Annotated in this window: 25 protein-coding genes (1 of these 25 running past the window's edge); 15 read left to right on the top strand and 10 right to left on the bottom strand. The window is 61.9% G+C overall.

The features are described 5' to 3' along the window. Window positions 1-389 precede the first annotated feature (389 nt). From DXT77_RS22520 to DXT77_RS22510, 3 genes are read left to right on the top strand one after another with little or no spacing between them, the layout of a single operon-like run. Entirely contained in the window at window positions 390-1,307 is a 918-nt protein-coding gene (locus DXT77_RS22520) for a radical SAM protein (protein ID WP_119429238.1), read from the top strand. Continuing rightward, on the top strand, window positions 1,304-1,711 hold the full coding sequence (locus DXT77_RS22515) for a DUF6375 family protein (protein ID WP_119429237.1): 408 nt from the start codon (window positions 1,304-1,306) through the stop codon (window positions 1,709-1,711). Before DXT77_RS22520 ends, DXT77_RS22515 begins: the two co-directional genes overlap by 4 nt. 14 nt (window positions 1,712-1,725) lie before the next feature. Then, complete coding sequence (locus DXT77_RS22510) at window positions 1,726-5,760, top strand: hypothetical protein (RefSeq protein WP_119429236.1); 4,035 nt, start codon at window positions 1,726-1,728, stop codon at window positions 5,758-5,760. A gap of 551 nt (window positions 5,761-6,311) precedes the next feature. Here DXT77_RS22510 and DXT77_RS22505 read toward each other — a convergent pair. Beyond that, on the bottom strand, window positions 6,312-6,749 hold the full coding sequence (locus DXT77_RS22505; protein ID WP_119429235.1) for a hypothetical protein: 438 nt from the start codon (window positions 6,747-6,749) through the stop codon (window positions 6,312-6,314). 587 nt (window positions 6,750-7,336) lie between these two features. On the opposite strand from DXT77_RS22505, the gene DXT77_RS22500 reads away from it, so the two are divergent. Continuing rightward, window positions 7,337-7,699 carry a DUF6124 family protein gene (locus DXT77_RS22500; protein WP_119429234.1) on the top strand — a complete coding sequence of 121 codons (363 nt, stop codon included), beginning with the start codon at window positions 7,337-7,339 and terminating at the stop codon, window positions 7,697-7,699. 125 nt (window positions 7,700-7,824) lie between these two features. Here the strand turns inward: DXT77_RS22500 and DXT77_RS22495 are convergent, their stop codons facing one another. Beyond that, the gene (locus tag DXT77_RS22495; RefSeq protein WP_119429245.1) at window positions 7,825-8,805 is read right to left on the bottom strand and encodes a GlxA family transcriptional regulator; all 981 of its coding nucleotides are present in this window, start codon (window positions 8,803-8,805) and stop codon (window positions 7,825-7,827) included. Window positions 8,806-8,911: 106 nt separating this feature from the next. On the opposite strand from DXT77_RS22495, the gene DXT77_RS22490 reads away from it, so the two are divergent. Both DXT77_RS22490 and DXT77_RS22485 read left to right on the top strand, forming a co-directional pair. Continuing rightward, window positions 8,912-9,706, top strand: coding sequence for an SDR family oxidoreductase (locus DXT77_RS22490; protein WP_119429233.1), 795 nt, complete (start codon window positions 8,912-8,914; stop codon window positions 9,704-9,706). Between the two features lie 189 nt (window positions 9,707-9,895). Next, complete coding sequence (locus tag DXT77_RS22485) at window positions 9,896-12,778, top strand: winged helix-turn-helix domain-containing protein (RefSeq protein ID WP_119429232.1); 2,883 nt, start codon at window positions 9,896-9,898, stop codon at window positions 12,776-12,778. Here DXT77_RS22485 and DXT77_RS22480 read toward each other — a convergent pair. The 3 genes from DXT77_RS22480 to DXT77_RS22470 all read right to left on the bottom strand — a co-directional run bounded on the left by DXT77_RS22480 (window position 12,765) and on the right by DXT77_RS22470 (window position 15,414). Next, the gene (locus tag DXT77_RS22480; protein ID WP_119429231.1) at window positions 12,765-13,379 is read right to left on the bottom strand and encodes a response regulator transcription factor; all 615 of its coding nucleotides are present in this window, start codon (window positions 13,377-13,379) and stop codon (window positions 12,765-12,767) included. The two genes, DXT77_RS22485 and DXT77_RS22480, sit on opposite strands and share 14 nt — an antisense overlap. 77 nt (window positions 13,380-13,456) lie before the next feature. Further along, window positions 13,457-13,828, bottom strand: coding sequence for a response regulator (locus tag DXT77_RS22475; protein ID WP_119429230.1), 372 nt, complete (start codon window positions 13,826-13,828; stop codon window positions 13,457-13,459). Further along, a complete protein-coding gene (locus tag DXT77_RS22470) occupies window positions 13,828-15,414 on the bottom strand; it encodes a PAS domain-containing sensor histidine kinase (RefSeq protein WP_256663011.1) in 1,587 nt (528 codons plus the stop codon). Before DXT77_RS22470 ends, DXT77_RS22475 begins: the two co-directional genes overlap by 1 nt. 344 nt (window positions 15,415-15,758) lie before the next feature. Between DXT77_RS22470 and DXT77_RS22465 the strand changes: the two genes are divergently transcribed. Then, entirely contained in the window at window positions 15,759-16,724 is a 966-nt protein-coding gene (locus DXT77_RS22465) for a quinone oxidoreductase (RefSeq protein WP_119429228.1), read from the top strand. On the opposite strand, the gene DXT77_RS22460 is transcribed toward DXT77_RS22465, so the two are convergent. Beyond that, window positions 16,711-17,940 carry an MFS transporter gene (locus DXT77_RS22460; RefSeq protein WP_119429227.1) on the bottom strand — a complete coding sequence of 410 codons (1,230 nt, stop codon included), beginning with the start codon at window positions 17,938-17,940 and terminating at the stop codon, window positions 16,711-16,713. The genes DXT77_RS22465 and DXT77_RS22460 overlap by 14 nt on opposite strands. Before the next feature lie 216 nt (window positions 17,941-18,156). On the opposite strand from DXT77_RS22460, the gene DXT77_RS22455 reads away from it, so the two are divergent. From DXT77_RS22455 to DXT77_RS22440, 4 genes are all read left to right on the top strand, one after another. Then, on the top strand, window positions 18,157-19,503 hold the full coding sequence (locus DXT77_RS22455; RefSeq protein ID WP_119429226.1) for an epoxide hydrolase family protein: 1,347 nt from the start codon (window positions 18,157-18,159) through the stop codon (window positions 19,501-19,503). Between the two features lie 114 nt (window positions 19,504-19,617). Beyond that, complete coding sequence (locus DXT77_RS22450) at window positions 19,618-20,661, top strand: alpha/beta fold hydrolase (protein WP_119429225.1); 1,044 nt, start codon at window positions 19,618-19,620, stop codon at window positions 20,659-20,661. A gap of 24 nt (window positions 20,662-20,685) precedes the next feature. Next, a complete protein-coding gene (locus tag DXT77_RS22445) occupies window positions 20,686-21,195 on the top strand; it encodes a cytochrome P460 family protein (RefSeq protein WP_119429224.1) in 510 nt (169 codons plus the stop codon). Window positions 21,196-21,219: 24 nt separating this feature from the next. Beyond that, a complete protein-coding gene (locus DXT77_RS22440) occupies window positions 21,220-21,996 on the top strand; it encodes an alpha/beta fold hydrolase (protein WP_119429223.1) in 777 nt (258 codons plus the stop codon). 46 nt (window positions 21,997-22,042) lie between these two features. Here the strand turns inward: DXT77_RS22440 and DXT77_RS22435 are convergent, their stop codons facing one another. After that, the gene (locus DXT77_RS22435) at window positions 22,043-23,254 is read right to left on the bottom strand and encodes a CynX/NimT family MFS transporter (RefSeq protein ID WP_119429222.1); all 1,212 of its coding nucleotides are present in this window, start codon (window positions 23,252-23,254) and stop codon (window positions 22,043-22,045) included. A gap of 134 nt (window positions 23,255-23,388) precedes the next feature. Here DXT77_RS22435 and DXT77_RS22430 point away from each other — a divergent pair, with 134 nt between their 5' ends. Next, complete coding sequence (locus DXT77_RS22430; protein WP_119429221.1) at window positions 23,389-24,204, top strand: helix-turn-helix transcriptional regulator; 816 nt, start codon at window positions 23,389-23,391, stop codon at window positions 24,202-24,204. A gap of 134 nt (window positions 24,205-24,338) precedes the next feature. Further along, the gene (locus tag DXT77_RS22425) at window positions 24,339-25,088 is read left to right on the top strand and encodes a creatininase family protein (RefSeq protein WP_119429220.1); all 750 of its coding nucleotides are present in this window, start codon (window positions 24,339-24,341) and stop codon (window positions 25,086-25,088) included. A gap of 70 nt (window positions 25,089-25,158) precedes the next feature. On the opposite strand, the gene DXT77_RS22420 is transcribed toward DXT77_RS22425, so the two are convergent. From DXT77_RS22420 to DXT77_RS22410, 3 genes are all read right to left on the bottom strand, one after another. Beyond that, window positions 25,159-26,592 carry a catalase gene (locus DXT77_RS22420; protein ID WP_119429219.1) on the bottom strand — a complete coding sequence of 478 codons (1,434 nt, stop codon included), beginning with the start codon at window positions 26,590-26,592 and terminating at the stop codon, window positions 25,159-25,161. A gap of 147 nt (window positions 26,593-26,739) precedes the next feature. Next, window positions 26,740-27,156, bottom strand: coding sequence for an organic hydroperoxide resistance protein (locus tag DXT77_RS22415; RefSeq protein ID WP_119429218.1), 417 nt, complete (start codon window positions 27,154-27,156; stop codon window positions 26,740-26,742). Between the two features lie 22 nt (window positions 27,157-27,178). Then, the gene (locus DXT77_RS22410; protein ID WP_119429217.1) at window positions 27,179-27,604 is read right to left on the bottom strand and encodes a hypothetical protein; all 426 of its coding nucleotides are present in this window, start codon (window positions 27,602-27,604) and stop codon (window positions 27,179-27,181) included. A gap of 815 nt (window positions 27,605-28,419) precedes the next feature. On the opposite strand from DXT77_RS22410, the gene DXT77_RS22405 reads away from it, so the two are divergent. After that, a complete protein-coding gene (locus tag DXT77_RS22405) occupies window positions 28,420-37,428 on the top strand; it encodes a non-ribosomal peptide synthetase (RefSeq protein ID WP_119429216.1) in 9,009 nt (3,002 codons plus the stop codon). Beyond that, window positions 37,425-41,248, top strand: partial view of a non-ribosomal peptide synthetase gene (locus DXT77_RS22400; RefSeq protein ID WP_119429215.1) — the 5' portion only. The gene runs 289 nt beyond the window's last position; the window shows 3,824 of its 4,113 coding nt (coding positions 1-3,824); its start codon is at window positions 37,425-37,427; the stop codon falls past the right edge of the window. The genes DXT77_RS22405 and DXT77_RS22400 overlap by 4 nt, the downstream gene beginning before the upstream one ends.

Below are 41,248 nucleotides of genomic sequence, written 5' to 3'. Positions count from 1 at the left end.
AGATGTGTATAAGAGACAGGTGAGTGTTTTAGGGAGGGGCGATTTTCGGCTGCTCATGAATGTCCGCTATCGGTCATTAGCGGACGCTCACAAACGACCGCTACCGGCCAAATTCAGCCACACAGCCTTAACGACGCAACGGTCGCGGCTATTGAGAAAGCGGAAGTAGCGATTTCGCAACGCCCCGGGTCCGAATCGGTCGCTGCATTCGATCGCGCGGTGCAGATCGTCTCGGACGAGTTCTTGGTGATCGATAGGTGATCATGAGGGCTGCGTCCTCGATTGGCAGAGCACGGGCTGTAGGCGCTGACTCACTGGTAGGCTGTCTCGAGAAAGTCGACGCGCTAGAATGTCATTTAACGTAGAACCGCTTACGGTGACAAAGTCTTATGAAGTCAAGAATCGGCCCAAACGGGGTGCATCTTTTCGATCGCCTTTCAGGTCTGAATGTCCTGCTAGACGAGTTGCGCCCGAATGAGGCGATTTGGTCAACGTCCCCCCGCCAGGTATCCATTGCTCTAACAAATGTTTGCGACCTTCACTGCGCGTACTGCTACGCGCCGAAGCACAAGGCGTCGCTGCATACTGACAAGGTGCTCAGCTGGTTGAAGGAACTGGATACTGAGGGGTGCCTCGGTATCGGATTTGGCGGCGGCGAACCCACGCTGCATCCTGACTTCGTCGACATATGCAAACGGGTTGCGGGAGAAACTCAGCTCGCGGTCACATTCACGACTCATGGTCATCGTCTGACGCCACAGCTGGTTGAGCGCCTCAAGGGCTCGATCCACTTCGCACGCATTAGCGTTGACGGGGTAGGTCGCACCTATGAAGAACAGCGCGGGAAGCAGTTTGCCAGCCTGCTCCGAGGTATGGATTCGATTGCGACCTTGTCGCCCTTTGGGATCAACGTCGTGGTCAACGAGCGCACGGTTGCAGAACTTGACGCGATAAGCGAGCTCGCGCAAAAGGTTGGAGCTAGCGAATTGCTGTTGCTACCTCAGCAAGCAACCACCGCAGTCGCAAGCATGGATGGGGTGGTCGGCCGAGCACTTCGGGACTGGGTTTCCAGCTACAGAGGCAGGGTTCGCCTTGCGGTCAGTGAGGCGGGTGCGTCAGGACTGCCTACGTGCGACCCCCTGCCCGATGAGCGTGGCCTTCAGGCCTATGCGCACATAGACGCATCCGGCATGCTTCGCGCTAGTTCTTACTCACCTGCCGGTGCGAAGATTGGAGACGCCGGCGTTCTGTCGGCGCTTCAGCGACTGAGAAATACCTTCGAGATTAAACGCGAGACGCAATCATGAAGATTTGGAACGGATACGGGTCTGAGCATTCGATGAACTTGGTTCTCATTGGGAGGTTCAAGCGAGTGCAAGACGCAGAGAAGGTCGAGAAGGACATTGACAGTCTCAGCGCTCAGGCCTCGAAAGATGACAGCCACTCCATCACTTTTGGTGAGCCAGAGGATCAGAGATTTTCAGATGACATGCTCTCGTTGCTGCGCAGCCTGAACCTCAACACCTTGGGGCCAACTGATCTCGGCCAACTGGCATCTGAGCATTATCTCAGGCGAGAGGGCGATCGAATCACTGTCACGACTGACGAGGCTGAGGTGTCCGCGTTCGTTAAGATCTTTATCGAGGGTGGGGCAAAGGTCGAGGTTTTCTCGGCTCACGACTACCCGTCCGATTCCGCCGACGTTAGCTGACAGGGAAAACACTGATGCCTGAAGCAAATTGGGATGTATTCAGCGAGCTACCCGGAGCAGCGGATGAAAACTTCGAGAAGCTTTGCCGCTCTCTGGTGCGCCGACACTACAGTCGCTTCGGTCGCTTCAAGCAACTCGCAAACCAGCCTGGCGTGGAGTTCCACCTCCAGCTGACGGAGTCTTGTGATCTCGGAGCGCCGCCACGGTGGATTGGTTGGCAATGCAAATGGTATCAACTGGCGAACGGACAAGACTTGGGAGCCACGCGCCGCAACAATATCATCGAGGGCATAGAGAAGACGCGAAAGCATGTCCAAGGCGTGACCGATTGGAAGCTTTGGACACACCACACCCTGACAAAGGGAGACCAAGAGTGGTTCTTCGCGCTTGAGAAAGACCGCTTCCCCGAGTTGAAGTTGGAGCTGTTGACGGCAACCGATATTGACGACCTCTTGGTTGGGCCGGGAGCGCTACTTCGAGAAACCTACTTCGGCGAGCTCGTTCTGACGCCTGCGCTACTTGCTGAGCAGTACAGGCTCGCTGCGGCTCCGTTCAAGCGCCGATATCAGCCAGAAGTTCATGTTGTCGTTGGAGCAGAGGAGAAGGTACTCAGGCGTCTGGGCGGCCAGAGTGCGTGGGAATCACTGAAGAAGCTCTCAAGTGCTCTCAAGAGGAATTGTACGGACATTGCTTCGCTGACAGGGCAAGTCAAAAATGAAATAAAGGCTGAAGTCGAATCGCTCTTGGCTCGAGCCACTGGACTGGCTGACCTGCTTGATAGCCTGCACGAGGCGCTTGGCAAGGGCGACTTCGACGCTTTACAACAAATACTGGCGTCGAATCCTTCGCAGCCGGTGCGCTATGACAGGCTGCTCTCGAAGCTGCGTGGGGCGCGTTCAGACGGAGCTCCTTTAGCCGCGAATCTGGTTGCGGACATCCACGCAGTTTCGTCGGCACTTCGCAGTCTGGATCGGTCGATCGGCGCTCGAGCCGTCGCCGTGCTTGCGGCTGCCGGCGAAGGAAAGTCCGAGCTTGCCGTCAAGGTGACGCAGGCGGACGGAGAATTCCCCGGTGGTGTTTTGCTGCTGGGCAAGAATCTCCATGCGGGCCAGGGACTTGACGATCTAGTGTCTGCCTTCAAGATTTCTGGAAGGCCGGCGGAGAGCTTCGACCGGCTGGTTGAAGCAGTAGATGCGGCGGGTCAGCGCGCGGGCAAGCGTATCCCTATTGTCATTGACGGTCTAAATGAAGCGGAAGACCCGAGAAGTTGGAGGGATGAACTCTGCAGGGCGGATGAGCTTCTTAGGGACTTTCCCTACGTACTTCTGGTTGTCACTCTGCGCAATGAGTTCACGCAGATGTGTCTGCCAGAGGAGTTTCCTAAAGTTGAGCACAACGGGTTCCAGGAAGATCCGCAGACGGCTATCGATAAGTACTTTAAGTACTACAAGATCGACGCCACCGACGCGGATCTGCCAATTGAGTTCTTGCAGCATCCTTTGACGCTGAGAATCTTCTGCGATGTGGCAAACCCTCGACGCCAGCACATTGTCGGCGTGGAGGCGTTACCCAGTTCGCTTGCAAGCCTGTTTGAAGTGCACTTCAATAAGGTCGCCGAACGAGTTGCTGAGCTTTCACCGGCGGCGCATCGCATCTATCAGGAGGAAGTGCAAGATGCGCTGCTGACGATCGCGGGTCTCCTCTGGGGGGGGAACGCGAGAAGCGTGGAGTTCCAAGCTGCACGAACGGCTGTTCGAGACGTGGGCCGTTGGGACGCCAGCGTTATTCGCGCGCTGGAGTCCGAAGGCATTCTCGTTCGAACGACTTCTGAAGACGGTGGCCAAGGAATCGCGTTTTCATACGATCTGATGGCCGGGCATATGATGGCACGGTTCCTCCTCGCCAGGCCGTCCTTGGTGCAGTGGCTGCAAAGCGATGAAGGACGTACTCAATTCCAATTCCGTGAGGCTGGATCGCATACCTTCGCCTATGACGTGTTCCAGGCTCTGGTTGGCCTGTATCCGCAACGCCTTGGCAGGCGCCAGCTTTGGCAAGAATTGTCGGACGAGAACCTTGTCATGAACGCTCTGTTGTTGACAGCGCAATCAGACCCAAGGCAAATCGGGCGGGAAACGGTGGAACGGTTCGCGCGCGCAATGCAGGAGTCGAAGCAGTTCGCACGGATGGCCTTCAAAAGACTTCGGAGCACCAGGGCAGCGCGAGCGCATCCGTTTGACATGGACTTCTTGCACGGCGTGCTCTTGGCCATGCCCAATACGCAGCGCGATCTTTTCTGGTCGGAGTGGGTTCGCGAGCGGTCTAAAGATGTTGAAGACGATTTCAAATTCCTGTCGACTAAATGGAAGTCGGGCAGCCTAGACGAACGAGAGATTCGGCGGGCGCGCTGGGTGATGTGGACGCTAACGTCGACGTCCAGAAGCCTGAGAGACGTGGCCACCAAGACCCTGTACGAATTCGCCGCCAAGCGGCCCGGGGAGTTTTTCCGGCTGGCAGTGGAGGCAATCGCCATTTCAGATCCATACGTCCCCGAGCGGATGTTCGCCGCAGCCTACGGTACGGTGCTGACCAATTGGTGGGATATTAATGCTGTGGAGATGCGTGAGGTACTGCCGAGAGTTGCTCGTGAGATCTATCAAGCGATGTTCGCGCCTGGCGCGACGCATCCCACCTCGCATGCTCTATATCAGCAGTACTGCCTGGGAACCATTGCCATCGCGAGGACGGTTGATCCGGCTTGTTTGTCTGAGGACGAGGCAGCTCATCTCGTTCCACCGTTTGACCATCTACCCAGTCCGTTCGAGAACATGCCGCATTATGACCCGGCGGTGATCGAACGTGCGAAGCGCGCGGCGATTAGAATGGACTTTGGCAACTACACGATGGGGAGACTGATTCCAGGTCGGTCGAACTACGACGACCGCAATCCAGAGTACCAACGGGTACTACCGGCAATAGTTTCGCGAATGCTGGTGCTTGGCTATGACCCCGAGAAATTCGAAGCTGTTGATCGGCAAATGGACTCCGGTCCTCGTATGGGAAATGACAAGAACAAGGTCGACAGATACGGGAAGAAGTACGGCTGGATTGCTTACTTCGAGATGTGGGGGGTGCGGTACGCGCGGGGCCTCCTTGCCGAAGAACGCAGCGCTCGTCCCTCAGATGTGGACATCGACCCGACGTTCCCGCTTGAGGCCGCGAGCATTGACCTGCCGCTTCCAGACTTGTTCGGCAGTCAGCCTACGGATACTGGCGACTGGATAGTGAGAGGTCCGCAACCAGACTACCGTGGCATCCTCGAATTAGCGGAGATTGATGGCATGACGGGGCCATGGGTCGTACTTGACGGGTTCCTCGAACAGAACGCCCCCGCTGATGACAGACAGGTCTTCACCTTTCTCCGAGGTGTACTCGTGGACAGCGGAGAAGTCGACCGCTTGTGCACGTTGTTCACTGGCCTCGAGTACCCCGGCAACGACGCCATTCCGAGCGAGCCAAGCTACTACTACACCTATGCGGGTGAGATGCCTTTCTCTTCGATTCCGGGACTGCCTGTCACTGACGAGCAAGAGGGTGACCGTGTCGAATACATGGTGTCCGCTGATAGGTGGTCAAACAATGGCATCGCGGTCGACATCCCAGTGCAGAAGTACAATTGGGAGAGCTACCACAGCGTGGTGAACCAGAACAGCGGTGCATGCCTGCCCGCTAAACAGCTCTGTCAGGCTTTGAGTCTCAGGTACTGCGCCAACAAATGGGACCTGCACGATGCTGCAGGCGTGGCGTCCCTGTACCGAGAAGTCGGTGAGTATGGCTCGCAGGCCAGTGGCTTTTTTAGCTATCTGCGTCGTGACCTTCTTGATAGCTACTTGACGCAGTCCGGCAAGGCGCTGGTATGGCTAATGTGGGGAGAGCGTGGCTTCCATCACCGGTCAGTAGAGGCGCACAACCTGTACGAGTACTACGCGAACCACCAGCATATTCACAAGCTTACTCACATCTATCAGCCTGCTTCGAGCACTCAATCGTAGACCGAATCAGGCGAGTTGGACGCCGCCTTTCTTGGGCGCAGTAGATGTTTTATGTAGGGCAGGGAGCCAGCAGCGTATTCATTACTCGGTGCTGGATGCACCGTTCGACATCCTGAGAAGGTCGCGGCACCTTCAAATCAGCGCCTCAAATGTCCGCTCTCCGGAGCACCATTGGAGGCACAACCGGAGAACACAGCAATTGGACTCGGCATTAGCTTTCGAACCGCATCGGACTTCAGTGTCTTACAAGCGGTTAGTCAACCAATTACACGCCGATGACCGCTGGTGACAATCGCGGTCTGTAGGCACACAGACATCTATGGCCGGTTAAACTAGGTATTGGCTACCTGCGTCTGGCCGAAAGGGGCTTCTTCGTGGCTACGCGTTTGGGACAGTGAGTGTCGCTTCTGGGTCGAAAAGGTCGCTCGGAACGACTGCTTTTGGCCGAAAGCAGCCACTGAAGAACAACCACAACCGGCCAGAAGCAGCTAGTCAAATCGAGCACCCATCGACATACACGCCCAATACCTCGACAGGCCTTATCAAAGGGATCAACGCTTTATTCCACGCACTGCATTCCGGCAATCCAGTAACAGGTCATCCAGAAAGGGAGTGATTTCCAGCAATTCCATGAGGCCCCCGAGCTCTACAGCAGCCGTTCTGATCGGTGACCAATCGTCGTGATCAAATATGAACCAGTCATCGCAGTGAAATGCTGCTTCGCTCAGGTCATTGCATAGCTCCCAGGTCGCCTGTAGCCGTGTTTTGATCTCTGTTGGCAATGCGCTGCCGCAGATTGAAAGAACTTCGTTCAACGGCAGCATCATTTCAGACCAGGCTTCACATGCCGGGCAGTAGGGGATTGCGTTCCGCTGTGAATCCGCAGGAAGTGCCAGAAATTGCAGGGCCGGGATTGCCTCGCACACGGCGAGCACTCGTTTGTACTCATCCTGGCCGTACCACTCCCATAATGTCGTTGAAAAACCCATCATCAAACTCCAGAAAACCAATCCAGTCGAACGGTCTACAACGGGGCTGCTCAACGCGCTCAGGCTGTTCTCGCTCAGATCGAACGATTGCTCAGGGTTGTGGATTCAACCAGTGGACTCAATTGGTCGCAATCGCGTATCTGAAGTTCTTCCAGTTTGCACCGCAGCAAGAAAAGGGAGGCGGGTTTATTTTCGGAATCCGCCCTCATTTTTTTCCACCCGTTTAACCCTCCAAAAATCCACGTTTAAAAGACACCATTCGTAACGCCCTCAAGGCTACACAACCTTGCGTCATTGCCTACGACTACGCCAGAATCCGCCGGCTTGTGTGTCTAGGGTGCGGGTTTTATCGTTTCCGGGTCACTGAAAAACAGTGATCGGGTTTGGTAGCCCGGTTCCCCATATGACGCATAACGTCACCTATCGCGGGTGCCTTTTCGGTATCTGACTTATGGTGGCCATGCGCAGGGCGTCTTCGGGCGCGCCGGATTTTCCATATGGGCCGGTCTACCAACCTTCGTATGGCCACCACCCCTCGTTTGGTAGCGAGAGTGATGGCTCCTTAAGTCCCATATGGAGTTACATCAATGATCAAACCAACACCCAATCCACCAGAAACCGATCCGGTTTCCCCCTACCAATTCCCTGATTCAAGAACCCTCAACGAAGCCGCCGAACGCGCCCTCGACCATTACCTCACTCCGCAACAACGCATCATGGGCAGTCACACCAAACATGACCCCATGTTCCTGGCCAACCCCGCCTACAACAGCGAATCCCTCCTGGCCAATGCCAGCGAATCCCTCGATTCCGCCAGCGAAATGCTCAGCAACTTCGCCGCGATCCTCGACCCCGGCCACCGCAAAACAGCGCTGGGCATCGCGCAGGTGGTGATGGTCGCGGGGCTGGCGGTGAATCAGGCGCTGGATCATGTCGAGGTGAAGACGTGATCGGCTGAGCGCTGTCGCTCAATAGCCGAAAAGAAAATGGCCGAGGTTGTCAGGTGTCACTGACGACCTCGGCCATTTTTCTTTTTTCCTGCACCTCTCAATGTTCCAACAAAGGGGAGGCCTCGTCAGTCCGCGATATCTACGCTTTCCACCCGCTTGACCACCACTTGGCGAGCATCCCGCCGTACCGCCTGCGGAGGCACGCCGAACCCCCGAATGAACGCTTCACGCATATGGCGCCGATCGCGAAAACCGGATTCGCTGGCGACCACATCGAGGGAGTGCCGGCTCTGCTCGATCATCAATCGAGCGGCCTCCAGGCGCAGACCCTCGATGGCTTTTGCGGGAGATTGTCCGGTTTCCGCACTGAATATGCGGGTGAACTGGCGAGGGCTCAGGTGCGCCACGCCGGCCAGTTCTTCGACGCTGAGCGGTCGGCTCAAATGCTGGCGTGCATAGTTCAGTGCGCTTTGGATGCGGTCGGACTTGGGTGCGAGGTCGAGCATTTCCGAATGCTGCGACTGCCCGCCGGAACGGTGCTGGTGCATCACCAGTTTGTGCGCCACCGAGCGGGCGACTTCGGCGCCCAGATCTTTCTCCACCATGCCGACGGCGAGGTCGAGGCCGGCGGTCATGCCCGCGGAAGTCCAGAAGGGGCCGTCGACGATATAGATGCGGTCGACGTCGACGCTGATTTCGGGATGACGTTTCTGCAAGGCCTGCGCGTAGGCCCAGTGGGTCGTGGCGCGGCGTCCGGTCAGCAGGCCGGCTTCGGCGAGGATGAAGCCGCCGGTGCAGATGCCGACGGTGCGCCGCGCCTGATTGCCGGCCTGGCGCACGAAGTCGAGCACAGCGGAGGCTGTGTCGGTTTTTTCCGGATCGTTGACCCCGACAACGATCCAGGTGTCGGCCAGTCCGGGCGCCTCGAGCGGGCGGGTTTCCATGGCCAGCCCCAGCGAGGAGCGCACCGTGCCGCCGTCCGGCGAGAAGTTGTCGACGCTGTAGAAGGGCGCTTCGGCGATCTGATTGGCGAACTCGAAAACGGCTTGAGTCGCCAGGGAGAGCACCTGAAAACCGTCGGTGAGCAAGTAGCCGATGCGATGCATGGTGATTTCTCGGATGTCCTGAATCACTACCTTATACGTCATTTGAGATATGGCCAAGCCGTCGCATCCTGTTCTCCAGTACTTCCCACAACCCTGGAGACTCGACATGACTCAATCCCGCCTCGGTACCGCCCTGATCACCGGCGCTTCGTCTGGCATCGGTGCCATTTACGCTGAACGCCTGGCCCGCCGTGGCCATGACCTGATCCTGGTCGCGCGCAATCGCGATCGCCTGAATGTCCTGGCCAAGCGCCTGAACGAAGAAACCGGCCGCCACGTTGAAGTCCTGGCTGCCGACCTGTCCGAAAAAGCCGATCTGGCAAGGGTCGAAGATCGCCTCAAAACGGACGCCAACATTTCTCTGCTGGTGAACAATGCCGGGGTTGGTGCGACTCATCCGTTGCTGGAGTCGGACGTCGACAAGCTCGACGACTTGCTCACGCTCAACGTGAACGTGCTGATGCGCCTGACTTACGCGGCGGTCCCGGGTTTCGTCGCCCGTGGCGGTGGCACGCTGATCAACATTGCCTCGGTCGTGGCCATTGCCCCGGAGGTGTTGAACGGTGTTTACGGCGGCTCCAAGGCTTTCGTCCTGGCGTTCAGCCAATCCTTGCGTCACGAACTGGCGGACAAAAATGTCCGGGTCCAGGTGGTGCTGCCCGGCGCGACGGCTACCGAATTCTGGAGCGTGGCCGGCACACCGTTGGAGCATCTGCCGGAGGCGATTGTGATGCGGGCGGACGATATGGTGGACGCCGCGCTGTCCGGCCTCGACCAAGGCGAATTCGTCACCATTCCGGCACTTCCCGAGATCGCCGACTGGAATGCCTACGAGGCGGCGCGCCAGAAGCTGATGCCTGATCTGTCGCGCAGTGAGCCGGCTGCACGCTATCGCGACTGATCTTCGACGCAGGCATCGATTTGCGAACGAAGGGGGCTACGAACATAGGGGCCGAAATTACCGCCTGAAGTTCTCACTCCGCACGCGTCAGGCTTGAACGACCGTGCAAAACTCCTATGATGCAAAGGGCCTGCGCCTGTGGCTTGCAACCGGCGACGCCCCCTTCGTTTCCCAGTGAGATCGCCCCTCGTGGAGTCTATTCCAGACGCTTTGCATGAATCACTTATGACCCGGTTCGTGTTCGGGCCGTTTTGCGTCGTTCCAGGCAAAAGGCTGCTGACCAGAAACGGGATGCCGGTGGAGATCGGCGGTCGGGCGCTGGATCTGCTGATTGCCTTGCTCGAGCAGCCCGGGCGGGTGCTGTCCAAATACGATCTGATCGAAAAGGTGTGGCCCGACAGTGTGGTCGCCGAAGGCAGTCTGCGCTTTCACATGACGGGGTTGCGACGGATTCTCGGGGATGGCGAGGAGCACGCGCGTTATATCGCGACCCAGGTGGGTGTGGGTTATGCCTTCGTGGCGCCGCTGGAAAGGCAACTGTCCGGGGGGCAGCCGACGCCTACGGAGACCGGGCATCCCAGGGCCGCTTGCAGCTTGCCGCCGCGGGCGAAACTGATTGGTCGCGAAACCGACCTGCAACTGGTCGTCGATCATCTGCAGCAACCCAGGTTGTTCACCCTCGTCGGTCCCGGGGGTGTCGGCAAGACCAGCCTCGCCATCGAAGTGGCACATCGCATCGCCGCCCAGGGTTACGAACGCGTCTGCTTCGTCGACCTGGCTCAGGTGGAAGACAGCACGCTGGTGCCTTCAGCACTGGCCAGGTCGCTGGAAATCGCCGTACAGGCCGAAGATCCGATGTTCGTGTTGCTGGCGCATTTGCGCGAACAGCGACTGATGCTGGTCATCGACAATTGCGAACACCTGATCGACGCCGTTTCGACCCTTCTGGAACAGATCAGCGACAGCGCGCCCGACGTGGGCATTCTGGCCACCAGTCGCGAGCCGTTGCGGGTGCGTGGCGAATACGTTCATTGGCTCAATCCGCTGGAGTTTCCTCGCGAGTCCCGGCACCTGTCGACTCAGGAGCTGCTGGCATTCGCAGCGATCAAACTGTTTGTCGAACGCGCGTCGTCGAGCAATGCGGCGTTGCTGCTGGAGGCGGATGGCGGGCAAATGATCGCGGACATTTGCCAGCGCCTGGAGGGCATGGCCCTGCCGATCGAACTGGCGGCGATGCGGGTTGCCAGCCACGGCCTGAAGGCTACGCACGCCTTGCTCGGCGAGCGGTTTTCACTGGGCTGGTCGGGGCGCCGGACGGCGGTCCCGCGGCATCAGACGCTGCGTTCCATGCTCGACTGGAGTTACGACCTGTTGTCGGCACCGGAGCGTCTGGCGCTGGAGCGGTTGTCGGTGTTTGTCGGGCCGTTCTCTCAAGAGGCGGCGTCTCAGGTGGTTGCCGAGTCCCAGTCCGAAGGCCCTGCGGTGGCGGCGATCCTCGATGATCTGGTGTGCAAGGGGCTGGTCACGGTCGATCACAGTGATTCGACGGACTCCTATCGGCTGCTCGAGATGACACGCGCCTATGCCCGGGAAAAACTGACGGCCCGGGGCGACGCCGAGGTGAACTCGCTGGCCTTCAGGCATGCGGCGTATTACATGGATCTGTTGGGGCATCCCGGCACCTCGCCCGACGAGTTTTTCCGCAACTTTGCGCGCCTTGCCAGTCAGTTGGGCAACGTGCGCAGTGCGCTGGAATGGAGCTTCGGGCCCCATGGCGATCCGGGCCTGGCGTTGCCCCTGGCAGCGGCGAGTGCACCCTTGTTTTTGCATTTTTCCTTGCTGGTCGAGTGCCGGACCTGGTGTGCCCGGGCCGTGGAACTGCTCGAACTGGGGTACTACGGCACGTCGACCGAAATGGAACTGCAGGCGGCGCTCGGGCTGGTGCTGATGTTCACTCAGGGCAACAGCGAAGCAGCCGAGAAGGCCTTGCTCCGGGCGCTGGATATCGCCGTTGCGCTGGCTGACCACGGGTCGCAGTTGAGGCTGCTGGGCCGCTTGCAGATTTTCTACGAACGCATTGGTGATTTTCCTTCTTCGCTGGCGTGGGCGGAGCAGGCAGCCGTGGTCGGCAACCTGCTGAATCAGCCGGCGGCCATCGCGATTGCTTCATCGCTGACCGGCATCTCCCATCATCTGCTGGGCGATCAGCGTCTGGCGCGGCAGGAGCTGGAGCGCTCGCTGCGCAACAGCTTGCCGTCCCATCCCAGCCACACCATCTACTACGGCTTCGATCACCGCAATCGCACCGGGCTGGCACTGGCCCGTTCGCTGTGGTTGCAGGGCTTTCCCGATCAGGCCCGGCACTGGGCCGAACTGATAGAAGCCGAGGCGTCGGCGCTGCAGCATCCGGTCACCTACTGCATCGCCATGGTCTGGATTCTGTGCATCTACATCTGGACCGGCGATCTGGAGAAGGCGGCCGCCAGCCTTGAACGGTTCAGTGCCGTGGCCGAGACCAATGCTTTGGGCCCCTATATTGCCGCCGCCCAAGGCTTGCGGGCGGCGATTGCGATCCGCGCCGAACAGCCTGGCGATGCGGTGCCGCTGCTGGAAGAAAGCCTGGCGCGGCTGCGTGGCATGCGCTACGAACTGCTCACGACATCGTTTGAAATCGCGCTGGCCGAGGGCCTGATTCTGGGTGGGCAACACGCGAATGCGCTGGTGCTGGTCGACGGCACCATCGATCACTGTCGTCAGAGCGGGGACGCCTTCGCGCTGCCGGAACTGCTGCGAATCAAGGCCGGAATTCTCAAGGAAATCGATGGCGAAAATGTCCAGGCCATCACGACCCTGCTTGAGGCGTCCATCGCGCTGAGCCGCGATCAGGGGGCCTGGGCGTGGGAGCTGAGGACTTCGATGGATCTGGCCAGGCTCTGGCTGGAACAGGGCAGGGCGGAGCAGGCCAAGGCATTGCTCGGCGCGTGTCGCGAGCAGGTTTCGGAAGGTTTCGACACCCTTGACCTGCGCCGGCTGGAAAACCTCTGGCAAAGCCTTCGCGTCACGCGGGGGTGATCAGCGCCGCCATTTTCACCAGATCCGCCAGTGAGCGGGCCTTCATCTTGCGCATGACCTTGCCCCGGTGGGCCTTCACCGTGATTTCGCTGATCTCGAGGTCTGCGGCGATCAGTTTGTTCAGCCGACCACTGACCACTGCGGCCATGATTTCCTGCTCGCGGGGCGTCAGGGTCTTGTAGGCCTCAAGCACGGAACGCAGGGCTTTTTCCCCCTCCAGAGCCGCGCGGCTGCCTTCGAGCGCATCGCCCATGGCGGTCAGCAGCTCATCATCGTTGAACGGTTTGGTCAGAAACTCCACCGCACCGGCTTTCAAGGCCCGCACCGTGCGCGGAATGTCTCCGTACCCGGTGATGAAGATGATCGGCATGTTGTAGCGCTCGTCAGCCAGTGACGTCTGCAGATCCAGACCGTTCAAGTCAGGCAGGTTGATATCCAGTACCAGAAAACTGGGTACCCGCGCGCGGGGCTCGGCGAGAAAGTCCTGCGCGGATTCGAAGAGTCGCGGCTGCCAGCCGGCGCATCGGATCATCAGCTCCAGCGACTCGCGTACGGAGATGTCGTCATCCACAACGAACACCACAGGCGTGACATCACTCATCGGCAATGCTCCGTGGCCGGGGGACACTGTGTGATTCGAGTTCAACATGTCGATTCCTTTTCTTTACCGCTTCGCGTTCAGTCGAGGGGCAGTGCAGCGCTCAGGGCCTTGATCAGTTGCGCTTCACTGAAAGGCTTGAACAGGCGCTCCACCGCGCCGGTGTTCAACAGCTTTGCCTGTTGGCTGGCGTCGGCGTGAGCGGTGATGAAAATCACCGGGATGCGATAGCCGCGACGCAGCAGTTCCTTGTGCAGATCCGGCCCGGACATGCCCGGCATGGCCACATCGAGAATCAGGCAATCGGTCAGGCCGAGATAAGGCGAGGCCAGAAACGCCTGCGCCGAGGCGAATGCCTGGACAGCGAATCCGAACTCCCTGATCAGGTCAGGCAGCGATTCACGAACCGACTCGTCATCATCGACAACCGATACGAGCAAGTACTTACCCATCAGTGATTCTCCATGACGCGATCACAGGCCTCGCGGTTGTCGGCATTCGGGATTGAAAAGGCGAACGTCGCACCCGGGCCGTCGTGGGCAGTGGCCCGGAGTTGCCCGTCGTGGTGTTCGATAATGGAGCGACTGATCGACAGACCGACCCCCATGCCCGAGCTTTTGGTGGTGTAGAAGGCATTGAAAATCCGTTCCATGTCCTGTGGATCGACCCCGGTTCCGCTGTCCTTCACCGCCAGATAAACGCTCCGGTCTTGCTCCTGGCCGGTGCTGACGATCAAGTCTCTGGCGCGACCGGTGATGCTGCTCATGGCCTCGACGGCGTTCATGATCAGGTTGAGGATCACCTGTTGAAGCTGGACCCGGTCGCCCCTGACCGGCGGCAGGCCCTCGGCGAATCGAGGATGAAGCACCACGCCATTGCGTTGCAGCTCGCCCAGCAGCATGGCGATGACTTCCCGTGCGGCGTCATTGAGATCGACGTTTTCAATGGTGATGCTTTTTTTCGAGAACAACGCTCGCAAGCGGTTGATCACATCGGCGGCCCGATTGCCGTCGCGAATGGTGCGGCGTGCGGTTTCCAGGGCTCCGTCGACATTCGGCGGATCGGCTCCGAGCATCCGCAGGCAGGTGCTGGCGTTGGTGATGATGCCGGCCAGCGGCTGATTGACTTCATGGGCAATGGACGCGGTGACCGCCCCCAGGCTGGCGACTCTGGCCAGATGCGTCAGTTCGGAACGGGCTTTGGCCAGAAAGGCTTCCGCCTGTTTGCGGTCTTCGATGTCGGTGTTTTCGCCATACCAGCGCACGATCCGGCCCGCCTCATCGCGCTGGGGCACGGCGCGGATCAGAAACCAGCGATAAATGCCGTCGAAGCGCTTCAGGCGAGCCTCATACTCACCGGCATCGCCCGAGTGCAGAAGCGCCTGCCAGTAACCGCCGAGTCCGGGGGCGTCGTCGGGATGGATCGATGCCACCCAGCCATCGCCGCACGCCTCTTCGAGCGACATGCCGGTGTAATCGCACCAACGCCGGTTGACGAATCCGACGCTGCCTTCGGGCGAAGCGCTCCAGACGAATCCGGGAACGGCATCGATGATGCCGCGCAGGCGCTCCTCCGAGCTGCTGACCTCCGCGAGGGCTTTGGCGATCAAGACCTTGTCCCGTCGGCGCTCGTCGATATCGACCTGCAACACGCACCAGCGAGTGATGGTGCCTTCGCTGTTCCTGACCGGCAGGCCGCGCACATGAAACCAGCGATAGACACCGTCGGCGCGCCGAATCCGATGCTCGATATCGTAGGGTGTGCCGGTGCCGACCGAGTGCATCCACGCCGCGCTGACCGATGGCAGATCGTCCGGGTGCAGGGTGTCGCTGGCCTGCCAGTTTTTCAGTTCATCGAGGGGGATGCCGATGTAGTCCAGGATTTGCCGGTTGACCTGCTCCAGCTCGCCGGACGGTGTCATGAAGGCGACCATGGCCGGAATGCTGTCGATGATCGAGTCGGCCTCGGACATTGGCAGGGCCCCGTCATTGACGTGGCCTGGACCGTCTTCGATGACGCGCTCCCGCTCGTTCGCCATGTCGATTCTCATTGTGCAGTCAGCGTTGAACAAAGATGCGCCTTCTGATGGCACTCGCCCATCATACTTTGGTGTCGCTTGCCGCGAATATCGGTCGCCCTCACGCATTGCGATGCGCATCACAGACCGCCCGGGGCTTTTGTAAGCCACTGTATCTACGGCCCCTCAAGCCACACAAGCATGCAAATGAGCCTGTTCGCGAAACTGCGCGGATACACCGCCCGGCCACCCTTGGCGCTGGTTTCAACGTCCTCCGGCGATTGAATGAAGACAACGTGACGCCCGCGTTCCTGCCACCCGCTCGGCAGCAGGACAGGTCGTCCCTGTGGCAGGGCAGAACACAAATGAAAGCAGTCGTGATCCAGGCCTTTGGCGGGCCCGAAGTCTTGACGGTGCAAGACATTCAACTGGCTGAACCGGGACCCGGACAAGTCCTGGTCAAGGTCATGGCGGCGGGCGTCAATTTCATGGACACCGGTGTCCGTCGCGGCCTCGGCGCTGCCTGGGAGCTGCCGCTGACACCGGGTGCGGAAGGCGCCGGTGTCGTTCTGGCCACCGGTCCGCAGGTGACGGAATTCGCTGTCGGTGACCGCGTGGCCTGGCATTACGTGCCGGGCAGCTACGCCGAACAGGTGATCGCCCGGGTCAGTCAGTTGGTGCCGTTGCCGGACGAGATCGACTTCAGCACCGCCGCCAGCCTGATGATGCAGGGCCTGACCGCCAGCAATCTGGTGGACAAGGTGCATGCGATTCAGCCGGGCGATGTGGCATTCGTGCACGCGGCGGCGGGGGGCGTGGGGCTGATGCTGGCTCAGTTGATCAAGCTGCGGGGCGGCAAGGTCATTGGCCGGGTGTCTCACGCCGACAAGGTGGAGGCGGTGCTCGCGGCCGGGGCTGACTACGTAGTGATCGGGCGCGCGCACAACATTGCCGGCCAGGTCATGCGCCTGACGGAGGGGCAGCGGGTGAATGTGGTGTACGACGGCACCGGTGCGGAGGGTTTCGCCGAATCGTTGAGCCTGCTGGACCATTTCGGCACTCTGGCCTTGTACGGGCCGTTCATGGACCCGATCCCGCCGATCGATATCTTCAGCGTGCCGCGCAGCATCAAGCTGACGTATCCCTCGGTCATGCACTACGTGCGCAACCGCGAGCTCCTGCTGGAAAAGTCCCGGCAACTGTTCGCGTGGGTCAGCACCGGCAAACTGAAAACCTTCATCGGCCAGCGTTATTCACTGGACGGCGCGCAGCAGGCCCATCGCGATATCGAGTCGCGCAATACGACGGGCAAGCTGATCATTGTTCCTTAGTGCCACGCCAGATCAGCAGCGCTGCCAACAGCTGGCTGCCGGCGAAGAACGTGAACAGCTCTTGCGCGGTCCATCGGGCATCCAGCAGAAAACCGGCGACTATCGGCGAAATGATCGCCCCCAGACGCCCCGTCGCCAGCACCACGCCGACGCCGGTCGTACGGACTGACGTGCAGAACGCCTGAGGGGCCAGGACATACAGGGCGGCGACCGCACCGTTGAGCATCAGGCCAAGCGTGACGGCCACGAGCGCGGCCAGACCGGGCACGTGCGAGGCCGGCACCATCAGTGGCAACAGGGTGGCGTTGAGCAGCAGGAAACCCGACGACAATCGCCGGCAGCCATACCGATTGGCCGCCAGTCCCAGCAACAGGGCGCCGAGCATGCCCCCCGACGACAACAGAACGCCGATCCGGGCGCCTTGCCGATCGGTAAAACCGTTAAGGACCAGAAGACTCGGGGTCCAGCTCATCACGAAGTAAAAGCAGAACATCAACAGAAAGAGTGCCAGCGCCAGCGACATGGTCTGTTGCCACTGACCCGGCGAAAACGGTCGGCCGGCATTGTCTGGCGACGCTGTCGTGGCAGGCCCACGGCGTTCAAGTGCCAGAAATGACGGCGACTCTCGCAACCAGAAGACGCCCGCCAACGCCGCCGCCAGCGTGATACAGCCACCTGCGAGAAAGACATACCGCCAGCCCATGAAATCATTCAATACGTGAGCCAGCACCCCGCCCAGGCTGGCGCCCATGGCGAAGGCGAGGGATTGCAACGCGATGGCCAGGTTGCGCCGCTGCGCGCTGGCGTGCTCGAACGTCAGCACGTTCGCCCCCACCAGCACCGCCCCCGTGCCGATGCCGGTCAGCAATCGCAAAAGCATCAATACGTGATGATCCTGGCTCCAGAACGACAGCAACATGCTCAGTCCGCCGAGCAGCAGGCCGGCGAGCAATAACGGCCTGCGCCCGAAGCGGTCGGCCCTCGGCGCGGCCAACAGCGAACCGAGCGCCATCCCGACCAGGCTGGCGCTCAACAACAGGCCCGTTTGCGCGCCGTTCAACGTCCACTCCGCTGAAACCCGGCTGGCGGTGAAGGCCATGGCCATCACGTCCAGCCCGTCGATCACGTTGAACAGCATGCACAGCCCGATCACCCACCACTGCGAAGTGGTCGATGCCGTGCCGCACGGGCGCTCAAGCGCTGTTTCCCCACGCATCCGCAATCCTTGTTCTGCCAGGTCATTCGAATGGGCCGGCTCGCCGAGCCGTATCCCCGCCGCATTTTGCCCGTTAACCGCTGCTGAATTCGAGCGCGATTTTGCGCGTCATACCAAGGTATCGACCGACACCATCGTGTAATCGCTGCGAGGGTGGCGGGGTGGTCTGATCCGATTGGCGATGCCTTTCGAATAATGACTACAAGGAGATCCAACATGGTTGCGGTTACGTGCGGTTCCACATGGCGCCATTGCCTGGCGTCAGCCATCAGAAGAGGGGCCCTGGGCCTTGCCGTGCTGGCAGGCAGCAGCGGCGCCTGGGCCACCAGCCCGACAACCGATCAGTCGCAAGCCATTCGCCCGTACCACGTTCATGTGGATGAGGCGAAATTGACTGATCTGCGCAAACGCATCGCCGACACCCGTTGGCCCGACAAGGAAACGGTCAACGACGTGTCCCAGGGCGTGCAACTGGCGCAGGTCGAGGCCCTGGTGAAGTACTGGGGCAGCGGTTATGACTGGCGCAAGGCAGAGGCGAAACTCAACGCCTTGCCGGAATTCGTGACCACGATCGATGGCGTCGACATTCAGTTCATCCACGTGCGCTCCCGCAACCCCAACGCGATGCCGCTGATCCTCACCCATGGCTGGCCGGGTTCGCAATTCGAGTTCCTCAAGACCATCGGCCCGCTGACCGATCCCGTGGCCTATGGCGGCAAAGTAGAGGACTCGTTCGACGTGGTGATTCCGTCGATTCCCGGTCACGGCTTTTCCGGCAAGCCGACCGAACTCGGCTGGGGGCCGGACCGGGTGGCGAAGGCCTGGGATGTGCTGATGAAACGCCTGGGTTACACCCACTATGTGTCTCAGGGGGGCGACCACGGTTCGGTGATCTCTGATGCACTGGGCCGTCTGGCACCGCCCGGTTTGCTGGGCATTCACTTGAACATGCCCGCCACGGTGCCACCGGAACTGGTCAAGCCGATCAATGGCGGAGACCCGGCCCCGGCAGGGCTGAGCGGCCCGGAACTGACGGCGTTCAACTCGCTCAGCAAGTTCTTCGGGCGCAACGCGGCCTATGGCGCAATGATGGTGACCCGGCCACAGACCATCGGTTATCTGCTGGCGGATTCGCCTGCCGGCACGGCGGCGTGGATGTATGAAAAGTTCGCCGCCTGGACCGACAGCGACGGTCAGCCCGAGAAGGTGCTGAGCCGCGATGAAATGCTCGATGACATCAGCCTGTACTGGCTGACCGACAGCGGCGCCTCGTCCTCCCGTTTCTACTGGGAGAACAACAACAATAACTTCAGTGCCGCCGCGCAAAAGACTGCGGACATCAAGGTGCCGGTGGCGATCACCGTGTTCCCCCACGAAATCTACCGTGCGCCGAAAGTCTGGTCGCAACGTGCCTATCCGTCGCTGGCCTACTTCAGCGAAGTCAGCAAGGGCGGGCACTTCGCGGCATGGGAGCAACCGCAATTGTTCAGCGAAGAACTGCGCGAAGCCTTCCGGCCACTGCGCGCGGCTGCGCAGAAAACCGCGGCTCAGGCAGCGCGCTAGCCCTTCAAGCGGCAATTTCTTCAACGCCAAGCCCTTCAACGCCAAGCCCTTCAACGCAAGCCCATCAACCAAAGCCCGGAACCGCCGCCCGGCGGTTCACGAGGGAGACTCGGTATGACTGACCATAACGCTGTAACTCAATCCCGACGCGCGCTCGCCGTTTCGATGCTGGCGATTGCGCTGGGCATCGCCTCGGCATACGCCAGCGCCGCCGAAGTACCCGCCGGCAAGATCGACGTGATCACCGCCGGCAGCAACGTTTCTTTCGGCGCGCTGAAACACGTCAAGGCCGGACTGCTGGACGTGTCGTACGCGGAAACCGGCCCCGCCGACGGGCCGGTGGTGATCCTGCTGCACGGCTGGCCCTACGACATTCACAGCTACACCGACGTGGCCCCGGCACTGGCGCAGAAAGGCTATCGGGTACTGATTCCCTATGCGCGCGGTTATGGCGATACGCGCTTTCTGTCGGCGAAAACCGTGCGCAACGGCCAGCCGGCGGCGCTGGCGAAAGACCTGATCGACTTCATGGACGCCTTGAACATCAAGCAAGCGGTGCTCGGCGGGTATGACTGGGGTGCACGCACCGCCGATATCGTCGCCGCGCTCTGGCCGGAACGGGTGAAAGCGCTGGTGGCGGTGAGCGGTTACCTGATCGGCAGCCAGGACGCCGGCAAGACGCCGTTGCCGCCGGCTGCGGAGTTGCAGTGGTGGTATCAGTTCTACTTTGCGACCGAGCGCGGTCGTCTGGGTTACGAGAAAAACACCCATGACTTCGCGAAACTGATCTGGCAATTGGCGTCGCCGAAATGGAACTTCGACGATGCGACCTACGACCGCAGCGCCGCCGCGTTGCAGAACCCGGATCACGTCGCCGTGTCGATCTTCAACTACCGCTGGCGTCTGGGGTTGATCAAAGGGGAGGCGCAATACGATCCGCTGGAGAAAAAACTGGCGGCGTTCCCGTCCATCAGCGTGCCGAGCATCACCCTGGAAGGCGACGCCAATGGCGCGCCGCATCCACCGGCCGAGGCTTACGCCAAGCGCTTTACCGGCAAGTACGAATATCGGCTGATCAGCGGTGGCATCGGCCACAACCTGCCGCAGGAAGCGCCGCAGGCGTTCGCTCAGGCGGTGATCGATGCCGATCATCTCTGATTGCCGGCCTGAGGGGATCCGACGATGAAACTCAACCATTGGGCCGTGTTGCCGGCGGCCATTGCACTTGCCGCGCTGGCCGCCACCGGTGTCGCGTTGGGCGAGGCCGATGACGGCGACGCCTCGCCGATCTACGGCGTGAAACTGCCGAAAAACTACCGCCAGTGGGCGCTGATTGCCCCGGCCCAGGAAGCCGCGCCGCTGGATGAACTGCGGGCGGTGCTGGGCAATGACCGGGCGATCAAGGCTTACCAGAGTAAGACGCTGCCGTTTCCCGACGGCACGGTGCTGGTCAAGCTGGCGTGGAAACACGTGCAGTCCCCGGAGTTCGAGCCCGCCTCGATTCCGGGGGCGGCCACCACCGTTCAGGTGATGGTCAAGGACTCGCGCAAATACGCCTCGACCGGCGGCTGGGGATTCGGCCGCTTCATCAACGGCAAACCTGCCGATGAAGCCCAGCACCAGCCCTGTTTCGCCTGCCATCAGGCGCGGGTGCAGAACCACGATTTTGTCTTCACCCGATACGCCCCCTGATCCCGTCACACAAGGAGTTGTCACATGAAAAGAACATTGACTGCATTGACCCTCGCTGCCGGCCTGTGCCTGGGCGTGAGTGCCTTCGCCCAATCCACCAAACCGACCGTGGTACTCGTGCACGGCGCGTTTGCCGACGCGTCGAGCTGGAACGGCGTGGCGAAAATTCTCGAGAAGGATGGCTACACGGTGGTCGCCGCCGCCAATCCGCTGCGCGGCGTCAAGAGCGATGGCGCGGCGGTTTCGGCCTTGCTCGGCAGCATCCAGGCGCCGGTGGTGCTGGTCGGTCACTCCTATGGCGGCAACGTCATCAGTGAGGCGGCCAACGATCATGCCAATGTCAAAGCGCTGGTGTATGTCAGCGCCTTTGCGCCCGAGGCCGGCGAAACCGTTGCCGGACTCGCCGGCAAGTTTCCCGGCAGTACCCTCGGCCCGACACTGGCGGCGCCCGTCGCTCTGGCCGATGGTGGCAAGGACTTGTACATCCAGCAGAGCAAGTTCCACGATCAGTTCGCCGCCGATGTCCCGGCTGCACAAGCGGCCCTGATGGCCGCGACCCAACGCCCGGTCACCGAAGCAGCGCTGAACGAACAGGCCGGCACGCCTGCCTGGAAGCACATTCCGTCGTGGTACATCTACGGCGACAAGGACAAGAACATCCCGCCCCAGGCGATGGCGTTCATGGCCAAACGTGCGGATGCCAAGGCAGTGGAGGTGGTGAAGGGCGGCTCTCACGTGGTGATGGTGTCGAACCCGGCACCGGTGGCCCGATTGATTGAGAAAGCCGCTGCGGCCAACTGAAACCCTGCGACGTGCCGAGGCGCGTCGCAGGTCTGTCACCTCCCGCTCAGGCAGCGGACACCTGTGGCGATGCTGCCGGTGCCACTCTGAGCAGCGGGGTGATACCGAGCATCAACAGCAGGACCGCGAACAGCAAGGTGTACGCCGGGCCATAGTGTCCGGCGTATTCGCGCAAAGCACCGAACAGCAACGGCCCGAGCGCGGCGATCAGGTAACCGATGAACAGCATGAACACCGTCCACAATCCGGCCTGCTCGCTGGTGCTGGCGTGATCCAGCGGCAAGGTCATGGCCACGGTGAAACCCATGCCCAGCCCGATGGCTGCGAGCACCACATAAAGCATCGGCCAGTACGCCGGCAGGAACGCCATGCCGCCCAGCCCCAGCAGGGCCAGCAACGCCGACAACCCGAGCAGGCCGCGCCGGTCGTGGGCCTTGCCCGGAATCAGCCCCGCACCCACGCTGGCAACGGCGAACACCGCCGTAAAAATCCCCAGCAGGATGCCCGGAGACACACTCGACGTGGCCGCTTCCACCGACGCAGGCGCCATCCAGGCAAAGAGGGCGTAAACCACAAACTGACCTGCACCGAAATTCAACGCGATCAACCACGCCTGCGGGTTGCCCCACGGCAGGCGCTTGCGCTGGTGCGACGACTTCACCACTGGCGCCGATGTCGCAAAACGCCGCGCCATCCACACCCAACTGGCGATGGCAGTGAGGCACAGTACGCTCCAGAACCCGGCGCTGATCCGCCAGTCCTGCGCCAGCTCGGCAATCGGCGCGCTGAACACTGCCGCGAGGGTCGCGCCCAGGCTCAGTCCGCCGGCATAGATGCCCATGAACAGTGCCGGTCGTTGCGCAAAGTGAGTCTTGATCCACGCGCCGGTCATTGCACCGGCAACCGCAATGCCGACGCTGGCGAAGAACGTACTGCCGAGCAGGAAAAACGCATTCGGCGAGATCGCCCGCAGCAAGGTCGAGGCACCCAACAACGTCAGTGCGACAACCACACTGCGGTCGATCCCGAAGCGTCTGGCCAGGCTCGGAACCACCAGCGCGAACACGCCCATGCAGATGTCGGGGATCGAGGTCAGCAGCGCGGCCTGGGTGTAGCTCAACTGGAAGTGCTGCTGAATCAACAGCAGAATCGGCCCCACCGAAATGATCGGCGGCCGCAGGGCGATGGACAGGATCAGCAGGCCGATCACCGCCGTGATGCCCTGCTGGCTGCTGGAGAGATTGCGGGTGATTGCCATGGGAAAAGCCTCATTGATGAACAATGAGCGCAAGGCTAACAATGGGCCGGCCATGGCAAATGCCAGGTTTTGTCGTCAAAGTGACAATCCTGGCCTTACGACGATCAAGGGCTGATTTCAGGAGACTCCACGAGATGAAACAACAGGTGCGCAGGGTCGTCGCCAGGCGTGAGCCCGCGCCGCGCAGCGAACGTTATCCCGACTATCAGGATGTGCCGCGGGTGATGACCGTGCTGGTGCGCGATCAGGCCACCGGCGAATACAACGAGCCGCACGTGCATCGGCACGGGCAGTTGCTGTATGCCTCGAACGGCGTGATGCGGGTGGCCACCGAACGCGGATTGTGGATCCTGCCGCCGAAGCGGGCGTTATGGATTCCGTCCGGGGTGACCCATGATCAGTTGATGCTGAGCGCGGTCAGGATGCGCTCGATCTACATCGAGCCGCAGGTCTGTGCCGGGCTGGGCGATCACTGCAAAGTGCTGGAGATCCCCGGGCTGTTGCGCGAGTTGATTCTGGCCCTTGCCGACCAGCCGATCGAATACCCGCAGGAAGGGCGCAACGCGCACATTGTGGCGTTGATACTCAGTGAACTGCAGGCGGCGCGGACGTTGCCGATCGAAGTGCCGTGGCCGGTCGACAGGCGACTGGTCACGGTGTGCGAGGCGATTCTGCAGGACCCCGGACAAGACCATTCGATCGGCTATTGGGCAGACCGGGTCGGCGCCAGTTCGCGCACGCTGATTCGCCTGTTCGTCAATGAAACCGGCCTGAATTTCCGGCACTGGCTGCAACAGGTGCGGCTGGCGACCGCCATCGACCGGCTCGACAAAGGGCAGTCCGTCGGCGTTATTGCCCGGGACCTGGGCTATGCCAGCCAAAGCGCCTTCAGCGCAATGTTCAGACGGGTGATGGGCGAATCGCCCCGTGAGTTTCTCGTTCGCGATTAGGGCGTTCTGCCGATTCCGATACCTTCGTATTCTGTCGTCGAAGGGAGGCGGGTGTTATCAATGACGCTGTTGTTGCAGGTGCATTGAACGCCAACCCTCGTTCCGCGAGGAACCTTCGAAGAGTGAGAATCCTGATGCTTTTATACCTATCGACCTGGTCCGAAATCGCCCAATTCCTCGAACGCAGCCGCACCATCGTCATCCCGATCGGCTCCAACGAGCAGCACGGGCCGACCGGCCTGCTGGGCACCGACTGGATGTGCCCAGAGATCATCGCCCATGAAGCGCAGAAAAGTGCAGACATCCTGATCGCCCCGACTTTCAATATCGGCATGGCGCAACATCACCTCGGTTTCCCCGGCACCATCTCGCTCAGACCTTCGACCTTCATCGCCGCTATCTCGGACTGGACCCGTTCACTGGCCGCCCATGGCTTTGAAAAGATCTTTTTCCTCAATGGCCACGGCGGCAACATCGCCTCGATCGAAGCGGCGTTTTCGGAGCTGTACGCCGAGGCGAGTTTTGCCCGGCGCAAGGCCGGGTTCGCCCTGAAACTCTGCAACTGGTGGGATCTGGAAGGCGTGAATGAGCTGGCCCGTGACCAGTTCCCGACCGGCCACGGCATTCATGCGACACCTTCGGAAATCGCCGTGACCCAGTGGGCCTATCCCGATTCCATCAAGTCGGCCGACTACTCGCCGCAGATCGCCAACTGGGGCCCGATCCGCGAAGCCGCGGACTTCCGTGCCCGTCACCCCGATGGCCGCATGGGCTCGGACCCGGCCCAGGCTTCGCCGGAAAAGGGCCGGCAACTGGTGGAAATGGCGGCTCGCGGTCTGGTGCAGGAGGTGCAGGCCTTCAGCCGCGAATCGTTGCCTGACTGACCCGTACAAACAACAACGCCCGGATCATCCGGGCGTTGTTGTTTCGGCTCCCTGCCAGCGTCTTTGCAGATCAGCCCAGCGCCTCAATGGCGTGCGCAACCCCTGCGCCATACGCCGGATCTGCCCGGGTGCAATGGTCGATGTGTCGTTGTTTCGACGCTGCGCTGGCGCCATGAATCGAGCGCGCGGTGTTATCGAACAGGGCCTGTTTCTGGGCCATGGTCATGGCCCGGAACAGCGCACCGGGTTGCGAAAAACAGTCGCCGTCCTCCCGGTGATCCCAGTGCCCCGCGCTGTCTTTGAGGGCCAGCGGTGGCTCGCTGAAATCCGGTTGTTCGGCCCATTGACCATGGCTGTTGGGTTCGTAGCCGGGGGTGCTGCCTGCGTTGGAATCGGTGCGCATCTGGCCGTCCCGGTGATAGCTGTTGACCGGGCAACGGGGAGCATTCACCGGGATCTGATGATGATTGACACCCACGCGATAGCGCTGTGCATCGCCGTAGGAGAACAGGCGGGCCTGGAGCATCTTGTCCGGTGAGAAACTGATGCCGGGCACGACGTTGGCCGGGTTGAAGGCTGCCTGCTCGACGTCGGCGAAGTAGTTGTCGGGGTTGCGGTTGAGTTCGAGCACACCGACTTCGATCAACGGGTAATCCTTGTGGGGCCAGACCTTGGTCAGGTCGAAGGGGTTGATCGGGTACGTCTCGGCATCCAGCTCCGGCATCACTTGCACGTAGAGCTTCCATTGCGGGAAGCGGCCTTCCTCGATGCTGGTGTACAGGTCACGCTGGGCACTTTCGCGATCATCGCCGATCAGGGTCGCGGCTTGCTGATCGGTCAGGTTCTCGATGCCTTGCTCGGTCTTCCAGGTGAATTTCACCCAGAATCGCTCGTTCGCCGGGCTGATGAAACTGAACGTATGGCTGCCGAAGCCATGCATGTGGCGGTAGGTGCGCGGCAACCCGCGATCACTCATGACGATCGTGACCTGATGCAGTGCCTCGGGCAGCAGTGACCAGAAGTCCCAGTTGTTGCGGGCGCTGCGCAGGTTGGTGCGCGGGTCGCGTTTGACCGCATGGTTGAGGTCGGGGAATTTCAGCGGATCGCGCAGAAAGAACACTGGCGTATTGTTGCCCACCAGATCCCAGTTGCCTTGCTCGGTATAGAACTTGATCGCAAACCCGCGAATGTCACGTTCGGCATCGGCGGCACCACGCTCGCCGGCCACGGTGGAAAAGCGGACGAAGATATCGGTGGTCTTGCCCACGCTCGAAAACAGTCTGGCCTTGGTATAGCGGCTGATGTCACGGGTGACGGTGAAGGTGCCGAACGCCCCCGAACCCTTGGCGTGCATGCGTCGTTCGGGAATGACCTCACGATCGAAATGCGCCAGCTTTTCCAGCAGCCATACGTCTTGCAACAGCACCGGGCCTCGCGGGCCGGCGGTCTGCGAGTTGTTGTTGTCCACCACTGGTGCGCCGGCGGCGGTCGTCAGCTTTTTCATGCGCTACTCCTGGCTTTTGTCGGTTTGCCGCCATCACATCAAAAGCCTTGGGAGCCCTCTATTGCACCATGGTGTCGCTGCATGGCGGGCAGGGCAGGCGTGTTTTGCGTGTCGACGTTTGACCGTTCGGGAGCGGCAGATGGGGGATCAGGCGAGGGTGATGCTGACGTTGATGTTGCTGCGCGTGGCTTTGGAGTAGGGGCAATTCTGGTGCGCCGCTTCGATCAACTGGTGTGCCACTTCCGGCTCGATTTCCGGCAGCGACACGGCCAGGCGGGCCTGCAGGAAGAACCCGTGTTCTGCGTGTACGAGATCGACTTGAGCCTCCACCCCGGCGTTTGCCGGGAAGCCGATCCTGCGCGCGTTGCAGGCGTGGCGCAGGGAACCGAGAAAACAAGCCGACCAGCACACCGCGAACAACTGCTCGGGATTGGTTCCCGTCCCCGGTGCGCCGGGAGGAGAGAGCCTGAGATCAAGTCGACCATCGTGACTGCGTGCGGTCCCCTCACGGCCTCCTGTGGTGCAGGTCTGTGCGGTGTAGAGCGTTTTTTCGATGTTGATCATGGGCATTCTCTGGTGAAGATTTTCACTGCGTCGAAAGATCGATGCAGGCTGAGCGTGGGGTGTCGTGACGTTCCGCGGCAGACGCACCCGCTAGCGGCCCGGGGTGGTCCGGCGCTGTGATGCCCCGATGGCCCAGGTTGTCGAGCAACGTGGATCGTGCAATCTCGATGAGCCAGGCCCGAAACGGAAAGCCGGGATCATGCCGGGCCTGCTCGAGATAAAGGGTCTTGAAGGCTTGCTGGACGAGGCGGCCGGTGTCCTCGCGACTGATCCTTCCGGCCTGCACCTGGCCTTCGAAATAGGCGATGAGCAACGGTGTCACCGTCGCGAACAGTTGCTGGGATTCAGCCCTGTCATGCCTGACGGCGCCCGTGACCAAGGCATACAGTTCGTCGTTGCCGAGTCGGTCAGCCTCGCACAGGCAATGTTGGCGATAACCTTCAGCCATGATCGGATCCCTCGCAAAACCATCGTTCGACCGACCGCGACAACCCATGATGTCTGCAGGTTGCCTGACGTTCAGCGGTGAGCGTCAATCCTGCCCCCAGGACCTGATCGACTGCCAGTTATGCGTTGTTAGCGCTTGTTAGCGATGCGTGAATGATGTGATTGAAGTGACGACTGCCTGGCTGTCAGGCCGGGGTCTTTGCGTGGTTTTAAGGCGGCGGATGCCTGAAGGACACGCAGGTTTGCGCTGGCGCATTTATGACAACCCGGTCGCTTGGCCATCATTCCGATGGCGTAGGAAACCCCCGATATTTATTTCGCACTTTTCCTACATTTTGTTTGCCTCTCCAGCAAAAAACGTGGTTATTATCCGCCGGCGCTACGGGTCACAAACCCGGCGCCAGAAGATTGCCGTGTGTCTACAGACCCGGCAGTCGCAGCCGATCGGGACCACCCTGGCGCTGTCACCCACCGCGCAGGTTGTTCCTCGTCGTTGACCCTCAAATGGAAGTCGAGGTTTCAATTGATCACGCGGTTTGCAATCGACGATGCAATGAGCAGGGCGACGGACGTCGTCAACGATTCTGTCATCTCCCCAGCTGCCTGCGCGGACCGCGCCACGGTGTTCTTCGCCAGCCTTTCTCCCCCCGGTTTCCTGTGTGTGCCTGCGTGCGACGCGAGTCTGCATGCGCGTGCCGCGCCATCTTCCTGAATTCGAATGACCGAACCGGTACTTGCTGCCGGGGCCTGACTGGCGGGGCGCGTGCTGTCTCTGCCTGATCACAAAAATAATGCAGTCATGGACGGTAGCCTCCGATGCTCGACAACACTTCCTTGCGTGGGACGAATCCCGCGCAGCCCGACGTTTCATCCTCGATTCCGTTCGACACCGATCTGTGTGTGCACGGTCTGTTCGAAGCGCAGGTGCTGCGCAACCCCGAGGCCATTGCCGTCCGTTGGCAAGCAGAGTCACTCAGCTACCGCGAACTCAATATCCGTGCCAACCGCCTGGCCCATCATCTGCGCAGCCTCGGCGTCGGGCCGGACGTGCGGGTGGGGATTTGTCTTGAGCGTTCGCTGGAGATGCTGGTGGGTGTGCTCGCGGTGCTCAAGGCCGGAGGTGCCTATGTGCCGCTGGACCCGGCGTATCCGCAAGCGCGGCTGGCGCACATGCTGGCCGACAGCGCACCGCCGGTGGTGCTGACCCACGGTCAGGTGCGGCATGTTTTGTTGGCTGCGCTCGAACAGTCGGCCACGGTGCCGACGGTGCTGGATCTGGGCGATTCAACACATTGGGCTACGCAATCTCAGGACAATCCCGATCCATACGCGACAGGCCTGACACCCCGACACCTGGCCTACGTGATCTACACCTCGGGTTCTACCGGCACCCCGAAAGGCGTAATGGTCGAGCATCGCGGGCTGATCGCCGTGAGCGCTGCCTGGACGCAACTCTATGCCTTGGGCGAGCCGGTCAATCACCTGCAAATGGCCGGGTTTTCCTTCGACGTATTCAGCGCCGACCTGATTCGTGCGCTGGGGTTTGGCGGCACGCTGGTGCTGTGCCCCCGGGACACTCTGATGGACCCGCCGGCCCTGTATCGCCTGATGCGGGAGGCGCAGATCGGCTTTGCCGACTTCGTGCCGGCGCTGCTCAATCCCTTGCTGGCCTGGGTCGAAGAGAGCGGCCAGGACTTGTCATTCCTGCGCACCGTGGTCTGCGGCTCCGACATCTGGACCGCCCACAGCGCCCGGCAATTGCGCAGGCTTTGCGGTGAGCGGGTGCAGATCGTCCAGGCCTATGGCGTCACCGAAGCGAGCATCGACAGCACCTGTTTCGAGTTCACCGAAAGCAGCCAGATCGACGCTGTGCTGCCCATCGGCCGGGCACTGCCCAATACCCGGATTTATCTGCTCGACGAACAAGGCGAGCCCGTCGCCGAGGGTGTCGCGGGCGAGCTGTACATCGGAGGCGTCGGCGTGGCGCGGGGGTATCTGAACCTGCCGCAACTCACTGCCGAGCGCTTCATCGACAACCCGTTCGTGGCGGGTGAGCGCTTGTATCGAACCGGAGATCTGGCGCGTTACCGAGCTGACGGCCAACTGGAATTCCTCGGCCGCAACGATTCCCAGGCCAAGTTGCGCGGTCTGCGTCTGGAATTGGGGGAAATCGAAACCCGGTTGGCGGACATCCCGGGCGTGCGTGAAAGCGTGGTGTTGCTGCGTCAGGACGGCCTAGGTGAACCTCGACTGGTCGCGTATTACTGCGAAAAACCGGGCACAACGCTGAGCCCGCGTTCCCTGCGTGAACGGCTGAAAGTCAGCCTGCCGGACTACATGGTGCCGACCGCATTCGTGCGTCTGGATGCGCTGCCGCTGACCGCCAACGGCAAGGTCGATCGGCCCGGTTTGCCAGCGCCGGACGTCGAGGCATTTGATCAGCAGGAATACCAGGCGCCGCAGGGAACGCTGGAAACTGCGCTCGCCGCGATCTGGGCCGAGGTGCTCGGCGTCGAGCGTGTGGGGCGTGAGGATCAGTTCTTCGGCCTTGGCGGTCACTCGCTGCTGGTGATGCGTGTGCTGGCGCAGGTTCGCCACACGCTTGGGCTGGAAGTCGCGCCTTCGACGTTGTTTGCCGCACCCGTTCTGAAACTGTTCGCCGAACGGCTGCAAGCCAGTCAGGCTGCGGCTCGTCCTGCGATCAAGGCCCTTGAACGCTCGGGCGCGCAAACGTTGTCGTCTGCCCAGCAGCGCCTGTGGTTTCTGGCGCAAATGGAGGGTGGCAACGCGGCGTATCACATGCCGCTTAACCTGCGTTTGCGCGGTTTGCTGGACGTTCCGGCGCTCGAGCGCAGCTTCAATCAACTGGTGGCGCGCCATGACGCGCTGCGCACCACCTTCATTGCTGTTGAAGGGGAAGGGCGGCAGCAGGTTTCAGCGCCTGCGCACAGCCTTCGACTGACCGTAACCGAACTGCAAGGGCCCGATGCTCAAGAGCGTCTCACCCGGTTGATCGACGAGGAGGGTGCCCGGCCGTTCGACCTGAGCCGTGGCCCGCTGATGCGCGTAAGTCTGGTGCGACTGGCGGCGGATGACCATGTGTTGCTGCTGACCCAGCACCACATCATCTCCGATGGTTGGTCGATGGGCGTGCTCACTCGTGAGCTGGGGCAACTCTACGAAGCCGCGCTACAGGATCGCGGCGATCCGCTGCCGCCATTGCCCGTGCAGTACGTGGATTACGCCGTGTGGCAGAAGCAATGGCTGACCGGTGAAGTGCTGGAACAGCAAAACCGCTACTGGCGCGAAACCCTTACCGGCGCGCCGGTGCTGCTGGAGTTGCCGACCGATCACAAGCGTCCACCCGTGCAGGACTACCTCGGCGGCTTTGTCCCGCTGGTCTTCGACGAAGCCTTGACCACGCGCCTGAAAGCCCTGGGCATGCAACAAGGCACCACGCTGTTCATGACGTTGCTGGCCGGTTTTTCGCTGCTGCTGTCGCGCCTGTCGGGGCAGCACGATGTGGTGATCGGCGTGCCATCGGCCAACCGTCCGCAGCAGGAACTGGAAGGGCTGATCGGCTTCTTCGTCAACACCCTGGCCCTGCGCATGACCCGGTCCGGCACGCCATCGGTGGCGCAATGGCTGCAACAGGCGCGGCGGGTCGCGCTGGGGGCTCAGGAGCATCAAGACCTGCCGTTCGAGCAAGTGGTGGAGTTGCTCAACCCGCCGCGCAGTCTGGCCCACAGCCCGCTGTTCCAGGTGCTGTTTGCCTGGGAGCAGGATCAGGATTCCGATCTGCTGCTGACCGGGCTCGACGTCACGCCGGTCGAGAGCAGTCATCACGTGGCCAAGTTCGATCTGCAACTGGCGCTCCATGAGCGCGACGGGCAGATCGTCGGCGGTCTGGAGTTCGCCTCGGGCCTTTTCGAGCGCAGCACCGTCGAGCAGTTCGGCGAGTACCTGCGCCGGGTGCTGATGCAGATGGTCGAGGACAGCGAACAGTCGCTGGCCGGGATCAAGCTGCTGAGCGCCGAACAACACCAGCAGATCGTTCACGACTGGAATCGCACCGCGCGGGACACCGCGTCGCTGCCCGGTTGCGTGGCGCGTTTCGAAACCCTGGCCCGGCAATCGTCCGACGCTGTGGCGCTGCTCGCCGACCGCGAACAACTGAGCTACGGCGAACTGAATCGCGCGGCCAACCGCCTCGCGCATTACCTGATCGAACAGGGCGTCGGCCCCGAACATCGCGTCGGCCTGTGCCTGGAGCGTTCGCCGCAAATGGTCATCGGCCTGTTGGCAATCCTCAAGGCCGGCGCGGCGTACGTGCCGTTCGACCCGGCTTATCCGAGCGAACGTCTGGCGTTCATGTTCAGCGATGCCGCGCCGACCATGCTGCTGACGCAATCGAGCCTGATGGCCGGGCTGCCGGCCAACGAGGCGCAGACCTGCTGCCTGGACACTGACGCAGCGCAATGGTCACAGCACCCGACGGATGATCCGCAAGTCACGATAAGCCCGGAAAACCTCGGCTACGTGCTCTATACCTCCGGCTCAACCGGGCGACCTAAAGGCGTTGCACACAACCGTCGTGCGCTGGACAACCTGATCAACTGGCAACTCGATCAAGCGACGACACCGCAGCGCGTGCTGCAATTCGCCTCGCTGAACTTCGACGTTTCGTTCCAGGAAATCTGCAGCACCCTCTGCCAGGGCGGCAGCCTGCTGCTGATGACCGAGGACAGCCGCAAGGACTTGGCAGCACTGCGCCCGACCCTGGTGGCCGAAGGCGTGCAGCGGGCGTTCCTGCCGTTCGCCGTGTTGCAGCAACTCGCCGGCCTGACCGAAGCCGATGCACCGATGCCGGCCGGTGGTTGCGAAATCATCACTGCCGGTGAAGCCCTGCAAATCAATGATGAGCTGCGCGGGTTTGTCCGTGGGCTCGGTGGCGCGCAGTTGCATAACCAGTACGGGCCGACCGAAACCCACGTGGTCAGCCAGTTCAGCCTTGACTGCAACGAGATTGAATCCTGGCCGGACGCGCCGCCCATCGGCCGCCCCATCGCCAACGCGCGGCTGTACGTGCTGGACGAACATTTGAATCCGGTCCCGGTCGGCGTGGCGGGCGAGTTGTACATCGCCGGAGCCTGCCTTGCTCGGGGCTACCTCAATCGCCCGGACCTGACCGCCGAACGCTTCCTGCCGGACCCGTTCAGTGACGAACCGGGCGCGCGGATGTACCGCAGCGGCGACTTTGCGAAGTTCCAGGCCGACAGCAACGTGCAGTACCTTGGGCGCATCGACCAACAGGTGAAACTGCGCGGCTTCCGTATCGAGCTCGGCGAGATCGACAGCCTGTTGCACCAGCAACCCGGTGTGCAGGAAGCCGCCGTGCTGTTGCGCGAAGACGTGGCCGGGGACAAGCGTCTGGTGGCCTATGTGGTCGGCTCCGCGACCAGTGAATCCCTGCGCGCCGAACTGCAACGCCAGTTGCCCGAACACATGATCCCGAGTGCCTGGGTCCGGCTCTCGCAACTGCCGCTGACCCGCAACGGCAAGCTCGACCGACAGGCGCTGCCGGCACCGGAACGCAGCGCCGGGGCGACTTACGAGGCGCCGCGCAACGACATCGAACGGCAAATGGCCGAGATCTGGGCCGAAGTGCTCAAGTGCGAGCGGGTCGGCATCCATGACAACTTCTTCGACCTCGGCGGCCATTCGCTGCTGGCGACGCGGATGATCTACGCGATCAACCAGCGCATGGGCGCGCAACTGTCCCTGAGCAGCCTGTTCCAGACCCCGGTGTTGAGGGATCTGGCGGCGCAGGTTTCGCGTGAAGAGCAGAGCGTTGAACCGGCGTTCATCCAGATCGAACCGGATCGCGGCAATCGGCATGAACCCTTCCCGCTGACCGATATCCAGCAGGCCTACTGGTTCGGCCGCGAGGCCACGGTCAGCCTCGGCGGCGTCAGCGCCCATGGTTACGAAGAACTGCGCATTCCCGGGTTCGACGCCGAGCGTTTCGAGCAGGCGCTGAACCGCATGATCCGGCGTCACGACATGCTGCGCGTGATCTTCCTCAGCGACGGTACACAACAGGTGCTGGCGCAGGTGCCGACCTACCGCATGCCGCGCAGCGATCTGCGCGGTTTACCCGCCGACGTGGCGCAACGCACCCTTGAAGCGACCCGCGAACGCCAGTCCCATCAGGTGCTGGACGCCAGTCGTTGGCCGCTGTTCGAGTTCAGCCTGTCGTTGCTCGATGACGGCATCACCCATTTGCATATCAGCCTCGATGCGCTGATCGTCGACGCCGCGAGCACGCAGATTCTCGCCCGCGAACTCATGGCGTTCTACGTCGATCCGGCGCTGGAGCTGGTCGAACCAGGCCTGACCTTCCGCGACTACGTGCTGGCCGAACAACAGCTGCGCAATGGTCGCCGCTACGAGCAGGCGCTGGGCTACTGGCGTGAGCGGGTGACCACTCTGGCCCCGGCGCCGGACCTGCCGCTGGTGCGCCAACCCGAGAGCATCGCCAACCCGCACTTTACCCGCCGCGACCGCGACATGTCGGCGGCGCAGTGGGCGCAGCTCAAAGCCGTGGCCAAGCAGTTTGCGGTGACGCCGTCGGTGATGCTGCTGACCGCGTTCAGCGAAGTGCTGGCGCTGTGGAGCCGCACCCCGCGTTTCACCCTGAGCCTGCCGCTGTTCAACCGTATGCCGTTGCACTCGGATGTCGACGAAATCATCGGCGACTTCACCTCGCTGGTGCTGCTGGAAGTCGGTATCGACGGGGCGCTGAGCTTCACCGACAAGGCCCGCGCCGTGCAGGCGCAGCTGTGGCGCGACATCGACCATTCGGTGGTCAGCGGTGTGCGGGTGCTGCGCGAATTGTCCCAGGCCCGGGGTGTGCAGCAGACGGCGATGCCGATCGTGTTCAACAGCACGCTGTCGGAAGCGGCGCCGGAACTGGCCGAGTTCAACCTCGCGGACGCATTGAACGCCAGACACATGCACAGCATCACCCAGACCCCGCAGGTGTGGCTCGACCACACGTTGCTGGAGCTGGAAGGACGGCTGTTGTTCAACTGGGACAGCATCGACGAACTGTTCCCGCAAGGCATGATCGAGCAGATGTTCGTTGCCTATAACACGTTGCTCGACAGCCTCTGCGAGCCGGCGGCCTGGGACGCAAACACGCCACAACTGTTGCCGCAGGCGCGGTTGCCGGCACCGGTCGACAATCAGCAAACGCTGCCATTGATGCACGAACTGTTCGAACGTCAGGCCCTCGCCACGCCGGAGGCACTGGCGGTCATCGGCACGCGGCAGCTGACCTACGCCCAGTTGCGCAGCGAAGCCTGGCAACTCGGCGCCCGCCTGCAAGCGCAGGGCGTGCTGCCGAACCGGTTGGTGGCGGTGGTGATGGAGCGCGGCTGGGAGCAAGTGGTGGCGACCCTGGCGATTCTGTATGCCGGCGGCGCTTATCTGCCCATCGAACCGAGTCAGCCAGCGGAACGGCTGCGGCATATTCTGGAGCGGGCCGAGGCGAGCCTGGCCCTGACCCAACCGACGCTGCTCGACAAAATCGAATGGCCGGCGCAGGTCACGCCCATCGCCGTGACCGATGCAGTCTCAAACGACGCATTGCCACTGCAACCGGTGCAGGTGAACGAAAGCGACCTCGCTTACGTGATCTACACCTCTGGCTCCACCGGTCAGCCGAAGGGCGTGGTGATCGACCATCGCGGTGCGGTCAACACCTTGCTCGACATCAACCGGCGTTTTGCCGTCGGCCCGAATGATCGGGTGTTGGCGATCTCCTCGCTGAGTTTCGACCTGTCGGTCTATGACTTCTTCGGCACTCTGGCGGTAGGCGCGGCGGTGGTCATCCTCGATCCGCAACTGACCCTCGATCCGGCGCACTGGCTTGAGTTGATCAAGCGTCATCAGGTCAGCCTGTGGAACTCGGTGCCGGCGCTGCTCGGCATGCTGGTCGAGTACGTGGAGGGCGAGGGCGGTGCATTGCCTGCCAGCCTGCGGGTGGCGATGTTGTCGGGCGACTGGATTCCATTGACCCTGCCCGAGCGGGCCTGGGCGTTGCAGCCGGACTTGCATCTGATCAGCCTCGGCGGCGCCACCGAAGCGTCGATCTGGTCGATCTATTATCCGGTGAAGCACGTCGATCCGGCCTGGCGCAGCATTCCCTACGGCAAGGCTCTCGACCATCAGCGGTTCTATGTGCTGGACGAAGCGCTGCAGGTCCGTCCGGCCTGGGTTGCGGGTCAGTTGTACATCGGCGGCATCGGTCTGGCGAAAGGTTACTGGCGCGATGAAAAACTCAGCGCGGGTAGCTTCTTCGACCATCCATTGACTGGCGAACGGCTGTATCGCACTGGCGACCTGGGGCGCTTGCTGCCGGACGGCAACATCGAATTCCTCGGTCGCGAAGACAATCAGGTCAAGGTCCAGGGTTATCGCATCGAGCTGGGCGAAATCGAAGCCGCGCTCAATCGCCATCCCGGCGTGCAGAGCGCTGTGGTGCGGATTCTTGGCAGCACGCTGGGCGAGAAGCGTCTGGCGGGTTATGTGCTCAAGGCCGATCCGGCGTTGCAGGCCAGTGATTTCACCGACTACCTGACGGACAAGCTGCCGGCTTACATGATTCCGACGTCATTCACCTTTGTCGAGGCGTGGCCGTTGTCGTCCAACGGCAAGGTCGACAAGAAACGCCTGCCGGAACCGGAGCAAATCGAGGAGCAAGGGCCGGCGCTGGAAGTCGAGGGCTCGCAGGAACAGCGGCTGGTGGAGATCGTGCAGGACGTGCTCAAGCGCGAGTCCATTGCCGCCAATGCCAACCTGCTGAACCTCGGCGCGACCTCAATCGATATCGTCAGGATCAGCAACGCCTTGTCCGGCGCCTTGCAGTTTCGCCCGCACGTGGCGCAATTGCTGGCCCAGCCGACGTTGCTGCATCTGCTTGGCATGTACCGCCAGAACCGGGCGCGTCAGGATCTGCTCGGCAACGTGCAGCAGGCCCCGGAGCCCGCGCAGGACATCATCGAGGATCCACAGCAGCGGGCGCAGTTCAAGGCTGAGCAACGCGGTCGCCGTGCCTTTGCTCAAGCCTTGCCGGAGGTGGCACTGGACTTGCCGCAAGACCCGGCCTTCGCCCGGCGTTTGAGTGATTACCGCTCGGTGCGCCAGTTCGGCGCGCAGCCGATTGCGACTCAAGCCTTTGCACATGTATTGGCGGCATTGGCGCAGGGACAACTCGACGGCGAAGTGAAATACCAGTTCCCGTCGGCGGGCGGGTTGTACCCGATTCAGGCGTACCTCTACGTCAAGCCGGACCGCGTGCTCGGCGTGCCCGGCGGCGCGTATTACTACGATCCCCGCCAGCATCGCTTGCTGGCGCTCCAGAGCGGATTGCTCGACCCGGACACCTACGACTATTTCGTCAATCGCCCGGTGTACGAAAACGCTGCGTTCTCACTGTTCTTTATCGCCGACATGGCCGCGATCCGCCCGTTGTACGGCGAGCGCAGCCGTGATTTCTGCCACATCGAAAGCGGCGCCATGGCCCAGTTGCTGAGCATGACTGCCGTCGAACACGGTCTGGGTCTGTGCGGCATCGGCTCGGTCGAGGAACAGCAACTGACGACGCTGTTCGACCTCGGGCCGAGTCATGAATTGATCTACTCGATGATCGGCGGGCTGCGCACGGCCGATGAACAACACCGCGCGCCGGTCGAGGCATTTGCCATCGAGCCTGTGACAGCCAGCCTGGACGACGAAGACATGGAGGAGTTCGAAGTATGAATGCCGATCAATTGCTGGCGTTGTTCGCTCGCCATGGCGTGGTGCTCGAAGTGGACGGTGACAGGCTGCGCTGCAAGGCGCCGCGCGGGTTTCTCACCGAAGAACTGACCCGGGCGCTCAAGCGTCACAAGCAGGCACTGATTGCCTTGCTCGGCGGGCACGATGACACGGTGATTCCCCGCCGTGCCGGCGCGCAGGAGTCCTGGCCGTTGTCGTTCTCGCAACGGCAACTGTGGTTTCTCGATCAACTGGAACCCGGCAACCCGTTCTACAACGTGCCCACGGCGTTGACGCTGAAGGGGCGGCTGGACGTGGCGCTGCTGGAGCGGGCACTGAACGAACTGGTTGCCCGCCACGAAGTCCTGCGCACGACGTTTTGCAGCGTGGAGGGTGAGCCGCGTCAGGTGGTGCATCCGTCGATGCCTCTGCCGTTGTCGGTGACGGATCTGCGCCAGTTGCCTGCCGACGAGCGTGAGCAGCAAGTGCGATTCGCCGTCGAACAGGACGCCCGGGCGCCGTTCGATCTGGCCACCGGGCCGTTGTTGCGGGCGTCGTTACTGCGTGTGGCTGAAGACGAATACCTGTGGCTGTACAGCGTGCACCACATCATCGCCGACGGTTGGTCGATGGGCGTGATCCTGCATGAAGTCGCCATGCTGTACGGCGATTATCGGCGTGGAGAGGCCTCGACGCTTGCGCCGTTGCCGGTGCAATACGCCGACTACGCCTGCTGGCAGCAACAGCGGGTTGGCGGTGCGGTGCTGGACGCTCAGCTCGATTACTGGCGGCGCACCCTGGACGACGCGCCGTTGTTGTCGACCTTGCCCGCCGACCGGCCGCGCCCGCTGGTGCAGCGTTATGTCGGCGCCACGTTCAGTTCCTCGGTCGATGGCGGCACCTTGCGCGAACTCACGGCGCTGGCCCGGCAAACCCAGGGCACGCTGTTCAACGTGCTGCTCGGCGCATTGGCGGTGTTGCTGTGGCGCCATAGCGGTCAGCAGGATCTGTGCATCGGCACGCCGTTTGCCAACCGCAATCGTCCGGAAGTCGAGCCGCTGATCGGCCATTTCGTCAACACGCTCGTGCTGCGTCAGCGCCTGAATCCGCAGCAGACCTTCGCCGAGCTGCTGCGCGAGGTGCGCGGCCAGATGCTCGACGTCCACGCCCATCAGGACGTGCCGTTCGACCGCGTGGTGGAGGCCGTCAATCCGCCGCGCGATCCGGGTCATTCGCCGCTGTTCCAGGTGATGCTGGTGTTGCAGAACACTCCGGGCAGCGGCGTACAGATGCCCGATCTGGAACTGACGCCGTACGGCACCAGTAGCGCCACGGCCAAGTTCGATCTGGCGTTCGAGTGGGTCGAGCGGGAAGGGCGGCTGGACCTGTTGGTGGAATACAACACCGACCTCTATGACGTCTCGACCATCGAACGCTTGAGCGGGCACTACCGTCATCTGCTCGAACAGATCGCCGCTGATGCCAAGCAACCGATCAATGCGTTGCCGTTGATGAACGAGGCTGAGCGTCAGCAGGTGCTGGTCGACTTCAACCGCACTGCGCCGCTGACGCAAGCGTCTCAATGCGTACATCAGTTGGTCGAAACTCAGGTCGCAAGCAACCCTCAGGCTTGTGCGGTGGTCTTTGAAGGCGAGTCACTGAGCTACGCCGAACTCAATGCCCGGGCCAACCGGCTGGCGCGGCACTTGCGCACCTTGGGCGTCGGACCGGATGTGCGCGTGGCGGTGTGCATCGAGCGTTCGCTGGAACTGCCGGTGGCGTTGCTGGCAGTGCTCAAGGCCGGTGGCGCCTATGTGCCGCTGGACCCCGATTATCCGCTGGGACGCCTGAGCCACATGCTCGGCGACAGCACACCGGCGGTGCTGCTGACCCTTGGTTCGGCGCACGGAATCTTGCGTCAGGCCGTGCAAGGATCGACCTGGGAAGCGCCGATTCTCGACCTCGAAAAAGATGCCGCGAGCTGGGCTTCGCTGCCGACGGATAATCTCGATCCTCGCAGTGTCGGCGTCACCCCTGACCATCTCGCCTACGTGATCTACACCTCCGGCACCACCGGTTTGCCCAAGGGCGCGATGGTCGCCCACCGTGGCCTGAGCAACCTGCTGCTTTGGTGTTTGCAGGTCTGTGGCGAAGCGGGAGCGATGCTGCACAAGATCCCGTTCGGTTTCGACGCCTCGGCCTGGGAGACCTTCTGGCCGCTGGCAACCGGCGGACGGCTGGTGATCGCGCGGCCCGGCGGGCATTACGAACCGGCGTATCTGGCCCGCGAGGTGCGTGAGCAGAAGGTCACGGCGCTGGTGTTCGTGCCGGCGATGTTGCAGCTGTTTCTGGAAGTCGACGAGGTCAGCCAGTGTGCGTCGCTGACCCATGTATTCAGCGGCGGCGGTGAACTGCCGCCAGCCCTGGCCCGGCGTTTTCAAGAGCGTCTGCCCCATGCGCGCCTGCACAACGTCTACGGCCCGACCGAAACCACGGTGATCAACAGCATCTGGACCCTTGAGCCCGGCGCCGAAGTCCCGGCCCGGCAACTGCCGATCGGCCGACCGATTTCCAACAACCGTTTTTACGTGCTCGATGACCGCGACGAGCCGGTGCCGGTGGGTGTCACCGGGCAATTGCACATTGGCGGCGTCGGCGTGGCCCGGGGGTATCTGGGGCTGGCGCAGCTCAGTGCCGAGCGCTTTATCGACAACCCGTTTGTGGCAGGTGATCGGCTCTATCGCAGCGGCGATCTGGCGCGTTATCGCCCGGACGGCCAACTGGAGTTTCTCGGGCGCAACGACTTCCAGGTCAAGTTACGTGGCGTGCGTCTGGAGCTGGGCGAGATCGAAACCCGGCTCGAAGCGTTTCCCGGTATCCGCAGCGCCGTGGTGTTGATGGTCGGCGAGGCGGCGCAGGATCAGCGGCTGGTGGCGTGTTGTGTGGTCGCCGAGTCGATGGATGAAGCGGCGGTGCAGGCCCATCTGGCGACGACCCTGCCACGTGCGGTGGTCCCCGGCAGTTATCTGTGGCTCGACACCTTGCCGCTGACCGCCAATGGCAAGGTCGATCGGACTGCGCTGACGGCGTTGGCGGACGAGGAAATGGTCAATCGTCAGGTCAACCTGAGCAGCCCGCGCGACCACATTGAACTGACGCTGTACCAGATCTGGAAACGTCTGTTGCTGGTGCCGCAGATCGGTATCCGCGACAACTTCTTCAATGTCGGCGGCACCTCCATCGCCGCGATCAAGATGGCCCATGAAATCAGCCAGGTGTTCGCGGTTGAAATGCCGGTACGCGTGGTGCTCAGCTATCCGACCATCGAGGCGCTGGGCGGCTGGCTGCGGGTCGGGGCCAACCCGGCGGTGGCGCAGGGCAATCTGATCGAGTTCCGCCGTGGGGCGGGGCAGAGCAATGTGGTGTGCATTCACCCGGCGGGCGGCACGGCGTTCTGTTACCTGTCGCTGGCCAAGGTGTTGCCGGACGAGGCTGGCGTTTACGGCGTGCAATCGCCGGGGCTGAATCCGGGAGAAGACACCGAGCCAACAGTCGAAGCGATGGCGGAGGCCTATCTGCGATTGATCGAACCGCTGACGACGCAACCGCTGATTCTCACCGGGCTGTCGTTCGGTGGCCTGGTGGCTTATGAAATGGCTCGGTTGCTGACGGCGGCCGGGCATCGTCAGGTGACGGTGGTGCTGCTAGATACCCAGGGCAGCGACGATCCGGGTTTCCGCGAGCAGATCGGCACCGTGGACATGGCCGAGTTCCGCGACAAACTGGTGCGTTTCAACGGCATGTACCCCGGCATCGAAGATGC

Origin of the sequence: Pseudomonas sp. 91RF (assembly GCF_003576265.1) — a bacterium.
GTDB lineage: Bacteria > Pseudomonadota > Gammaproteobacteria > Pseudomonadales > Pseudomonadaceae > Aquipseudomonas > Aquipseudomonas kribbensis.
This window is presented reverse-complemented; position numbering and strand designations above follow the sequence as displayed.

Excerpts from the sequence above, each read along its gene's own strand:
- DXT77_RS22520 (WP_119429238.1), top strand. The coding sequence starts at position 390 with ATGAAGTCAAGAATCGGCCCAAACGGGGTGCATCTTTTCGATCGCCTT.
- DXT77_RS22515 (WP_119429237.1), top strand. The coding sequence starts at position 1,304 with ATGAAGATTTGGAACGGATACGGGTCTGAGCATTCGATGAACTTGGTT.
- DXT77_RS22510 (WP_119429236.1), top strand. The coding sequence starts at position 1,726 with ATGCCTGAAGCAAATTGGGATGTATTCAGCGAGCTACCCGGAGCAGCG.
- DXT77_RS22505 (WP_119429235.1), bottom strand. The coding sequence starts at position 6,749 with ATGGGTTTTTCAACGACATTATGGGAGTGGTACGGCCAGGATGAGTAC.
- DXT77_RS22500 (WP_119429234.1), top strand. The coding sequence starts at position 7,337 with ATGATCAAACCAACACCCAATCCACCAGAAACCGATCCGGTTTCCCCC.
- DXT77_RS22495 (WP_119429245.1), bottom strand. The coding sequence starts at position 8,805 with ATGCATCGCATCGGCTACTTGCTCACCGACGGTTTTCAGGTGCTCTCC.
- DXT77_RS22490 (WP_119429233.1), top strand. The coding sequence starts at position 8,912 with ATGACTCAATCCCGCCTCGGTACCGCCCTGATCACCGGCGCTTCGTCT.
- DXT77_RS22480 (WP_119429231.1), bottom strand. The coding sequence starts at position 13,379 with ATGAGTGATGTCACGCCTGTGGTGTTCGTTGTGGATGACGACATCTCC.
- DXT77_RS22475 (WP_119429230.1), bottom strand. The coding sequence starts at position 13,828 with ATGGGTAAGTACTTGCTCGTATCGGTTGTCGATGATGACGAGTCGGTT.
- DXT77_RS22470 (WP_256663011.1), bottom strand. The coding sequence starts at position 15,414 with ATGGCGAACGAGCGGGAGCGCGTCATCGAAGACGGTCCAGGCCACGTC.
- DXT77_RS22465 (WP_119429228.1), top strand. The coding sequence starts at position 15,759 with ATGAAAGCAGTCGTGATCCAGGCCTTTGGCGGGCCCGAAGTCTTGACG.
- DXT77_RS22460 (WP_119429227.1), bottom strand. The coding sequence starts at position 17,940 with ATGCGTGGGGAAACAGCGCTTGAGCGCCCGTGCGGCACGGCATCGACC.
- DXT77_RS22455 (WP_119429226.1), top strand. The coding sequence starts at position 18,157 with ATGGTTGCGGTTACGTGCGGTTCCACATGGCGCCATTGCCTGGCGTCA.
- DXT77_RS22450 (WP_119429225.1), top strand. The coding sequence starts at position 19,618 with ATGACTGACCATAACGCTGTAACTCAATCCCGACGCGCGCTCGCCGTT.
- DXT77_RS22445 (WP_119429224.1), top strand. The coding sequence starts at position 20,686 with ATGAAACTCAACCATTGGGCCGTGTTGCCGGCGGCCATTGCACTTGCC.
- DXT77_RS22440 (WP_119429223.1), top strand. The coding sequence starts at position 21,220 with ATGAAAAGAACATTGACTGCATTGACCCTCGCTGCCGGCCTGTGCCTG.
- DXT77_RS22435 (WP_119429222.1), bottom strand. The coding sequence starts at position 23,254 with ATGGCAATCACCCGCAATCTCTCCAGCAGCCAGCAGGGCATCACGGCG.
- DXT77_RS22430 (WP_119429221.1), top strand. The coding sequence starts at position 23,389 with ATGAAACAACAGGTGCGCAGGGTCGTCGCCAGGCGTGAGCCCGCGCCG.
- DXT77_RS22425 (WP_119429220.1), top strand. The coding sequence starts at position 24,339 with ATGCTTTTATACCTATCGACCTGGTCCGAAATCGCCCAATTCCTCGAA.
- DXT77_RS22420 (WP_119429219.1), bottom strand. The coding sequence starts at position 26,592 with ATGAAAAAGCTGACGACCGCCGCCGGCGCACCAGTGGTGGACAACAAC.
- DXT77_RS22415 (WP_119429218.1), bottom strand. The coding sequence starts at position 27,156 with ATGATCAACATCGAAAAAACGCTCTACACCGCACAGACCTGCACCACA.
- DXT77_RS22410 (WP_119429217.1), bottom strand. The coding sequence starts at position 27,604 with ATGGCTGAAGGTTATCGCCAACATTGCCTGTGCGAGGCTGACCGACTC.
- DXT77_RS22405 (WP_119429216.1), top strand. The coding sequence starts at position 28,420 with ATGCTCGACAACACTTCCTTGCGTGGGACGAATCCCGCGCAGCCCGAC.